Raw genomic sequence first — 53,298 nt, 5'->3', positions numbered from 1 at the left:
CTCGGTAGGCGGCCAGGGCGGGAGCGACGTGTTTACCTACACCCTGCGCGATGGCGACGGTGACGAAAGCACCACGACGGTGACCATCGACGTGCACAACAGCTGCATGGTGGCGGGCCGCGACAGCGACGTGACCCTTTACCAAAAAGCACTGAACCAGGATGGCCAGGACCTGATCGGGAAAGGGGCGGACTTTACCGGGACCAAACAGAACTACAGTGTCTCCGGCAGCAATGCCGACATTGCCCGCAGCGCCTTCGTCGCCAACGCGGCGGCCATGACCGCCGTCCTGGTGGTCAGCGGAGCGCTGGGTGCGGCCAACGGCAACCACAACGACAACCTCATCACCATCAATCTCAAGCAAGGGGAAACCCTCAACCTGGATCACAATCTCGCCGCCGGCCATGTCAGCATGGAGTACTCGATCAACGACGGCGCCTACATCGCCGTCGCTGACGGCCAGACCATCAAGGCGACGTCGGATGCGACCTACCACATCCACATCGCCAACATCCCCGACGGTGCGGGCCCAGGCGCAAACAGCGCTGAAAACTACCAGTTGAAGATGACCGTCGATTACTCCGGGGCCCACGATACCGCGTCGGACCACGGCTATACCGCCAGCGACAGCCATGGCGGCGGCGACAGCATGATCATCAGCTACCAGGATGGCCACACCCTTACCGGGACGGCGGGTGATGACACACTGGTCGCCGGCATCGGCAACACCGAGCTGCACGGCGGAGCCGGCAATGACTTGCTCTACAGTGGACCGGGCAACGACCTGCTCGATGGGGGGGTGGGTATCGACACCGCGAGCTACGCCCACGCCACTGCCGGGGTCACGGTCAATCTCGGCGAGACCGGCGCACAGAACACTCTGGGTGCAGGCACCGATACCCTGACCGCCATCGAAAATCTGGTCGGCTCCAACTTCAATGACTCACTCACCGGTGACCACAACAGCAACATCATCACCGGCGGCCTGGGCAACGATGTGCTCAACGGCGCGGGTGGCGACGACTTCCTGATCGGCGGCTTGGGCAACAACACCCTCACCGGCGGCGCTGGCGCCGATACCTTCCAGTGGCTCAACGGCAATAGCGGCCACGACGTCATCACCGACTTCACACCGGGTACCGACAAGCTTGACCTGTCGCAACTGCTGCAAGGAGAAAACAGCAGCGCCGCTTCACTGGATGACTACCTGCACTTCACCGTCAGCGGCAGCGGCGCGTCACTGGTGACCAGCATCGACGTCAGCGCCATGGCTGGCGCCGCGCCGAACCAGACCATCGACCTGGCCGGTGTCAACCTGGCCAGCCACTATGGGGTGATGCCGGGGGCGGGTGGGGTCGTTGGCGGAGCGGATACGGCAACCATCATCAACGGCATGCTCAATGACCATTCGCTGAAGGTGGATACCGTGTGACCTGACGCCCGCAAGAAAAAACCGCTCTCCCTTGGGACAGGGAGGGCGGTTTTTTCCTGCGACAAAGCGTTTGTGTTCGATCGTCAGCAGATCACATCGGCTGCGGCTCACCGATCAAGCGCCCCGTCGCGCCAAACACGCCCAATGCCCTGATTGCTTCCAACTCCCCTTGGGTTTCAACTTTTTCCGCTATCAAGGGCAAGTCGATGCTGTGGGTGGTCCGGCAAACTGCCTCGATAAACAGCCGTTTATCATGCTTGGCATCGATGCCACGGATGTAGGCACCGTCGATTTTAAGGTACGCCAGCCCCAGTTGCGTGAGGTTGCCGATCTGGTTGAAGTGGCCGCCAAAATGCTGCAGCCCGATACGGTACCCCGTGGCGAGCAGGCTGTGGCTCAAGCGTTGCAATTGCTCTGGCGGTGGCAGCTGGCGCTCATCGATTTCCAGGGTCAGCAGGGGGGCCAGTTCCGGCAGGGATTCCAGCATGTCGAGGATCAGTTTCACCTGCGCCTGATCGCGCAAGGTGCTACCGGACAGGCTCAATGCCAGCGGCAACCGGTTGATGACGAGGTATTCGAGGGTGGCATCAAGCATCGCCAGGTCGAATCGCGCCGACCAGCCAAACCGCTCGATCCACGGCAGGAACTGCCCGGCGGCAATCGCTTCGCCCTGTGGATCGAGCAGGCGTGCGAGGACTTTGTGATGCAGTACCTGGCGGGTGTCGGCGCATTGCACCACCGGTTGAAAGTACAACTGCAGCTTGCCTTCGTTCAGGGCATCGTCAAGCCAGCTGTGCCAGTGATGTTGTGCCTGCTTTGGCGCGCTGTCGCTGCGGCCCGATACTGCCCAGGGGCGCTCGGGATGTTGCCGGGCCTCTGCCAGCGCCTGGTCAAGTTGATGCAGGACGTGGCTCGCCGTGTCGCCGGGGTGGAACGAGACGATGCCCAGGTGGGCGACGGGCGTGCAATCACTGGCGCCGGTCAGGCGCAGGTTCTCCAGCGTGGCGCTGATCTCGGCGGCCAGGCGCGTCGCTTCTTCGGTATCGAGGTCCGGTGCCAGCAGGCTGAATTCGCCACCGCGATTGCGCGCTGCCAGCCAGGTGCGACGCTCTGCAACCTGAGTCAGTCGCTTGAGCGTTTCGCCGACCGCGCCAATCAATGCATCGGTGCGTTGCCCGCCCAGGCGCTGATTGAGTCCGGCCAGGTCGTTGAGCTGCAGCATCAGCAGGTGACCGACGCCATTTTGCTCGGCGACCAGCAATTGATCGGCCAGTTGTTCGTCTAGCAATCGCCGGTTGGCCAGCCCTGTCAGGTTGTCCTGATAGGACTCGTTGAGCAGTTTTTCACTGCGCGCAGCCTCTTCGGCGAACAAGGTCTTGAGCTTCTCGACCATCTGGTTCATCGCCAGCACCACGCGTTTCAATTCCGGCGTACGCGGCAGCGTCGGCAAGCTGAGAAACTCGCGTTTGCTGATGGCTTCGGCCTGCCGGACCATGGTGTCGAGTGGACGTAATTGCCGACGCAGCAGCCAGCCGCCGAACACCGCGCTGAGCAGACCGCAGAGCAGCAGCCAGACGAGGCTTCCCAGTGTGCTGTCCCAAAGTTTGGCCAAGGCGAATTGTGGATTGCTCAACACTTCGACCCGCGCCACCTGTTGCCAGCCACGGGTGATCAGCGCATCGCCACCTTCGGGGTGCAGGTTCACCAGGTTGACGAACCAGCCAGGCACGCCGTCGATTTGCTCGGGGATGCTGCGCTGCACCAGCACCTGCCGATTCTCAAGGTGGGTGACGCGGATGTCGCTGAAATAACCACTGTCGAAAATCGAGCTGACCATCAACTCCATCATGGCCGGGTCGTCGATCTGGGTAGTCAAGGTCAGGCCCAGCGCAGTCGCGGCGTCCTGGGCATGGGCGCGCAACTGGCCCAGCGTCTGCTCGCGAGAGCTTTCCAGGCTGGCATAAAAACTGCCGCTGAACGCCACCAGCAAGAACAGGCAGATAGCGAGAAACAACTGGTTGCGCAGTTTCATCGAGCGCTCCTTGGCGTGGCGGCTAACCGTCGCCGACGGCGAATCCTTCGGTTTGCATTTTTTTCAGGACGTCTTGCCAGCGCGACAGTTTTTTCGAGTCGCCGCTGCGCAGGTTGCCAGGCTTGCCGGGCAGGTACAGGCCTTCGGCATTGAAGGCATACACCGGCAGCAGGTCCTTGCGTTGCGAGGCGGGGCGGATGTCGCCGATCAGGTTGTCGAGCACCAGCGGTTCGGCGCCAGGGCTGCTGTAGTAGGTCAGCACCATGTGCGCCTGGTTCTGTTTCAGGGCCTTGACGTAGGTAATGCGCAGCTTGTCGCTGGGAATGCCCAGCTGGCGCAGGCTGAAATATTTCGCCAGGGCATAGTCTTCGCAATCGCCCGCGGCCTTGATCAGCGCCTCGACCGGCGTGGCCCAGTAATCGCTCTGGCGCCAGATACGCGCGTCGTCCTGGAAATCCAGCTGCTGGTTGAAGAAGCGATTGACCGCAGTCAATTGCTCCTGCTCGGGCAGGTTGCGTCCGTTCTGCAGCATTTCGCTCCAGGGCTGGATACGTCCCTGGGTCGGCCCGAGGCTGGCATAGCGTTTTTGCGCGGTGTGCGAAATCTGCGCGAAATCCCAGGCAGGCCAGGCACTGCCAAGCCCGGCCAGGGGAAAACTGGCCAGCAGCAGCCATCCGCCAAACCGAAGTCTTGGTGTTGGCCATCCTGGACTACCCGGACTGCGCGGCATGACTGGCTGCTCGAGTGCAGAGAAGTGAAGTCTAGGTGGTGGTCAGACAAGCGTCGACCTGCAGGCGGGGAAAACTCAGGACTTGTGCAGGGTTTTCTGCTTGAGGATGTACAGGGTCACCAGCACCGCACTGGTCAGCATGAACCCCCGGGCCCAAGGCATCGGCACCAGGTAGCAGGAAAACAGGATGCTGGTCCACATCAGGCCAATGGCGTAGACCTTGCCCTTGAACGGGATACCGTTACCGTCGAGGTAGTCACGAATCCAGGGCCCGAGTCGCGGGTGACTGACCAGCCACTGGTAGAAACGCGGCGAACTGCGGGCAAAGCAGGCAGCCGCCAGCAACAGGAAGGGTGTGGTGGGCAGTACCGGCAGGAAAATCCCGATCACCCCCAGCGCCACGCTCAGCCAGCCGATGGCCAGCAGCACGTAGCGCAACATCAGGGAGCGGTTGCCTATGGGGTTGTCCATAGGCAAATCCTTAGTGATGGCGTGGCTTGAGGATCGCCGGTTTTTCGTCCGGTGCGTTGCACAGCAGGTACAGCGCAGTCAGGGCTTCCGGGATCTGTACGATCATGTCGTCCATCAGGTTGGCGTCGGCGGCAATGTCGGAGAACTCCGGTTGCTCGTCGAACAGGCCCGAGCCGACCATGATCGGCAGGAGCATTTCGCTGACTTCGTCTTCGGCGGTTTCGAACCAGGCTTCTTCACGCAGGAACACGCCTTCCATGAAGCCGATGCACCAGCCGCGCAGTTCGGAATCGTCCGGATCGTCGCCCAGGTCGAGGTCGCACGGCAGTTCGAACTCTTCATCGGAGGCCAACTGGCGCGCGATGTGAGCCTTGAGGCCGATCAGCGTGGCTTCGATTTCTTCGCGTTGGGCTTCGCCGCTGTAGTGCGGCTCTTCGGCGAAGAGGGCATCGATCCATTCACGGTCGGGCACGGTTTCGGAACAGATCGACAGCGCGGTGAGGTAGCCGTGGGCGGCCACGTAGTCCAGCGCCTCGTCATGCAGTTCATCGGCGTCGAGGAAGACTTGCAGGCGGGTTAGTTGCTCAGCGAAGGACATTAAAGGGCTACCTTGGGGAATATTCGATGCGGGAATTCTAGGCCTTCTTGAGCGCTTGGGCCAGCCGCGCGGCATATTTGCCCCCTCACGGCCCGCGCATTGCGTTATGAATCCTGTCCATTGCCTCTTATCAGCGGTGCCCTTTGCCGGACAGGGCTCGGGTATACTCGCGCGTTTTGTGATGCCCTGCTGGTATCACGGCTGAAATGTGAAGCGACATGCAATGCGCACTTACGATTTGTCGGTGCAGAGTTGCGGGTTCTGCACCAGCCTTGCAGGGATGTTTCGGTGATTTTTGGAGTTTTTATGCTCGAACAGGCTCAGCGCGTCCTCAAGGACATCTTCGGCTACGACAGTTTCCGTGGCCGCCAGGGTGCGATCATTGAGCGCGTGGCCAGTGGTGGCGATGCCCTGGTCCTGATGCCTACCGGTGGTGGTAAATCCCTGTGCTTCCAGGTGCCGGCGCTGCTGCGCGATGGCCTGGCGGTGGTGGTATCGCCGCTGATCGCGCTGATGGACGACCAGGTCGCGACCCTGGAAGAACTGGGCGTGGCCGCCGCGGCATTGAACTCCACGCTCAGTGCCGAGCAACAACGAGACCTGGCGGCAAGGATCCGGCGCGGCGAGGTGAAAATGCTCTACCTCGCGCCCGAGCGTCTGGTCCAGCCACGGATGCTGAGCTTCCTGCAAGGGCTGGACATCTCCCTGTTCGCCATCGACGAAGCCCACTGCGTGTCCCAATGGGGCCATGACTTCCGCCCGGAATACCTGCAATTGGGCCAGTTGGCGGAATTGTTCCCCGACGTACCGCGCATTGCCCTGACCGCCACCGCCGACAAGCGTACCCGTGAAGAGATCGTCACTCGCCTGCACCTGCAGAATGCCGAGCGCTTCCTGTCGAGCTTCGACCGGCCGAACATTTTTTATCGCATCGTGCCCAAGGAGCAGCCACGCAAGCAGTTGCTGGCGTTCCTCGCCGAGCGTCGCAGCGATGCCGGTATCGTCTATTGCCTGTCGCGCAAGAAAGTCGAGGAAGTGGCGACCTTCCTCAGCGAGCAAGGCTTCCCGGCGCTGCCGTATCACGCCGGTCTGCCCAACGATATGCGTGCTCACCACCAGAAACGCTTCCTCAACGAGGAAGGCCTGATCATGGTCGCCACCGTGGCCTTTGGCATGGGCATCGACAAGCCCAACGTACGTTTTGTCGCTCACCTCGACCTGCCGAAGTCGCTTGAGGCCTATTACCAGGAAACCGGTCGCGGCGGTCGAGACGGGTTGCCCGCCGATGCCTGGATGGCCTATGGCCTGCAAGACGTGGTGATGCTCAAGCAGATGCTGCAGAACTCCGAAGGCGACGAACGCCACAAGCGTCTGGAGCAACACAAGCTCGATGCCATGCTCTCACTGTGTGAGGAAACCCGCTGCCGTCGCCAGACACTGCTGGCCTACTTTGATGAAGACATGCCCGAGCCCTGCGGTCATTGCGACAATTGTGTCGACGGCGTGCAGACCTGGGATGCCACCGAGCCTGCCCGTCAGGCGCTGTCGGCGATCTACCGGACAGGCCAGCGCTACGGTGTCGGGCACCTGGTGGATGTCTTGCTGGGCAAGGACAACGAAAAGGTGCGCAACTTCGGGCATCAGCATCTTTCGGTGTTTGGTGTCGGCAAGGCGATGGCCGAAGGCGAGTGGCGTTCGTTGTTCCGCCAGTTGGTGGCCCGTGGCCTGGCCGACATCGACCTGGAAGGCTACGGCGGCCTGCGCTTGAGCGACACGTGCCGTCCACTGCTCAAAGGTGAAGTGACCCTCGAACTGCGCCGCGATCTGAAGGCGCAGACGACCGCCAAGAGCAGCAAGAGCCAGGCAAGCCAGCTGGTGCGGGGCGAAGAGCGCGAACAGTGGGAAGCGCTGCGTGCCCTGCGACGCAAGCTGGCCGAAGAACATGGTGTGCCGCCGTACGTCATTTTCCCCGACTCGACCTTGCTGGAAATGCTGCGCAGCCAACCGACCTCGCTGGCGCAAATGGCCCGGGTCAGCGGCGTCGGCGCACGCAAGCTGGAGCGTTATGGCGAGGCTTTCCTCGAAGTCCTCGGTGGCCAGGCCGAAGCACCGAAAGTTGTCGCAGACCTGCGCCACGAGTTGATCACCCTGGCGCGTGCCGGCATGACGCCGTTGCAGATCGCCGGTCAGTTGCAATGCTCGGAAAAGAACGTCTACACCATGCTCGCCGAGGCGATCGGCAAGCAGCAGTTGTCGCTGGAACAGGCGCTGGACCTTCCAGAGGACTTGATGGGCGAAGTCCAGGATGCGTTCCTCGACGGTGAGGGCGAACTGCCGCCCGTGTCGGAAATTTCCGCGCTCTTTGCCGGTCGGGTTCCGGAGGGCGTCTTGTACTGTATTCGGGCCGCCCTGCAGTCGGAATTTGAACTTTGAGTGACCGGCCTCACTGATGTAACGATTCAGTACAGAACAAGCCTTGCCTCCAGCCAAGGCTCATGCTTAGCTGACTAATTATTAGTATTTCTCTTATTTCAGTCTGATCATGAGTGTTTTATGCCGTTGACCGATCAACACCGTTTTGGCATGCAACTGGCCCAGATGTCGCGTGGCTGGCGCGCCGAGCTCGACCGCCGTCTTGCCGGACTCGGCTTGTCCCAGGCCCGCTGGCTGGTGCTGCTGCACCTGGCGCGCTTCGAGCAAGCGCCGACCCAGCGCGAGCTGGCGCAAAGCGTCGGTGTGGAGGGGCCGACCCTGGCTCGGCTGCTCGACAGTCTGGAAAGCCAGGGCCTGGTGCAACGACAAGCCGTGCTGGAAGACCGTCGGGCAAAAAAAATCGTGCTGTGTGCCTCGGCGCTTCCCCTTATCGAACAAATTGAAACCATTGCCACCCAGCTGCGGCATGAACTCTTCGAGGGCGTCGATGAAGCGGATATAAAGGTCTGCATGCGCGTTCACGGGCATATTCTGGGCAACCTCGAAAAATCCTGAGACACATCCCCCCGCCAGGCTTTTGAGGCGGGGCATTGGGCGGACTATAAGAACTAGTCGGCAATATCGTGTTCGTACCGGATGTGCGAACACGTGCAGATTGGTTTTTTGGTTACCTAAGGGATGTTCATGCTCCAGAGTCGGCTATTGGTTGTACGGTATGGCGCCAGGTTGTTGCTGGCGAGTGCCACTGTCACCTACTCGGCGTGGGTGTCGGCGCTGGGCCTGGGTGAAATCACCCTGCACTCGGCATTGAATCAGCCGCTGCGCGCCGACATCGCCCTGGTGGATGCTGCAGGACTTGCAGAGGGCGAGCTGGCGGTCAGCCTGGCGACGGCAGACGAGTTCAGCCGCGCCGGGGTCGAGCGGGTGCTCTTCCTCAACGACCTGACATTCACGCCCATCCTGCGGGGTAACCGCAGTCTGATCCGGGTCAGCTCCAGCAAACCGGTCAAGGAACCCTACCTGGATTTTCTGGTGCAGCTCGACCAGCCCAATGGTCGCTTGTTGCGCGAGTACACCGTACTCATCGATCCTCCGGGCACCGGGGATATTGCCCCCGTCAGTGATGAACCACCGGTGAACCGTCCCTCTTCTGCCTTCCCGAGTGTTGAGCCGGCAGTCGCCGCATTACCTGCCCGCACGGAATCGGCAGCAAAGCCTGTCACCGCCCCCGCAGTGGATCCTTTGGCTGAACAACTGGCCACCAGCGTGCTGCACAACCAACAGCTGCAGGCGACCGTCGATGAACTCAATGCAAAACTCAAGGCGCAGGACGAGCAGATCGCCTTTGAGAAAACGCAGGTGGCCGAACTGCAAGCCCGGTTGGCCGAGGTCAAGCCGGCACCGTCGGATCGGGTAGACGTGGCGCCAGCGCCAGTGGTGGAGCCTGGTCCGAACGGGTTGTTGATCGGTGGGTTGTTGGCGCTGGTGGCGTTGGCGTTATTGCTGGTGTGGGTTCGTCGTCAACCACGGCAGGGCCAGATAGCACTGGAGCCATCGCAACAAGACCCGCTGCCCGGTCCAGCAACGGCGCACGATGGGCAGATACTTCAGGAAGTTCCCATCCGTCATTCGCCATTGGAAACTCTTGCGCCGGTCGCGCTTGCAACATCGGCGATTTTGCCCCTGGTTACGGCCTCGCCGCCATTACCTGCCGATGAGTTCCAGTTGAACCTGGACGACTTGTCGATGGATGCGAACTGGGATTTGGGCCCGATGGATATATCGCCTTCCGCCGAGCCGCCGCCGAGAGCGCCAGCGCTGCCCGAGCCCGAGATTGAATGGGTGATCGAACCCGCTCATGACGAAGGCTCCTACCGGCAATAAAGACCGTTATCATGATGGCGCCCTCTGTCTCAGGAATGTCGCCAATCATGACCGCCAGCAAACCGGAAATCGTCATCACCTATTGCACCCAATGCCAGTGGCTGTTGCGTGCGGCCTGGCTGGCCCAGGAGTTGCTCAGCACCTTTGGCGATGACCTGGGCAAGGTGTCCCTGGTGCCCGGTACGGGCGGGGTCTTTCACATTTTCTGTGACCAGGTGCAGCTCTGGGAGCGCAAGGCTGACGGCGGTTTCCCCGAGGCCAAGGTGCTCAAGCAGCGGGTCCGCGACCAGATCGATCCGGACCGCGACCTGGGGCATAACGATCGCACTCAGTGAGACACCGCCTCGGCGGTAACGGTTTTCTTGCTCGAACCGCTGGAAAGCCTGCTCGACACCACGATCGCGACGATGATCAATGCGCCGCCAAGCAGCATGCGCAGGGTCGGGTTTTCATTGAACAGCAGCCAGGCCATGGTGATCCCGTAGACCGGCTCCAGCGCAAAGACCACGGCGGCGGTCCGCGCCTTGATCACCGCCAGGCTGGCGACAAAGAGGCTGTGGGCGACGCCGGTGCAGAACACTCCGAGCAGGCCGATCCAAAGCCAGTCGATCGCCCGCACTTCGCTCAGGTGCGGGGCTGCTGCCGGTAACAGACACAATCCGACCACCACATTCTGGCACAACGCCGCCTGTACTGGCGGGATACGCGCGGAGCTGGCGCGGTTGGTCAGCGACAACAGTGCGAACAGCAGGCCTGAGGTGATCGCCCAGAGCAATCCGGTTGTAGCGCCACTGCCCAGATCGAAATCAGGTGTGACCAGCACCAGCCCGACACTCACCAGCGCTACCAGGAGGATTTCATTGGCGCGGATCCGCTCGCGGAAAATCAGCCCTTCAAGGATGACGGTAAAAGCCGGGAAGCTGGCAAAGCCCAGGGTTGCGATGGCCACGCCGGCGACCTTCACCGCAATGAAGAAACTCACCCAGTGCCCGGCCAATAGCAGACCGCTGAGCAGCAGACGGCGCACATCCACCGCTTCGAGTCTCCGCCAACGGGTCTGGCTGGCAAAGCGTGCAAAGAACGCAAGCGCCATGACCGCGAACGCCGCCCGGCCGAAAACGATGATTGCCGCAGAGGCGGCGGCGAGTTTGCCGAACACGCCGGTCAGGCCGAACATCAATGCGCCGATATGCAGGGCGCCCAAGGCGGTACGGGGAGTCATGGCAATCCTTGATAAAGGTCGTGAACCCGGTCATTTAACCGCGCCCGCTACCGCGGTGTCTGTCGCCAGACTCGCGTTATTTGTCGCCAGCCTCGCGCCGTAGCCTGCCCGGCGACGCGCCGAACTCGCGGAGCACCGCGGCGGCAAACGCACTCTGGGAGCTGTAACCGACCCGGCAGGCAATCTCGCCAATGGGCAATGCCGAATGGCGCAGCAATCCCACGGCCTTGTGCAGGCGTCGGCTGCGGATGTAGTCCATCGGCGTCTGCCCGCATTCGGCGACGAACCGTGCGTGCAAACGGGCGCTGGAAAGACCGGCCACTCGAGCCAGGTCGGCGACTTGCAGCGGGTAGGCGGCGTATTGGTCGATGTGCGCATTCAGCGCCGCGTAGGGCAGCCGCCGGCCGCCGACTGATTCTGGCCTGGCCTTATTGAGGCTGGCCAGCAGCAGCACCGCGCCTTGTTGCGCAATGACCGGGTCATCGACCGGGCTGTTGGCCAGCCACTCGACCAACTGGCTCTGTCCCGCATCCAGCGACAAGCGGCCGGCGTTGTCGAGCAGGCGTCGACTGGCATCGGCATGATCACCCAGGGACTGGCCAAGCCATTGATCGCCGGGCACGTCCAGGACCAGGCATCGACTGCCATTGGGGCTGCCGCAGGCATGGTGAAAACCGGAGGGAATCACCACGAAGCTTTGCTGAACCACCTGACTGCCACGCCCGTCGACCTCGAAATCCAGCGCACCCGACAGCCCGAACACCAGTTGCGCGTGCTCATGGCTGTGGACGATCAGGTCATGGGTGTACTGGCGCAGGGTAAGGATCGGTCTCATCGCGGCTCTTTTTACCGGCGTTCGTTACAGGGTTGGCGCATCAGGTCGCAGTCTACACCGAGTGCGGCTGCGCGCGCTGTCACAGGACTGACTCGGCGCTGTCATGGGCCATTAACCCGACCGGGTCAAGCTTGCCAAAACTTGTCCTGAGGGTTGCCCATGACCAGCGCCGAGCTCGCCAAACCCAGTCGTAAGCAACGTGTGCGGACCCTGTGGATCTCCGATGTGCACCTGGGTACGCGCGATTGCCAGGCCGAGCACCTGTCGCAGTTTCTCAAGGGCTATCACGCGGACAAGATCTACCTGGTCGGCGATATCATCGACGGCTGGAAACTGCGCGGCGGCATGTACTGGCCCCAGGCGCACACCAATGTGATCCGGCGCCTGCTGACCATGAGCAAGCGCGGCACCGAGGTGATCTACGTCACGGGCAACCACGACGAATTCCTGCGCCGCTATTCGAAACTGATCCTGGGCAATATCCAGTTGGTGGACGAAGCGGTGCACGTGACTGCCGATGGCCGGCACTTGCTGGTGATCCACGGTGACCAGTTCGATGTGATTACTCGCTATCACCGCTGGCTGGCGTTTCTCGGTGACTCGGCCTACGAATTCACCCTGACCCTAAACCGCTGGCTCAATCATTGGCGCGCCCGTTATGGCTACGGCTATTGGTCGCTGTCGGCGTACCTCAAGCACAAGGTAAAGACCGCGGTCAGCTTCATCAGCGATTTTGAAGAGGCCATCGCCCATGAGTGCGTCAAGCGCGAACTCCACGGCGTGGTGTGCGGGCACATCCACCATGCCGAGATTCGCAAGGTGGGTGAGGTGGATTACCTCAATTGTGGCGACTGGGTGGAGTCGTGCACGGCACTGATCGAACATTGGGATGGCACGATCGAGTTGTATCGCCTGGCGGATGCCCAGGCGCGGGAGGCGGTGTTGAAGGCTGCGAAGGTGGCGGAGCTGGCTTGAAAATTCGCTGATCGTACTGGCCTCTTCGCGAGCAGGCTCGCTCCCACGATTGGATCGCATTTTTCCCGCATGAACGCGGTCAACTGTGGGGTGGGCGACTCGCGAAGAGGCCAGTCCAGGCCCCCGAGGACTTTCAGGCCGGTGAATACTCGTCCATCGCCGCCTTGTAGATCGAGTGTTTCGGCTGCGCAAACAAGCGCTCCATCATCGGCTCGAAGAAGCTCAATGGCAGCGTGTCATAAGCTGGATCAAACGCCGCCGCATCGTATTTGGCGCAAAACTCGATGGTCGCCTGGTATTGCGGGTGATCGCTGAATTGCTCGCGCAGATGCCGATCCATCCCCAGGTGGTGAAAGAAGTAGTAGCCCTGGAAAATCCCGTGCTTTTCCACCATCCACAGATTCTCCGCACTGACGAACGGCTTGAGGATCGCTGCGGCGATGTCCGGGTGGTTGTAGGATCCCAGGGTGTCACCGATGTCATGAAGCAGGGCGCAGACCACGTACTCTTCATCACGGCCATCGCGCCAGGCGCGGGTGGCGGTTTGCAGCGAGTGGGTCAGGCGGTCCACGGGGAAACCGCCGAAGTCACCTTCGAGCAGCTTCAGGTGCGCCGCGATCCGTATCGGTAACTGCCGGGCGTAGGCGCTGAAGTCCGCGGCGATGATCGCCCAGTCTTCCTGCGTGCCATCCTTCATGTGGGTGAAACGGGCATTGACATTCATCGACAATCCTCTGCTGATCTAGAACGGCACGCGTCCCAGGATCATGTCGCGGTACATGACGAAATCACCAAGAAGGCTGTAGAAAGGGTGCTGAAAGGTTGCAGGACGATTCTTCTCGAAGAAGAAATGTCCGGCCCAGGCGAAGCTGTAACCGGCCAGCGGCAATACCCACAACAGCATCCAGGCGCCCCGACCAATGGTCAGCGCCACAATGAAAATGACCAGCGTCGTGCCGATGAAGTGCAATCGTCGGCAAGTACTGTTGCTGTGTTCGCTGAGGTAATACGGGTAAAACTCAGCGAAGGTGTTGAAACGCTTGATGTTTTCCACGACCGCAATCTCTGTGGTTATTGTTCTGGCTGCAAGTTGTTCTGCGGGTAGCTTATTTGAGTCTAGAGTGATCATTGGCGGGAGCCAGTGACAATAGGCGCCACTTTAGTATCCTTCGGAAAACCTGCCGCGAAAGACGGCTCACCAAGACAGTAAACGCCATGAGCGAACGAACGACTTCTGCAAGCTGGGCGATGGGGATTGTCAAGGCACTGGAAATGGACGGCCTGGATTGCCGGGTTCTGTTCAATCAGCTGGGGCTCGACTACGCGGCACTGGATGATCCGGATGCGCGCTTCCCGCAAGATTCCATGACACGACTGTGGCAACGGGCGGTTGAACTGTCCGGCAACCCGGCGATTGGCCTGAACATGGGCAAGGTGGTGCGACCGGCCCAGTTCCATGTCACCGGTTACGCCCTGATGTCCAGCCAGACCCTGGCTGAAGGGTTCAAGCGACTGGTGCGTTACCAGCGGATCATTGCCGAAAGCGCCGACCTGAGTTTCCGCCTGCTGGATGAAGGTTATGCGCTGATCCTGACGGTGCATGGCGACCATTTGCCGCCGACCCGGCAAAGCGCCGAGGCCTCGTTGGCCTGCGCCCTGGCACTGTGCGGCTGGCTGACGGGGCGCACGCTGCACCCGCGCAAGGTGCTGGTGCAGGGTGATCAACCGGTCGATCTCGAACCCTACAAACAAGCCTTCCATGCGCCGCTGGTGTTCAACGCGCCCTACGATGCGTTGATATTTGAACGTGCGGACATGGAAGCGCCGCTGCCGACGGCGAACGAGGCCATGGCGCTGTTGCATGACCGATTTGCCGGCGAATACCTGGCGCGGTTTTCCGAGAGTCGGGTCACGCACAAGGCGCGCCAGGTCCTGTGCCGTCTGCTGCCACAGGGCGAACCCAAGCGCGATGCCGTGGCGCAAACGTTGCACTTGTCGCAACGCACCTTGCAACGGCGTCTACAGGAGGAGGGCACGAGTTTTCAGACGTTGCTCGACGACACCCGTCGCGAGCTGGCCGAGCAGTACCTGGCGCAACCGACCATGACCCTGCTGGAAATCGCCTATCTGCTGGGATTCGCTGATCCGAGCAATTTCTTCCGTGCCTTCCGCCGCTGGTTCGACACCACACCCGGCGAATACCGGGCGCGGCTGATGGGAACGCCTGCGCCGGTCAGTGACGCCAGAACGCCGGAATACATAGCACAAACACCGTAATGATCTCCAAACGGCCCAGCAGCATGCCGAACGAGAGAATCCACTTGGCCGCGTCCGGCAGGGAAGCGAAGTTACCTGCCGGGCCGATGGTCTCGCCCAACCCCGGCCCGACGCCGGACACGGTGCTGGCGGCGCCGGTCAACGCGGTCATCCAGTCCACCCCGAGCAGTGACAGCAACAGTGCGATCACGCAGATGGTGATGGCAAAGAAGAACGAAAAGGTCAGGATCGAGCGCACGATCTCTTCATCGAGGCGGTGGCCGTTGTACTTCTGCTTGATCACCGCACGCGGGTGAATCAGCTGGTTAAGGTTGGCCTTGAGCAGGATGTAGGCGACCTGGAAGCGGAAAATCTTGATCCCGCCAGCGGTCGAACCGGAACAGCCACCGACAAAACCCAGGTAGAAGAACAACATCAGCGAGAAATTGCCCCACAGGCTGTAGTCCCCCAGTGCAAAGCCGGTGGTGGTGACCACCGACGTCACGTTCAGCGCCACATGCCGTAGCGCCTCCAGCCAATGCAGCTTGGTGGTCCACCAGTACCAGGTGCCGAGCACCAGCCAGGTTACCAGCAGCATGCCGAGCAAGCCCTGTACCTGTTGATCCTTGATCAGCGCCCGGCGGTTGCCACGCAGGGTCGCCACGTACAGGGTGAACGGCAGGCTGCCGAGAATCATGATGACGATCGCCACCCAATGCACCGCCGGTTGCGTCCACTTGGCCAAGGACTGGTCCGAGGTCGAGAAGCCGCCGGTGGAGATCGCTGACATCGCATGGTTGATTGCATCGAACGGGCTCATTCCGGCCCACCAGAATGCCAGACTGCCAAAAATGGTGATGCCGACGTAGGCCGCCACGATCAAGCGCGCCACCATGTGCGAACGGGGCATGACTTTCTCGGAACGGTCCGACGACTCGGTCTGGAACAGCCGCATGCCACCAATGCGCAGCAGCGGCAGGATCGCGACCGCCATGCCGATGAAGCCAATGCCGCCGATCCAGTGCAGCAGCGAGCGCCACATCAGGATGCCGGGTGACATGTTGTCCAGGTGGTTGAGCACTGTCGAGCCGGTGGCGGTGATGCCGGACATGCTTTCGAAGAATGAATCGGTGTAGCTGATGTGCTGGGTCAGCAGGAACGGCAGGGCGGCGAAGATGCACACCACCAGCCAGCTGCTGACGGTCAGCAGGTACATGTCTCGCGGCCGCAGGTGGACATGCTCGGGGCGCCCGGGAATGACCAGGGCGAGGCCGGCGACAAAGGTGATCATGCTGGCCCAGAGAAACGATGGCAGGTCGCCGGTGCGATCGAAGATCACCAGCGTGCCCATGGGCACGACCATGGCGATGGCCAGCGTTATCAGGAAGATGCCGATGATGAAACCAATGAGACGTAAGGTCGGCAACGCCATGAAATCCGCTCGGCTGAAGTAAGGAGGGCGCCATTCTACCTGCGGGGCAGGGCATGTAAACCGCACTGTCTCAGGAGTTACAGCTAGAATAGCCGCACAATTTTTTCTGGAGGTGGCCGATGCAGGCTCTCGACGTTTTGCTCAACCGTGTTTCCGTCCCGCGCCTGATCGAACCGGCACCCACCCAGGCGCAACGCGAAGTGCTGTTTGCCGCAGCCATGCGCGCCCCGGATCACGGCCATTTGCAGCCTTGGCGTTTCCTGACGGTCGAAGGCGTGGCGCGTGAGCAAATGGGCGAGTTGCTGGCCGAAGCGGCGAAGCTGCAGGACGCTGAAGTCACCGAAGCGGCCATCGACAAGGCGCGTAACGGACCGCTGCGGGCACCGCTGGTGGTCGTGGTGATTGCGCGGGTGCAGGAGCACGTCAAATATCCGAAATCCGAGCAGTTGCTGGCCGCAGGTTGTGCGGCGCACGGGATTTTGCTGGCAGCCTATGCGCAGGGCATCGGCGCGGTCTGGCGCACCGGTGACCTGGCCTACTCGCCGCATGTGGCCAAGGGGTTGGGCCTGGCCGAAGGTGAAGAGGTGATTGCCTTCCTGTACCTGGGTACGCCGCTGAAAGAGCCGCGGGTGGCGGAGAAGGTTGACCTGGCCGAGTTCGTCAGCGCCTGGCCGAGTAGAGCCTGACACCACCGATCAAATGTGGGAGCGAGCAAGCCCGCTCCCACAATGGATCTGTGCCGTTCATATAGTTTGGGGGTTGCCTCAGGGTTGAACTACTGCTCCTGGGGCGAGAGGAAACTCCAGGGTGGCAATGAACCCACCCTCCGGGTGATTGGCCAGCACCAGGCTTCCGCCATGCCGTTCCGCCGCACGGCGCGCAATCGCCAGTCCCAGGCCATGCCCGGCCGCCGTCTGCCCGGGCGCGCGATAGAACGGCTCGCCCAGCTGGCGCAAATGTTCAGCCTCTGCCCCCGGCCCATGGTCACGCACGGTCACCACAATCCGGTCCCCTTGGCGCAAGGCCTGCATTTCAATCGGCAGACCGCCCGCCGGGTTGAAGCGCTGGGCGTTGCGCAGCAGATTGTCCACGGCGCGTTCGATCATGGTTGGCCAACCCTTGAGGGTCAGCTGTGACTCGGCTTCCAGGTGCACGAGCTGATCAGGTGAACCCAGTTGTGCATCTTTCTGCAGGGTCGTGAGCAGCGCGTTGAGATCCACGTCTTCGGCGCTGGCGTTATCGGCATCGACCCGCGCCAGCACGAGGATTTCGCTGATCAGCGCTTCGAGACGATCGCATTCGCGGGTGAGGCGCGGCCAGAGTTTTTCCCGTTCCTCAGGGCTGGCCCGCTCGGCCAAAGCCAGCGCGATACGCAGCCGGGCAAGCGGGGACCGCAGTTCGTGGGACACATCGCGCAGCAATTGTCGTTGACTGCCGATCAGGCTTTGCAGGCGCGCACCCATGCGGTTGAAGTCGTTGGCCAGGACGCCGAATTCATCGCGGCGGTTGGCCAGTTTTACCAGGCTGTTCTGTTGGTAGGTGGTTTGTCCCAGGTCATGCACTGCGCCGCGTAAACGGCTGAGCGGGCGGGTGATGGAAAGGGTCACCAGCAGGCTGAACAGGGTCAGTACCACCAAGGCGATCCCCAACGCACTCAATGGCCAGAGCAGGCTTTCACGGTGCCAGGCGTCGAGTTCCGGATGGGGAATCCGGTAGATGAACAAGTAGGTGTCACCGCTTTTGTCGCTGGTGAATTCATCGGTCAGGCGCCGCCAGGGCAGGCGACGGTCATCGTTGTTCTGCCGCGCTTCAAAGGCAGCCGCGCGCCGTGGGAAGGTGCCGCGCACCACCGGGTCGCCGCTCTCGTTGAGCACCTGGACGTCGATGTGATATTGGCGCTTGCGTTGTTGCAGGATGTCCTGGGCCGCGTCTTCGCCTTGGGATTCGTAGGTCTGCGTCCATTGCTCGGCCAGGGTATTGAGGCCCGGATGGCGGCTGAGTATCCACGTATCCTGATTGAGCATGTGCCCGAGCAGAATGGAAAACCCTGCAACCAGGGCGATGGCCAGCCAGAAGCTGGCCAGGATCCGCCAGAACAATGAGCGCACAGAAATCCCTCAAAACAAACACAGACCATCAAAATGACCAGGCCCAACGGTGTTCAGCCGTTGGGCCTGGGGTTAGCACATTATTGCGCATTTTGTGCCTGTTGCGCTTTCCACGCCTTGAACTCGGCCCACTCGGCGCGACGTTCAGCCTGTTTTTTCTGGATCTCGTCGAATTTCTTCTGTTGATCCGGCTTCAGCAAGGCGCGCACGTCTGCTTCGGCTTTCTTGTGGTTGGCGGCCATTTCATCCTTCATGGCTTTCTGGTCGGCTGGCGAGAGTTTTTCCAGGTACTTGTCGACCACTTGCTTCCGCTCGTGCATCTGCTCGCCCATGATCTTGCGGATCTGCTCGCGCTGCTCGCGGCTCAGGTCCAGTTGACTGTACGGGCCTTTGCCGTGCATGCCGTGCATGCCGTGCATCTGACCACCGTGACGCGAGCCGTCCATCGGCCCATCCATCGGGCCTGTGCCTTCAGGCATGGCCATGGCAACGGTTGGCAGGGCGGCGGCGAACATCAGAGCGATAAGGGTCTTGCGCATGGTGAATCTCCTTGTCTCATTCCCGGTACGTTCCGGATGAGTTCAGATTACGCAGATCAAGGTCAGCGGCGGTCAGCGGTAGGTAAAGCTTGGGTAAAGATGGTTTTATCACTACCTGACAAAACCACTTCCTGTAGGAGCCCGGCTTGCCGGTGATGGCGTCCTCGAGATCGTCATCGCCGGCAAGCCGGGCTCCTACAGGGGGATGTCTGGAATCAGAGGCTGTAGTAGTAGCCGCGGCTGCGCAGCGCCACGATGCGCGGGCGGCCATCAGGATGCGGGCCGATCTTTTTGCGCAGGTTGCTCACGTGCATGTCGAGGCTGCGGTCGTACAGGGTCAGCTTGCGGCCGAGGGCGATTTGCGCCAGTTCCTGTTTGTCCAGCGGCTCGCCGGGCTGCTTGAGCAGGGCTTCGAGCAGGCGGCTTTCGGAAACCGTCAGGGTGAACTCCTGTTCATCGATGCTGACCACACCGCGCACCGGGCTGAAACACAGGTCGCCCAGCTCGATCTGGCTGGACGTCGGCGCCGGATGGCTGCGGCGCAGCACGGCGCGCAGACGGGCCGTCAGTTCCCGCGGGTCGCAGGGTTTGGCCAGATAGTCGTCGGCACCGAGCTCCAGACCAAGGATGCGGTCCAGGGGTTCGCCGCGGGCTGAAAGCATCAGCACCGGCAAGTCCGGATGATCGCTGCGCAGCTGCTTGAGCAGTTCCAGGCCGCTTCCGTCCGGCAACATTACGTCCAGCACCACGGCGGCCGGGGAGGTTTGCGCCAGTGCGCGACGGGCGCTCTGGCCATCGTGGCAGGCGCGCACCTGAAATCCTTCCTGGCTCAGCCAGCTGCTCAAGAGCTCGCACAGCTCCTGGTCATCATCAATTAGTAACAGCTCGCTCATGGATCACTCAATTTAGCCATTGTCGACGTTTTCGCCTCGCACCACTGGCGAAGATACCGCAGAGCAGGGCCAATAGCGCCACCCCGGCGCCAATGACGAACCACTGTTGCTGATCGGTCAACCAGCGCGGGATCGAACTGCCGGCCTGTACTTCCCGAAGTTGCAGCTTGAGTCGCTGATTCTCCTGGCGCAACCGGACCAGCTGGACGCTTTCGCGTTCGCCATCGGCACTGTTCAGTTGTTTGCTCAGTTCTTCTCGCTGCCGCTCGCTTTCCTTCAAGCGTTGCTGCAATTCATTGATCTGACTGCCGGCGCTCAAGGACAGCGGCGTGGAGTTCGCGCCATCGACGGCTTCTTCACCGTGGGCGGGCGCCACGATCGACAACGTCACCAACATCAGACACAGCGGACCTTTGCGCATCGCGACTCCTGATTCCAATACGGATATTGGGGAGTTTGTCGGCAGGCAAAGGAGAATAATGAGCGATTGAGAACGCGATGAACCGATAAGGTTCACCGCGCAAAGGGGCGTTACGGAAGGACTTGCTTGAAAGGCTTGACCACAACGTTGGCGTAGACGCCTGCGGCGATGTACGGGTCAGTGTCGGCCCAGGCCTGTGCGGCGCCCAGGGAGTCGAATTCGGCGACGATCAGGCTGCCGGTGAAACCCGCTGCCCCCGGATCATTGCTGTCGACCGCCGGATGCGGGCCGGCCAACACGATCCGGCCTTCACCCTTGAGTACTTGCAGGCGCTCAAGGTGCGCAGGCCGAGCGGCCAGGCGGGCTTCCAGGGAGTTGGCGACGTCTGTGGCAATGATTGCGTAAAGCATGTCAGTCCTCGGTTTTCGGCGTTGTGGTATCGGCGTCGTGCAGGTGGCGGGACAGGTAGATGCCCTGGCCGACCAGGAACAGCAAAGTCATGCCCAGGCTGCCGAAGACCTTGAAGTCGACCCAGTAGCTCTGGAACGTGAACGCGACGAACAGGTTGGCGGCACCGCAAAACAGGAAAAATGCGATCCAGGCGATGTTCAGGCGCGTCCAGACCGGTTCCGGCAGGGTGAGTGCGTGGCCCATGATGCGCTTGATCAGCAGTTGGTCGCCGATGAAGTGACTGCCGATGAACGCCAGGGCGAACAGCCAGTTGACCACCGGGGCTTTCCATTTCAGGAAGGTTTCGCTGTGGAAGGCCAGGGTCAGGCTGCCGAAGACCAGGCAGGCGATGAGGGTCAGCCACTGGCTCTTCTCCAGCTTGCGCTGTTTGATGAACAGCGTGCCGTAGACCACCAGGGAGCTGATGATCAGCATCGCGGTGGCGCTGTAGATACCGCCGACAGTGACCTCGTGGCCGGCAATGTCGACGACCCGAGGATCGATCTTGAAGACGATGAAAAACAGCAGGAGCGGGATGAAATCGATGAATTGTTTCACAGTGGCAGCCAGAAGCAGGATGTGGCGGCATAATAACAAACATATGGGCGCGCGATAGCGCCAGCTGATTTGAGGTTACAAAGCCCTGTGAATGTTGATTTGCACTGCCATAGCACGGCCTCCGATGGCGCCCTGGCGCCTGCGGTTCTGGTTGCGCGTGCGTTCGAGAAAGGCGTGCGAGTCCTGGCCTTGACCGATCACGACACCCTTGAAGGCCTCGACGAGGCCCGTCACGCCGCGCATGCGCTGGGGATGCAGCTGGTCAACGGCGTCGAATTATCCTGCACCTGGGGCGGCGCGACCATTCACGTGCTGGGCTATGGCTTCGACGTCAATGCCGCGCCGTTGGTCGAGGCGATTGCCAAATTGCGCGATGGCCGCTGGCTACGATCCGAGGAAATCAGCCGCAAACTGGCACTCAAAGGCATGCCGGGTGCGCTGGAAGGCGCCCGGGAAGTCCAGCAGACCCTGGGTGACAGCGGCAACGCACCGGCCCGTCCGCACTTCGCGGACTGGATGGTGCGCGAAGGTTTCGTCAAGGATCGCGCTGAAGCATTCCGCAAATGGCTGGGCGCCGGCAAGCTGGGCGACGTCAAGCAACACTGGCCGACCCTGGAAGAAACCGTCGAAACCCTGCGCGCGGCCAAGGCCTGGGTCAGTCTGGCCCACCCCTGGCATTACGAATTCACTCGCAGCAAGCGCCGCCGCCTGATTGCCGACTATATTCAAGCAGGGGGCCATGCGATCGAGGTGGTCAATGGCCATCAGCCTGCCGAGCAAGTGGGCAGCCTGGCCATTCTGGCCCGCGAGTTTGGTCTGCTGGTCAGCGCCGGCAGTGATTTTCATGGCCCTGGAGGCTGGTCCGAGATCGGCGAATATCGCCCGCTTCCGGAGGATCTGCCACCACTGTGGTGTCGATTCAAACATGACCCAAATATTGCCGTCGTCTGAACAGGTAGAGAATGTGAGTCAATTTTTCCAGATTCATCCGGAAAACCCGCAAGCGCGCCTGATCAAGCAGGCTGTCGAGATCATTCGCAAAGGCGGGGTGGTGATTTATCCCACGGACTCCTCCTACGCCATTGGTTGCCAGATCGGCGACAAGGTTGCCGTGGAGCGCGTTCGGCGTCTGCGCCAGCTCGACGAAAAGCACAACTTTGCGCTGATCTGCAGTGATCTGTCGCAGCTGGGGCTGTTCGCCAAGATCGACACTGGCACTTTCCGCATTCTCAAGGCTCATCTTCCGGGGCCCTACACCTTCATCCTCAATGCCACCCGCGAAGTCCCGCGCCTGCTGCTGCATCCGAAAAAACGCACCATCGGCCTGCGGGTACCGAGCCATCCGATTGCCCTGGCGCTGCTCGAAGAGCTGGGTGAACCGCTGATGAGCGTGACGCTGATCATGCCGGGCGACGAGGATCCTTTGACCGATCCGTATGAAATGCGCCAATTGCTCGAGCATCAGGTCGACCTGATCATCGACGGCGGTTTCGGCGGGATCAAGGCTTCCACGGTGATCAACCTCGCCGACGGCGAGCCGGAAGTGATCCGTGTCGGTTGCGGCGACCCTGCGCCGTTCATGGTCGAGGCCTAGATGTCCGCAGTGGAAGCCGTCGACAGTCAGGCCGGAGCCCAGCAAGAGCTGCCTTTCGCCATGGTCTATGGCCAGGCGGTCATGGAAATGCCGCTGGACCTGTACATCCCGCCGGATGCGCTGGAAGTCTTTCTCGAAGCCTTCGAAGGCCCCCTCGATCTGCTCCTGTACCTGATCCGCAAACAGAACATCAATATCCTCGACATCCCGGTAGCGGAAATCACCCGTCAGTACATGGGGTATGTCGAATTGATGCAGTCGGTGCGCCTGGAACTGGCCGCCGAATACCTGGTGATGGCCGCGATGCTGGCCGAAATCAAGTCGCGGATGCTGCTGCCGCGGGCCGAAACCGTCGAGGACGAGGAAGAAGACCCGCGCGCCGAACTGATCCGTCGCTTGCAGGAATACGAGCGCTTCAAGGCTGCCGCCGAAGGCATCGATGGCCTGAGCCGGGTCGGTCGCGACGTGGTGGTGCCCAAGCTGGATGCCCCGGAGGCCCGGGCGCGCAAACTGTTGCCGGATGTGCGCCTGTCCGAGATTCTGCTGTCCATGGCCGAGGTGCTGCGCCGCGGCGACATGTTCGAAAGCCACCAGGTCAGCCGCGAGGCGCTGTCCACCCGTGAACGCATGAGCGACGTGCTGGAACGGCTCAAGGGCGGCGGTTTCGTGCCGTTTGTCGAGCTGTTCACCGCCGAGGAAGGGCGCCTGGGGGTTGTCGTGACTTTCATGGCGATCCTCGAGCTGGTCAAGGAATCCTTGGTCGAGCTGGTGCAAAATGAGCCGTTCGCCGCGATCCACGTCCGAGCAAGAGCCGAATAACGAGTCCAATCATGAACCTGAGTGAACCCCGCGAGCTGGCGCCACTGCTCGAAGCCTTTCTGTTGGCCTCCGGAAAACCGCAATCCCTGGAGCGCCTGTTCGAGCTCTTCGAAGAGGCTGAGCGCCCGGAACCGGCGGTCTTCAAGAAAGCCCTGACCCTCCTGGGCAAGTCCTGCGATGGCCGTGCGTACGAGTTGAAGGAGGTCGCTTCCGGCTATCGCCTGCAGATCCGTGAAAAATTCTCCCCGTGGGTGGGGCGTCTTTGGGAAGAACGGCCGCAGCGCTACTCGCGTGCCATGCTCGAAACCATTGCCTTGATCGCCTATCGCCAACCGATCACCCGGGGCGAGATCGAAGACGTGCGGGGCGTGGCGGTCAACAGCCAGATCGTCAAGACGCTGATGGAGCGCGAGTGGATCCGCATCGTCGGTTACCGCGACGTTCCGGGCAAGCCAGCGATGTTCGCCACCACCAAGGCGTTTCTCGATCACTTCAACCTGAAGAACCTGGATGACCTGCCGCCGCTGGCCGAGGTGCGCGAGCTGGAGCCGGATCCAGTGCTCGATTTCGACGACGCACCGGTACCCGCCGGGCTGCAGGAACTGGCCGACGCCAGCGCCGAGCCGGAAGAGCCCAAGGAAGAGACCAGTTTCCATACGCTGTTGCTGGAGCTGGACAGCATGGAGGAGGGGATCAAGACTGATTTCGACGATTTGTTGCGTGATGGTGAGCTGCCGGCGATCGATCAGGAGCAGCCTGACGTTGAAGCGGAGCAGGTGGATTTGCCGGTTGAGCCTGAACCCGAGGAGGAAGAGGACATCCTCGGTGTTGCCGAGGCCCGGGAAAAACTCCTGGCCGCCGTTGCTGCCCTCGAACAACCGAAACCCGAGCCGGAGTTGTCCGACGAAGAAGCCGAAGCCCTGGCCCTGGCCGAAGCCATCGAGGCCGAACGCCGCGAATTCGACGACTGACGCAGTTCCAATGTGGGAGCGAGCAAGCCCGCTCCCACAGGGGGAATGTGTTCACAGTGGATCACCGGCCGGCGGAAAAAGAAATAACCTTGCGTTGATCAGCTAGTCTCTGATGCGCAAACGCCCACATGCGCGTATGATTCGCGACCCTTCGGCGATCCCTTCGCTCAAGTACCCAGTTTTCAGAACACACCGGGAGGTGCCCAGATGAGTATCAAAGACCAGAAAGACGACCAGGAAATCGGCCCAGCAGGCGAAAAGCTGCAGAAAGTCCTCGCCCGTATCGGCGTCGGCTCGCGCCGTGACGTGGAAGCCTGGATCAGCCACGGCCGAATCAAGGTCAACGGCAAAGACGCCACCCTTGGCCAGCGCGTTGACATGCATGACGCCATCACCATCGATGGCAAGGTAATCAAGCGTGAAGAGGCTGCCGAGTCGGTCCGCCGCGTGATCATGTACAACAAGCCTGACGGCGAGATCTGCACCCGTGTCGACCCGGAAGGTCGCCCGACCGTGTTCGACAAGATGCCAAAGCCGAAAGAAGGCCGCTGGATCAACATCGGTCGTCTCGACATCAACACCACCGGTCTGTTGATGTTCACCACTGACGGTGAACTGGCCAACCGCCTGATGCACCCTTCCTACGAAATGGACCGTGAATACGCGGTACGTGTGCGTGGCGAAGTCGATGACGAGATGATCGAGCGTCTGAAAGCCGGCGTGGTCCTCGAAGACGGCCCGGCCAAGTTCACCGACATCAAGCAGGCGCCAGGTGGCGAAGGTTTCAACCACTGGTATCACTGCGTGGTGATGGAAGGTCGCAACCGCGAAGTTCGTCGCCTGTGGGAATCCCAGGGCCTGGTGGTCAGCCGCTTGAAGCGCGTGCGTTTCGGTCCGGTGTTCCTCAACTCCGACCTGCCGATGGGCCGCTGGCGCGAAATGAGCCAGTACGAAGTCGACATCCTGAGTGCCGAGGTCGGCCTGACGCCGGTCGCGATGCCGCAGATGAACGCCAAGAGCAAGGACAAGCTTGAGCGGATGCAGCGTAAGTCGTCGCGTCCAATGGCCAAGACCGAGCGCGTACGGACCCTGCGTCCGGCCACTGGCGCAGCCGCCGCTCCGGCCGCACCGCGTGCCAGCCGCGAGCCGCAGATCGAAGGCGAGCGCCCGGCACGCAAGCCAGCCGCCCGTCAGGACGGTGAGCGCGGTCCGCGCACGCCGCGTCCGGCCAATGGCCGTACCGAGCGTGGCGAAGGCCGTGGTACCCCGGTAGCCGATCGTCCGGCCGACACCAAGCGTCCGGCCAAGCCGGCGCCGAAGCGTCCTGGAATCAAGCTGGTCGACGGTGATACGCCATCGGGCAAGCGCCGTGGCGCACCGGCGGGTTCCGGTCAGCGTCCGGGCTTTGGTCGTCGCAAGCCTGAGTAATCGGTAAGCGCTTCACGAAAAACGCCAACCTTCGGGTTGGCGTTTTTTTTCGTGCCTGATTTTAGCCCTGTGGTGTTTTTGAGGACGCCTTCGCGAGCAAGCCCGCTCCCACAAGGGATCGCATTTCCGTGGAACAACGCAGGCTCCTGTGGGAGCGAGCCTGCTCGCGAAAGCGTCAGTCCAGCAGGTAGATGCCCAAAGTGGAAAGCCAAAATGACAGGCTGTAAAGAAAACATGACGAAATCCCAGGGTTAACCCCGTGAAATCGTCTTTCTTTTGATCCCGTAAGAAAATTCTTACGCTCCATTCCTTCTGCTCCTTCCCCCAACGCTCTAGCCCGCTTGTTTCCCGACCCCATGCAAGGTGTCATGCGCGCCATGCCTGTCGTGCAGGTGCATAACAAAAAGGAGGCGCAATGAACGCCGCAATCCATTTTCAGCTCTCATCGCGGGCCGGTGTTTCTACCGTCCCGGTCCTGGACCTGCAAAGGTCTGACCTCCTTTTTGCTGCCGCCCGACCCCATCGAGGCGGACACACGCAATCCCGGCTACCGACACGCTGATCCAGCGGGGTCTGGCAACAGGGGGTTACAGGTGTACAATGCGCCGCGTTTTACCTGTGACCTCCTGCGCAAATGCGCAAACCTCAAGGCTATCCGCCTTGTTCACTCCGCCGCGTCACAAGCGCGTCGGGTTCGATTTCGTCACAGATAAAAACAAACAGGTGACGCATGACCGTTGTAAATACGCTGAACTCCTGGTGCCTGCGCTGGGGTTTGATCGGCGCTGCTTAACCTCTGTCCTGAGCAGCAACGCCTACTGAACATCATCAAACCTTGCGTGAGACCCTTTTCATGAGTGGACAAAACTCGCATTCGGGCGAGCTGAAACGCGGCCTGAAAAATCGCCACATTCAACTGATTGCCCTCGGTGGCGCGATCGGTACCGGTCTGTTCCTCGGCTCGGCCGGAGTGCTGAAATCCGCCGGGCCGTCGATGATCCTCGGCTATGCCATTTGCGGCTTCATTGCCTTCATGATCATGCGCCAGCTGGGCGAAATGATCGTCGAAGACCCGGTGGCTGGCTCCTTCAGCCATTTCGCGCACAAGTACTGGGGCGGCTTTGCCGGCTTCCTGTCGGGCTGGAACTGCTGGATCCTGTACATCCTGGTCGGCATGTCGGAGCTGACGGCGGTCGGTAAATACATCCACTACTGGGCACCGGACATCCCGACCTGGGTCTCCGCAGCGGCCTTCTTCGTGCTGATCAACGCGATCAACCTGGCCAACGTCAAAGTCTTTGGCGAGGCCGAGTTCTGGTTCGCGATCATCAAGGTCGTGGCGATCGTCGGCATGATTGCCCTGGGCAGCTACCTGCTGGTCAGCGGCAATGGCGGCCCGCAAGCGGCGGTCAGCAACCTGTGGTCCCACGGCGGCTTCTTCCCCAACGGCGTCAACGGCCTGGTGATGGCCATGGCGTTCATCATGTTTTCCTTTGGCGGCCTGGAGATGCTCGGTTTCACCGCAGCCGAAGCCGACAAGCCGAAAACCGTGATCCCGAAAGCGATCAACCAGGTGATCTACCGGATCCTTATTTTCTACATCGGTGCCCTGGTGATCCTGCTGTCGTTGACTCCGTGGGACAGCTTGCTGGCCACCCTGAACGCCTCCGGTGATTCCTACAGCGGCAGTCCGTTCGTGCAGGTGTTCTCGATGCTGGGCAGCAACACCGCTGCGCACATCCTCAACTTCGTGGTCCTGACCGCGGCCTTGTCGGTGTACAACAGCGGCACCTACTGCAACAGCCGCATGCTGCTGGGCATGGCCGAACAGGGCGATGCGCCCAAAGCACTGGCGAAGATCGACAAGCGCGGCGTGCCGGTACGTTCGATCCTGGCCTCGGCCGCCGTGACCCTGATCGCGGTGCTGCTGAACTACCTGATCCCGCAGAACGCGCTGGAACTGCTGATGTCGCTGGTAGTGGCCACCCTGGTGATCAACTGGGCGATGATCAGCTACTCGCACTTCAAGTTCCGCCAGCACATGAACGCGACCAAACAGACGCCGCTGTTCAAGGCCTTCTGGTACCCGTACGGCAACTACATCTGCCTGGCGTTCGTGTTGTTCATTCTCGGCGTGATGTTGTTGATTCCGGGGATCCAGACTTCGGTGTACGCAATTCCGGTGTGGCTGGTGTTCATGTGGGTCTGCTACGGCATCAAGAACAAGCGCAGCGCGCAACGCGCCTTGCAGCCAGCGGTGGAGTAACTCCGCGCAGAAACGACAAACCCGGCCATGTGCCGGGTTTTTTGTGGGCAATGCAGGGCCCCTACGGGGTATTCTGGCGACTCTGAATACGGACGCTTTTCCATGCTGGTGATTTCCAACAACGTGCATCTGCCGGATGCCGAGATCGAATTGACGGCGATTCGCGCCCAGGGCGCGGGAGGGCAGAACGTCAACAAGGTCTCCAGTGCCGTGCACCTGCGCTTCGACATTCCGGCCTCGTCCTTGCCCGAGTTCTATAAGGAGCGGCTGTTGGCGCTGCGCGACAGTCGCATCACCAGCGAAGGCGTGTTGATCATCAAGGCCCAGCAATACCGTACCCAGGAGCAGAACCGCGCCGATGCGCTGGAGCGTCTGGTCGAGTTGATCCAGAGCGCCACCAAGGTCGAGAAGAAACGCCGGCCGACCAAGCCGACCCTCGGTTCGAAGACCCGACGGCTCGAGTCCAAGAGCAAGCGCGGCAACATCAAGGCGGGGCGCGGCAAGGTCGACTTTTAGCGCGAATCCCGCGCCTGGCGTTGTTTCGGTGCCTGACGGTACAGGTAGAGGCTCAACGCCAGGCCGCTCACGGCAGCGAGGGCGGCGAACAGGAAGATCGAGGCAAAGCCGAATCCTGCCGCCACCGCGCCGGCCAGCGGCCCGGTGATCCCCAGCGACAAGTCGATGAACAGCGAGTAAGCACCGACCGCTGCACCGCGACTGGAAGCCGGTACCAGGTTGACCGCTTCGACACCCAACGCCGGAAACACCAGCGAGAAACCGAAACCGCTCAATGCCGCACCTGCCAACGCCCAATGCGCGTCGGGTGCCAGCCACAACAGCAACAGGCCCAGGGTTTCCACCGACAGGCAGGCAATCGCCACGCGAAAACCGCCGAGGCGGTTGATCAGGTTGCCGAACAGCAGCCGCGCACCGATGAAGCTCGCCCCGAACAGGCTCAGGCACAACACGGCGTTGTCCCAATGTTGAGTGGCGTAATACAGGGTGATGAAGGTGGCGATGGTGCCAAAGCCGATCGAGCCCAGGGCGAGGCCGCAACCGTGGGGCAGCACCCGACCAAGCACGTGCATGAACGGCAAGCGTTCGCCGACTACGATAGGCGCCGCGGTTTTCGGCCAGGCCAGCAGCAGGCCAAGCACCGCCAGCAAGACAATGCTCACGCCCATGCTCCACAATCCCATCTGCTTGACCAACAGCACGCCCAACGGGGCACCCACGGCCAGTGCGCCGTAACTGGCAATGCCGTTCCACGAGATGACCTTGGCGGTATTCGCCGCACCGACCCGGCCGATGCCCCAGCCAATGGAGCCTGAGCCCACCAGGCTTTCGGCACTGCCGAGCACCAGGCGGCCGATCAACAAGCTGATCAGGCTGAGCATTGGCAGGCTTTCGGTCCAGGCCGAGATCAGCATGAACACACCGCTCAGGCCACAGCCGGCCAGACCATACATGACCGCCAGTTTGCTGCCCTTGTTGTCGATGATTTTCCCGGCGTAGGGGCGGCTGAGCAGGGTAGCGAGGTACTGCACGCTGATCACCAGCCCGGCGATCACGGCGCCAAAGCCCAGGTCGCTATGGACATAGCCCGGCAGTACCGCCAATGGAATGCCGATATTGAGGTAGCCGATGAAGGTAAACAGAACGATGGAAACGACTTGCAGCGTGACCGCCAGGGGGCGCTGGTTTTCAGACATGGGTAAAGGTCCACGGGAAAGCAGGGATAGATAGGCTGCTTATGATAACGGCGCGAGCGGCCGCGGGTCGTGGAAAAAGTAAAACTATTTGCCGGGCGGGATCAATCAGGCTTGGCAGGGGCTACCAGTTGCGTAGTGACCAGGGCGGCCAGGGCATTTTCTTCGCTGCCGAAGCGCGCGAGCAAAGCGGCCTGTTTTTCGGGGGGGAGGCGATTCCAGATCTCGATCATTTTCTCGGCGGTGCCGATCAGGAGATTGGCCTGGGCTTCGTTGAATTCGTCGGTCATGGGCGGTCACTGTTCAGGCGGTGTGGAAAGCGCATGTTAGCGCTTTCCACACAGTCTGTACGGCGGGTGTTTCAGTCTTCGCTGTCTGCCTGGCGGCGGTCAGTGGCTTCTTTCGGCTCGGGCTGTTGGGCGCCGGCTTGTTGCGTGGTCGTCTGCTCAGGTACGTGCAGGCTTGGGAAGGGGAGATTAGGAATCTCGTGCATGGTCGCGCTCCTCGCTAAGTCTGTTGATAGATCTGGTAGATCCGCGCTTTCAAAAAAGCCTGGGCAGGATACAGGAGTAGAAATGACAAACAGACTTTTATATCCATTTGTTTCGACGGATGGGCTTGTATATACAGGGAAATAAGAGGAGCGATGCAAAACTAACGTGGGAGCGGGCTTGCTCGCGAAAGCGGTAGATCAGTCAATATGGATGTCGACTGACATTCCGCATTCGCGAGCAAGCCCGCTCCCACAGGGATTTGCAGTGTTTGGAAGTTATTTGCAGACTTTGGCGATTGCTTCGGCCAACAGATCCAGACGCGACGCATCAATCCCCGCCACGTTCGCCCGACCCGAACTGACCATGTACACGCTATGGTTATCCCGCAGCGCTTTCACTTGCTCAGGCGTTAACCCGGTGTAGGAAAACATCCCGCGCTGCACGCCGATGTGCGCAAAACGCTCGCGCAAACCGTAGGCTTCCAGCGCTTCGAGCAAACCGCTGCGCAGTTGCGCGATACGCAGGCGCATGGTTTCCACTTCGTCGGCCCAGAGATTTTTCAATTCCGGGTCGCCGAGGATAGTCGCCACCACGGCAGCGCCGTGATCCGGCGGCGTCGACCACAAATTGCGCGCGATGTTGGCCAGTTGGCTACGGATGTCGGTCAGCTTGTCGGCGGATTTCGCGCAGACGATCAGCGCGCCGGTGCGGTCGCGGTACAGGCCGAAGTTCTTCGAGCACGAACTGGTGATCAAGACTTCCGGCAACTCGGCGGCAAACAGCCGCGTCGACCAGGCGTCCTGTTCCAGGCCATCGCCGAAGCCCTGGTAGGCAAAATCGATCAGTGGCAGCAACTCTCGCCGACGCACCACGTCCAGCACCCGGCGCCAGTCATCATGGGACAGATCGAAGCCGGTCGGGTTGTGGCAGCACGCGTGCAGCAGCACCACGTCGCCCTTGGGGGCTTGTTCGAGCGCGGCGAGCATGGCGTCGACGTCGAGACGGTTGTCGCTGCCCACGTACGGGTAGTGGCTGACCTTGACCTTGGCCGCGGCGAAAATGGTTTCGTGGATCGGCCAGGTCGGATTGCTCAGCCAGACGCCACGGCCCGGCAGGCACTGGGCAATGAAGTCCGCGCTCAAGCGGAGTGCACCGGTGCCGCCAGGGGTCTGGGTGGCACCGGCGCGCTGTTCGCTGAGCAGCGTCGAGTCGGCGCCGAGCACCAATTCGCTGATGACCTTGCCGAAGGCTGCATCGCCGTGACCGCCGATGTAGGTCTTGGTGGTCTGGCGATCCACCAGGCGCGCCTCGGCGAGTTTCACCGCCTGGGGAATGGTGGTCAGGCCCTGGGCGTCTTTATAGACACCCACGCCGAGGTCGAATTTGCGCGGGTTGGGGTCCTGCGCATAGGCCTCCATCAGGCCGAGGATCGGGTCGCCGGGCACCCGGCCGATGGCGTCGAAATGCATTATTTGCGGCCCTCGGCATCCTTGGCAACGATGTCAGTGCGCGCGGCCATGATGAAGTCGTTGCGGTGCAGGCCCTTGATCGAGTGGCTCCACCAGGTCACGGTGACTTTGCCCCACTCGGTCAGCAGGCCTGGGTGATGGCCTTCAGCCTCGGAGATTTCACCGACAGCGTTGGTGAACGCCAGGGCGTGCTTGAAGTTCTTGAACAGGAACACCTTTTCCAGCTGCATGATGCTGTCGCGAACTTCGATGTTCCAGTCGGGGATCTGCTTGATCAGGATCGGCAATTCTTCATCGCTGACCTGTGGGGCATCGGCGCGGCAGGCTTCGCAGTGGGCTTGGTTCAATGTGGACATGATGGATTCCTGAAATCGGGATAAAGGGAAATCGACCGTCAATAACACCACGCTAAAGCAAAGCGTCGGTTCCTGACAGACTCACTTGATCGAAAAAGCGGCGGTTCAGGCCGCTTTGGGCTTCGGTGGAAATTTCGGCGCGTGCAGACCCATCTGCATCGCTTGCTTGACCATGCCCATGATGTCTTCGTGGGCCAGGTCAAACAGGCGCTTGAGGTTCGGCAGAACGAAATACAGCGGCTGCAGGATGTCGATGCGGTAAGGCGTGCGCATGCATTCGAGCGGGTCGAAGGCCTGATGCTCAGGCTCGTCCGACAGGCAATACACGGTTTCTTTCGGTGAAGACAGGATGCCGCCACCGTAGATGCGTTGGCCTTGGGGGGTGTCGAGCAGGCCGAATTCGATGGTCATCCAGTACAGGCGCGCCAGGTACACACGCTCTTCCTTGGACGCCTGCAGGCCGAGCTTGCCGTAGGTGTGGGTGAATTCAGCGAACCAGGGGTTGGTCAGCAATGGGCAGTGGCCGAAGATCTCGTGGAAAATGTCCGGCTCTTGCAGGTAGTCCAGTTCTTCGCGGGTACGAATGAACGTTGCCACCGGAAACTGCTTGCTGGCGAGCAATTCGAAAAAGGTCTGGAAGGGGATCAGCGCCGGAACGCGAGCGACTTGCCAGCCGGTGGTTTCACCGAGGACCTTGTTGATCTCGCCCAGTTGCGGAATGCGGTCGTGGGGCAGACCGAGTTTTTCGATGCCGTCCAGGTATTCCTGGCACGCACGCCCTTCGATCACTTTCAGTTGGCGAGTGATCAGCGTGTTCCACACTGCATGTTCTTCAGCGGTGTAGTCGATAAAACCATGCGCATCGGGCTCGCGAGCCACGTATTGCGTCTGCTTCATGCTGCTCTCCTGCTAGGGGATTCGTTCTTGTTATGTGCTGCTATGGACCTAGGAATACCCCATCAATTGCAGCGTTGCAGCAGGTGAGCGGCGTCCCTCGCATGAAAAATCCTGCAAAACCGTAAAGTTTTCGTTACGTATCGTCCGTCATCGCGCAGATGTTGAGATTGGCGGCTGGGAAAAGCCCTACATCTGTCACATAATCTTGACGACTATTTGAGCGCCTCCTCGGAAAAGTCGGGCGCTAACCCTGTGGGAGCCAGCAGGCTGGCTTCCACAGGTTAATCATCGTTTATCAGGTCTTTTACATGCGTATCAAAGTCCACTGCCAGAACCGCATCGGCATCCTGCGCGACATTCTCAACCTGTTGGTCGAGTACGGCATCAACGTCGCCCGCGGCGAGGTGGGTGGCGAGCATGGCAATGCCATCTACCTGCACTGTCCGAACCTGATCAACATCCAGTTCCAGGCGTTGCGTCCGAAATTCGAGGCGATTGCCGGGGTTTTCGGCGTCAAGCGCGTAGGGCTCATGCCCAGCGAGCGTCGGCACATGGAACTCAATGCGCTGCTCGGCGCGCTGGAGTTTCCGGTGCTGTCGATCGACATGGGCGGCTCCATCGTCGCGGCCAATCGTGCGGCGGCGCAGTTGCTGGGTGTGCGGGTAGATGAGGTGCCGGGCATTCCCTTGTCCCGCTATGCCGAAGATTTCGATTTGCCGGAGCTGGTGCGCGCCAACAAATCGCGGATCAACGGGCTGCGGGTCAAGGTCAAGGGCGATGTGTTCCTGGCCGACATCGCGCCCCTGCAATCGGAGCATGACGACAGCGAAGCCATGGCCGGTGCCGTGCTGACCCTGCATCGCGCCGACCGTGTGGGCGAGCGCATCTATAACGTGCGCAAGCAGGAGTTGCGCGGCTTCGACAGCATCTTTCAAAGCTCGAAGGTGATGGCGGCGGTGGTGCGCGAAGCCCGGCGCATGGCCCCGCTCGATGCACCGCTATTGATAGAAGGCGAAACCGGCACCGGTAAAGAGCTGTTGGCGCGCGCCTGCCATCTGGCCAGCCCGCGCGGACAATCGCCGCTGATGGCGCTCAACTGTGCCGGTCTGCCGGAATCCATGGCCGAGACCGAGCTATTCGGTTATGGCCCTGGCGCCTTCGAAGGCGCCCGGGCCGAGGGTAAGTTGGGGCTGTTGGAATTGACGGCGGGCGGTACGCTGTTTCTCGATGGTGTCGGGGAAATGAGCCCGCGCCTGCAGGTGAAATTGTTGCGCTTCCTGCAGGATGGTTGCTTCCGCCGCGTAGGCAGCGATGAAGAGGTGTACCTCGACGTGCGGGTGATCTGCGCAACCCAGGTTGACCTGTCCGAACTCTGCGCCCGCGGGGAGTTTCGCCAGGACCTGTATCACCGCTTGAACGTGCTGTCGTTGCACATTCCGCCGCTGCGCGAATGCCTCGACGGCTTGACCCCGCTGGTGGAGCACTTTCTCGACCAGGCCAGCCGGCAGATCGGTTGCCCGTTGCCCAAGCTCGCGCCGGCGGCCATGGATCGGCTCAGTCATTACCACTGGCCAGGCAACGTGCGGCAGTTGGAAAACGTGTTGTTCCAGGCGGTTTCCCTGTGCGATGGCGGCACGGTCAAGGCCGAGCATATTCGTCTGCCGGACTATGGCGTGCGTCAGCCGCTTGGCGATTTTTCGTTGGAGGGCGGGCTGGACGAGATTGTCGGGCGCTTCGAGAAAGCGGTGCTGGAGCGGTTGTATTCCGAGCATCCGAGCAGTCGGCAGCTGGGTAAGCGGCTGGGGGTTTCGCATACCACCATTGCCAATAAGCTGCGTGATTATGAGGTGGGCAAGACTGAGTCTTAGCTGACTTTTGTTGTGATTGTGCCGGCCTCTTCGCGAGCAAGCCCGCTCCCACAGGTTTTGTGAACGCCACAGATCACTGTGGGAGCGGGCTTGCTCGCGAAGGGGCCAGCATTGCTGGTAAGCAGGTCAAGCCTTGCCACTTACCGGCATATCACCGCCGGTTTTTCGTCTCTGATACAAACCCTCCAGACCGGCGAAATCTCTCAAGTCCTTTGTTTGCCGGGCCTCGCGCTGCCAAAACCGACTTGGTCTGCAAATTGCTTATGCCACGTCAGTACAGCATCGGGCGGCAAACGTCCGGCAGGCAGAGGAAAGCGTGTGGACAAGTACCTTTATGTGGCAATGACCGGCGCCAGCCAGAATGCGCTGGCGCAAAAGGCCCATGCCAACAACCTGGCGAACATCTCTACCAACGGCTTCCAGAAAGACCTGGAGCAGGCCCGCTCGATGCCGGTGTTCGGCGACAGCTTTCCGGCGCGAGCGTTTGCCCTGTCCGAACGCCCGGCCACCGACTTTACCCCAGGCTCGCTGGTACAGACCGGTCGTGACCTCGACGTCGCCGTACAAGGCAGCGGCTGGCTGGCGGTGCAGAACCCCGATGGCGGAGAAAGCTACGTGCGTACCGGCAGCCTGGTGGTGGACGCCCTGGGCGTGCTGCGGGCAGGCAACGGCATGCCGGTGATCGGCAATGGCGGCCCGATCGCCGTGCCGCCCGAGCAGCAGATCGAAGTGGGCGAGGACGGCACCATCAGCATTCGCGCCATGGGCGAAGGTCCGCGTGTGATGGCTGAAGTTGACCGCATCAAGCTGGTCAACCCGGACATCAAGAACATGACCAAGGGCCTGGACGGTTCGATTCACACCAAGGACGGCCAGCCTGCGCAAGCCGATGCCAACGTCAAGCTGGTATCCGGTTTCCTCGAGTCGAGCAACGTCAACGCCGTGGACGAGATGACCCAGGTGCTGGCCCTGTCGAAGCAGTTCGAACTGCACATCAAGATGATGAACACCGCCAAAGAAGACGACCAGGCCATGGCTCGGGTCTTGCAGATCAGCTAATTACCAGAACGTCGCGCCGTAAAACAGGCGCACGAGGAGAATCGAATGCTTCCGGCTCTATGGGTTGCCAAAACCGGTCTGTCCGCCCAGGACACCAACCTGACCACCATTTCCAACAACCTGGCCAACGTCTCGACCACGGGTTTCAAACGTGACCGCGCCGAGTTCCAGGATCTGCTGTACCAGATCAAGCGTCAGCCAGGCGCCCAGTCGACCCAGGACAGCGAACTGCCGTCGGGCCTGCAACTGGGTACCGGTGTGCGCATTGTCGGCACCCAGAAGAACTTCAACGCCGGCAGCCTGCAAACCACCGAGCAACCGCTGGACATGGCCATCGACGGTCGCGGCTTCTTCCAGATCCTGCAGCCGGACGGCACCACGTCCTACACCCGTGACGGTACTTTCCACCTGGATTCCAACGGCCAGATCGTCAACGCCAGCGGCTTTGCCCTGGAACCGGCGATCGTCATTCCGAACGACGCCCAGACCTTCACCGTGGGCAAGGATGGCACCGTCTCCATCACCGTCGCCGGCAACCCGGCGTCCCAGGTGATCGGCAACCTGCAAACCGCCGACTTCATCAACCCGGCCGGCCTGCAGGCGGTGGGCAACAACCTGTTCCTGGAAACCGCCGCCAGTGGCGCGCCGCAAGTCGGCACCCCGGGCCTGGCGGGTTTCGGTACCACGCTGCAGAACACCCTGGAAACCTCCAACGTCAGCACCGTTGAGGAGATGGTCAACATGATCACCACTCAGCGCGCCTACGAGATGAACTCCAAGGTGATCTCCACCGCCGACCAGATGCTCTCGTTCGTAACGCAGAATCTGTAATCAAGTCTTTGGGGCGGCCATGAGGTCGCCTGCAACACCGTGAGGTAGGGTCATGAAACGCTTCGTCTCTGTTCTGGCACTGAGTGGGATTACTGCGCTTGCAGGCTGCGTGCCTGTGTCGCCAAAGCCCAATGACCCTTACTACGCCCCGGTGTTGCCGCGCACGCCGTTGCCGGCTGCCGCCAACAACGGCTCGATCTACCAGGCTGGCTTCGAACAGAACCTGTACACCGACCGCAAGGCGTTCCGGGTCGGTGACATCATCACCATCACCCTGAACGAAAAGACCCAGGCCAGCAAAAACGCCAACTCGCAGATTGGCAAGAACAGCAAGGCCAGCATCGGCCTGAGCTCGCTGTTCGGTTCCACGCCCAGCACCAACAATCCGTTTGGCAGTGGTGACCTGAGCCTGGACGCCAGCTATGAAGGCGACCGTGCGACCAAGGGTGACAGCAAGGCCGGTCAGGGCAACAGCCTCACCGGTTCGATCACCGTGACGGTCGCCGATGTCTTGCCTAACGGCATCATCGCCGTGCGCGGCGAGAAGTGGCTGACCCTCAACACCGGCGACGAACTGGTGAGGATTGCCGGTCTGGTCCGGGCTGACGACATCTCTACCGATAACACCGTGTCGTCGACCCGTGTCGCCGATGCGCGCATCACCTATTCGGGCACTGGCTCCTTTGCCGATGCGAGTCAGCCAGGCTGGTTCGACCGTTTCTTCCTCAGCCCGCTGTTTCCTTTCTAGGTGGCCTTCCAGTTGAGCATGTTGAAATTCAAAAGCCTCATGGTCGCCACCCTGATGCTGTCCGCAGCCTTCAACGCTCAAGCCGAGCGCCTGAAGGACATCGCCAGCATTTCCGGCGTGCGCTCCAACCAATTGATCGGCTACGGCCTGGTGGTCGGGCTCAATGGCACCGGCGACCAGACGACGCAGACCCCGTTCACCCTGCAGACCTTCAACAACATGCTCTCGCAGTTCGGCATCAAGGTACCGCCGGGTTCGGGCAACGTGCAGTTGAAGAACGTCGCGGCGGTGTCGATCAGTGCCGACTTGCCGGCGTTCGCCAAGCCGGGGCAACAGGTCGACATCACCGTTTCGTCCATCGGTAACTCCAAGAGCCTGCGCGGCGGCACCTTGCTGCTGACGCCGCTCAAGGGTATCGACGGCAACGTTTATGCGGTAGCCCAAGGCAACCTGGTGGTCGGCGGGTTTGATGCCGAGGGGCGCGATGGCTCGAAGATCACGGTCAACGTGCCTTCGGCCGGGCGCATCCCGGGCGGTGCTTCGGTCGAGCGAGCGGTGCCGAGCGGTTTCAACCAGGGCAACAGCCTGACCCTGAACCTCAACCGTTCCGACTTCACCACGGCCAAGCGCATCGTCGACAAGATCAACGACATGCTCGGCCCTGGCGTGGCCCAGGCCATCGACGGCGGCTCGGTGCGCGTCACCGCGCCGCTGGATCCGAGCCAGCGTGTCGATTACCTGTCGATCCTGGAAAACCTTGAAATCGATCCGGGTCAGGCGGTGGCCAAAGTCATCATCAACTCGCGCACCGGCACCATCGTGATCGGCCAGAACGTCAAGGTTTCCCCGGCCGCCGTCACCCACGGCAGCCTGACCGTGACCATTACCGAAGACCCTATCGTCAGCCAGCCCGGCCCTCTGTCCAATGGCCAGACCGCTGTCGTGCCGCGCTCGCGGGTCAATGCCGAGCAGGAAGCCAAGCCGATGTTCAAGTTCGGCCCGGGCACCACCCTCGACGAAATCGTCCGTGCGGTGAACCAGGTCGGCGCGGCACCGGGCGACCTGATGGCGATCCTTGAAGCACTGAAACAGGCTGGCGCCCTGCAAGCCGACCTGATCGTGATCTGAGGAGGGCGAGCATGGACATGTTCAAGAGCGGTCGGGTCAGCAGCAGCGATTCCGGTGCGTTTTCCGACCTGAACCGGCTGAACCAGCTCAAGGTCGGCGACAAGAACAGCGACGCCAACATGCGCAAGGTGGCGCAGGAGTTCGAGTCGCTGTTCCTCGGCGAGATGCTCAAGTCGATGCGTTCGGCCACCGAGGCGCTGGGCAAGGACAACCCGATGAACACCGCCGAGGCCAAGCAGTACCAGGAAATGTACGACCAGCAACTGGCGGTTTCCATGTCCCGCGAGGGCGGTGGTATCGGCCTGGCGGACGTGCTGATGCGCCAGATGTCGAAGAACAAGCCACTGGCGCCGGGTGAAGCGGCGACACTGTCGGCGGCCAAGCAGGAGGCTGCGAAAGCGGCCGCGCAGACACCGCTGGCCGCTGGCACGGTGGCGATCAACGGGCCGCTGTCGCGGGTCAATGGCGAGCGACCGTTGTGGGCCTCGCGTTCGCTCAGTGCACCGACAGGCGAGGGCGCCCATCGCAATGACATGGCGCTGATCAACCAGCGGCGCCTGGCCCTGCCGCCAAAACTGGCCGACCGCTTGCTCGCGGGCCTGGTGCCTTCCGCCACGCCGACCACCGCCACTGCGGTCAACAAAACGGCGTTGCCCGAGCGTGTCGCAACTTCCGGTTCGGGGCCCTTGTACAACGGCGACTGGCTGGAGAATGCGCAGATGGCGTCGAGCGGGTCCTTGCAGATTCACGGGCGCGCCATTGCGCAGATCCCCTTGGCGCCGGCGAAAAAAGCCTTCGGCAGCGCCGACGAATTCATCGACACCATGCTGCCGATGGCCAAGGAAGCGGCCGATCGCATTGGTGTCGATCCGCGTTACCTGGTGGCCCAGGCCGCCCTGGAAACCGGTTGGGGCAAATCGGTCATGCGCGCCCAGGACGGCAGCAGCAGCCACAACCTGTTCGGCATCAAGGCCGGCAGCAGCTGGAAGGGTGATTCGGCGCGGGCCATCACCAGCGAGTTCAGGAATGGCGAGATGGTCAAGGAGACGGCCGAGTTCCGCTCCTACGATTCCTACAAGGACAGCTTCCATGACCTGGTCACGCTGCTGCAAACCAATAATCGTTATCAAGATGTGGTGAAGTCGGCCGATAACCCCGAACAGTTTGTGCGCGAGCTGCAAAAGGCCGGTTACGCAACCGACCCGGCTTACGCCCGCAAGATTTCGCAGATAGCCAAGCAGATGACGAGTTATCAGAACTACGCTGCGGCGGGCGTTTCCACCACGCCTTTATAGACATAAGGTAAAAGGTCTGAACAATGAGTTTGCTCAACATCGGAATGTCGGGTCTGTCTGCCAGCCATGCATCGTTGGTGACTACCGGTAACAACATTTCCAACGTCGATACCGTCGGGTACTCGCGCCAACAAACTGTGCAGGGTACCAAGGACTCCATTCGGTACGGCAATGTGTTCATTGGCACCGGTACTACGCTGGCCGACGTGCGTCGGGTGTACAACAGCTACCTCGACGCGCAGTTGCAGACCTCGACCTCCCTCAACAGTGATGCGCAGGCCTATTTGGGGCAGGCCACCCAGGTGGACAAGCTGCTGTCTGACAGCGGTACCGGTGTGACCAAGACCTTGCAGTCGTTCTTTTCGGCCATGCAGACCCTGGCCGGCAGTTCCAACGACAACGCCGCGCGCCAGGCCCTGCTGACCAACGCCCAAGGCTTGAGCAGCCGCTTCAATGCCATCTCCGGGCAATTGAAGCAGCAAGGCACTTACATCAACGATCAGCTGGGTTCGATGGCCGACCAGGTCAACAAGCTGGCGTCGACCGTTGCGGCGTACAACAAGAAAATCAGTGAAGTCAGTAGTTCGGGTGGCACGCCCAACGAGCTGCTGGACCAGCGTAACGAAACCATCCGCCAGCTCAATGAGCTGGTGGGCACCCAGGTCACCGATACCGAAGGGCGCATGGATATCTACCTGGGTAACGGCCAGCCATTGGTGGTGGGTGACACTGTCAACAAACTGCGCGTGGCGTCCGACCCGGCGGATCCGACCCGTTCCTCGATCATCATGGATCGTAACGGTTCGTCGGTCGACATCACCAATGTGATGAGCGGCGGCGAGATGGGTGGGCTGTTGCGTTATCGCAATGACGTATTGACCCCGGCCGTCAATGGCCTGGGGCGTATCGCCATGGTCGTGGCCGATCAGGTCAACAAGCAATTGGGGCAGGGGCTGGATCAGAGCGGCAATTTCGGCGCGGCGCTGTTCAATGACATCAACAGTGTTGCGGCCATCAGCCAGCGCAGCATCGCCAATGCCAACAACAACACGGCGTCGGGTAACCTGAACGTCACCATCAAGGACACCAGCAAGCTGGCGGCCAGCGATTACCAGGTGACCTTCACCAGCGCCACTGGCTACAGCGTACGGCGCTTGTCGGACAATACCGACATGGGCAGTTTCGACCTGGGCACGACGCCGCCACCGGTCATCGATGGCTTCAGCCTGAGTCTCAACGCCGGTCCGGTTAACAGTGGCGACAGCTTCAAGATTACCCCGACCCGCAGTTCCGCTGCAGACATGACCACCGTCATGACCGACGCCAAGCGCCTGGCCACGTCCGCACCGCTGACCTCTACCAAGGCCCAGGGCAACACCGGTACCGGGGATGCCAGCCAGCCGACCCTGAAGACCAGCCTGGACATCTACGATTCGGCCCAGCGCCTGGAAGTGCAGAATGCGGTCAAGGCGTCGATGCCGGTCCGTATGCTGATGACCAGCGCCAGTGCCTATGAAGTGTTCGATGCCAAGGGGGTCAGTATTGGCACCGGCAACATCGTGCCCGGCCAGAACAACGACCTGAGCATTTCAGTGCCGTACACCGATGCCAGCGGCGCAGCCAAGACCTTCAGTGTCGGCATGACCGTCAGTGGCAGTCCCAAGGCCGGCGACAGCTTCAACATCGCGATGACCGCCGCCGACAGCACCGACAACCGCAACGCCCAGGCGCTGCTGGCCCTGCAGACCAAGGCCACGGTCGGTGCCACGGCAACCAGTCCCGGCGTGAGCTTTACCGAGGCCTACGGCGGCCTGGTGTCGACCGTTGGTTCCTTGACCAAGCAGGGCCAACTCGATGCCACGGCGACCGACACCATCGTCACCGGGGCGCGCAATGCGCGTGACTCGCTGTCGGGTGTCGACCTCGACGAAGAGGCCGGCAACCTGACCAAGTACCAGCAGTACTACACGGCCTCTTCGCAGATCATCAAGACTGCGCAGGAAATCTTCAGCACCCTGATCAATGCCCTTTAAGGAACCGTAGAGCATGCGAATTTCCACTGCACAGTACTACGCGACCACCGCGGCCAACTATCAACGCAACCTCAACAACGTGATGAAGACGGCCGAGCAGGCCAGCAGTGGCATCAAGCTCGAGACGGCGGCGGACGATCCGGTTGGCGCCGCGCGGTTGCTGCAGCTTGAGCAGCAAAAAGCCTTGCTGGGTCAGTACACCACCAACATCAACGCGTTGAACACGGCCCAGGCGCAGGAAGAAAGCGTGCTGGACAGCATCAACACCGTGCTGCAAAAAGTCAGCGAGCTGACGGTGCGTGCCGGCAGCGCCTCCTTGAACGACGACGATCGCAAGTCCCTCAGCGAGGAAGTCGGCCAGGCCGAGCAGCAGCTGCTGAGCTTGATGAACAGCAAGGATGCCAACGGCAAGTACATCTTTTCCGGGGCCAGCAACAACACGCCGCCGTTCGCCCGCAACAGTGATGGCACCTACAGCTATCAGGGCGACCAGACCCAGCTGGAGCTCAAGATCGGTGACTCGATGTCCCTGGGCCTGAACGATACCGGTTGGGAAGTATTCCAGCAGGCAATCAATGCCTCGCGCAGTACCACCACCCTGACCGCGCCGGCTGTCGACGACGGGCGCGTAGCCTTGTCATCAGGCCTGGTCAGCTCGGGGCCGGCCTTCGATGCCAGCTTTCGCGGTGGCGAGCCTTATACCCTGGCGTTCACCAGCAGCACGCAGTTCGTGATCACCGATGCCGCGGGTAACGACGTGACCGCCGAAGCGACGGGTGCCGGCAAGTTCGATCCGAACAACAAGGATGGCAGCGACATCACTTTCCGCGGCGTGAGCTTTGCACTGGATATCACCTTGCAGGCATCCGACACGCCCGCTACCGCGGATTCGGTCATCGCCGGCCACAGTTTCAAGCTGGAGGCCAAACCGGACAGTTTCGTCAGTACCCGCGCGCCCGGCAATGCCTCGACGGCCCTGGTCACCCAGACCCAGGTGACCGATGCCGCCGCCTACAACAGCTTTTTCCCGGAAAGCGGGGCGGTGCTGAAGTTCACCAGCCCGACGACGTTCGAGCTGTACGCCCGGCCATTGACCAGCGGCAGTACGCCGGTTACCACCGGGACCGTGGCCGGCGGCGTGGCGACCGCGGCCGGCGTCAGCTTTACCCTGAGCACCACGCCGGCACCGGCGGCCAACGATCAGTTCGATATTTCGGTCAACACTCATCAGACCCAGAACGTGCTCGACACGGTCAGCCAGCTGCGCCAGGCACTTGAAACGCCCACGTCCGGCAACCCGGCGGCACAACGCAACCTGGACAATGTGATCGCTTCCTCCATTGCCAACCTGAGCAATGCCAAGAACCAGGTCGACCTGGCCCGCGGTGCCATCGGTGCCCGGGGCAATGTGATGGACATGCAGCGCGATCAGAACCAGAGCACTGATCTGCTCAACACGTCCACCCAGTCTTCGATCCGCGAGGCCGATCCGGCTGAAGTGCTGACCCGCCTGACCTTGCAGCAGACCATGCTGCAGGCGGCGCAACTGGCATTCGCCAAGGTGTCCCAGCTGAGCCTGTTCAACAAGCTTTGAGTCGGTCCTGACCGCTCGCGGCCAGCCCTGTGTTGCACGGGGCTGGCTTTTTTTTGAGGTTTTTTTCGCGATGATCCGCTGCTGCACGAAACGGGGCCCGGACCACAAAATCAAATAAAGCCGTGAACTCTGAGTGACCCGCCAGTCAAAACGCGCATCTTCACTGTATCCTGTCTGCGGGCGGTGAAGGTGGCGGACAGTTCAAGCAGGTGCTTGAGCCACGACGATGCCCCTCTGGGGCCGGTCCCTGACTGTAGACGCCCTCGATTCAGCGAGCGGCGATGTTCAGCTGTTTATTATTGGGAAGCCATAATGATTGGCATAAAAAATATAGCGAGTTACGTGCCGACAGCCGGGGTTGACAACTACGCCCAGGGTGCAAAGTTCGACAAGGACGAAACCTTCATCCTTGGCAAGATCGGTTCGGCCTTTTTGCCGCGCATGGATGCTGATCAGGAAACCTCCGACCTGTGCGTCGAGGCCGCCAATGCGTTGTTCGCTGCCAGCCCTGAACTCAAGCGTGAAGCCATCGACTGCCTGATCGTCGTCACCCAGAACGGTGACGAGGAAGGATTGCCGCACACCGCTGCGATCGTCCAGGACAAGCTCGGTTTGCCGACCCATGTCGCCGCTTTCGATATTTCCCTGGGCTGTTCCGGCTACGTGTACGGCATCTATGCAATAAAGGGTTTCATGGAAGCGGCGGGGCTGAAAAACGGCCTGCTGATCACCGCCGATCCCTATTCGAAGATCGTCGACCCCGAAGACCGCAATACCACCATGCTGTTCGGCGATGCCGCCACCGCGACCTGGATGGGCGAAAATGCCGTCTGGCAGCTCGGCAAGTCGAAGTTCGGCACCGACGGTTCCGGCGCGCCGCACCTGAAGGTCAGCGATGGCGTGTTTTTCATGAACGGCCGCCAGGTGTTCAACTTCGCCCTGTTGAAAGTCCCGGCGCACTTGCATGAGCTGCTGGAAGAGTCCAATTTGCAGGCCGGCGATATCGACGCCTTCTGCATTCACCAGGGCAGTGCGGCCATCGTCGATGCCGTGGCGCGCCGCTTCGAGGAAGGTGAACCGGAGAAGTTCGTCAAGGACATGCTCGAAACCGGCAACACGGTGTCATCGAGTATTCCACTGCTGTTGCAGAACCACGTGTTCGATTCCAAGTGGACCCGAGTGGCCATCAGCGGCTTCGGCGTGGGCCTGTCGTGGGGCTCGGCGATTCTCTATCGCGGCTGATCAGCTCACGTGCTTTGTATGAAACGCCCGGCAACGCCAGTTGTCGGGCGTTTTGCGTTTTATTGGCGCCGTTTTTCTGGCTCTAACACCTTGAAAATAAAGGGCTGGCACGCTGCCACTAAAAAAATCGAAAAATCCGCTCAAGCAAAGCCTCCTCGCGACGATAACTATTACGTAGGTTCTCTAGGCCACACCCGGCGGTTGCCAGGGCCGGAAGCCGCAGTATCCATCCAACGAGGATTTCGTCATGGCTTTAACCGTAAACACCAACATTGCCTCCATCACTACTCAGGCTAACCTGAACAAAGCCGGCGGCGCCCTGGCCACCTCCATGCAGCGCCTGTCCTCCGGCCTGCGTATCAACAGCGCTAAAGACGACGCTGCCGGCCTGCAGATCTCCAACCGCCTGACCAGCCAGATCAACGGCCTGGGTCAAGCAGTGAAGAACGCCAACGATGGCATCTCCATCGCGCAAACCGCTGAAGGCGCGATGCAGGCTTCGACCGACATCCTGCAGAAAATGCGTACCCTGGCCCTGTCCTCGGCTACCGGCTCCCTGAGCGATGCCGACCGCAAGTCGAACAACGACGAATACCAGGCACTGACTTCCGAACTGACCCGTATCTCCCAGACCACCACTTTCGGTGGCCAGAAGCTGCTGGACGGTTCCTACGGCACCAAGGCCATCCAGGTCGGCGCCAACGCTAACGAAACCATCAACCTGTCGCTGGAAAACGTGGCGGCCAACAACATTGGTTCGCAGCAGATCAAAAGCGCTACTTCTGATCCGAAGCTGACCGGTCTGACCGGTGGTGACATCACTGTCACAGGTAATGGCGAAAGCAAGACCTATACCGTAGGTGCTGCCGCTTCGGCTAAAGAAATTGCCAAAGGCCTGAATGGCATCGTTGGTGGTCTGACTGCATCTGCCAGCACCGAAGTTCGCTTCACTGTGGACGATGCTGCCGCCGCGCTGGCTCCGGCTTCTTTCACCATGGATGTCGGTGGCCAGACTGTAGACTTTGTAGGTGTTACCAGCACTGCTAGCCTGGCAGACCAACTGAAGTCCAACGCTGCCAAGCTGGGCATCAGCGTCAACTACGACGAAGTGAACAACTCGCTGTCGATCAAATCCGACACCGGTGAAAACGTGGGCTTCTCGGCTGTGACTGCCGGTGCTTCCATTGAAATCGCTGCCAAAGACGGCGCTGGTACTTACAGCAACGACGTTGCAATCGCTGACACGCTGGTTGCCACTGGCGCAGTTTCGCTGGATTCGACCAAGGGCTTCTCCTTGACCGGTGGTGGTGTGGCTGAAGTCTTCGGCACTACCACTACTTCGGTAAAAACCACTATTTCCCAGACCGACGTGACCGACGCCACCAACGCCCAGAATGCTCTGGCCGTTATCGACAAGGCGATCGGCTCCATCGACGACGTGCGTTCGAACCTGGGTGCTACCCAGAACCGTCTGACCACCACCGTGGACAACCTGCAGAACATCCAGAAGAACTCCACTGCTGCCCGTTCCACCGTGCAGGACGTAGACTTCGCGGCTGAAACTGCCGAGCTGACCAAGCAACAAACGCTGCAATCGGCTTCGACTGCCATCCTGTCGCAAGCCAACCAGCTGCCATCCGCTGTACTGAAGCTGCTTCAGTAATCCCAGCGTTTGGTAATTGACGGAGGGGCGCGTTTACGTGCCCTTTTGTCTTTTCCGTGATGAGGAGATTGGACATGGATATGAGCGTCAAGTTGAACCAGTCTTACCCAGCGGTTGCGCCGCAAACCCCGCCCGCACCGGTCGATCCTGTCCTGCGGCCCAAGGTGGAAGCCGTCGCCCCGTCGGCGACAGAGCCAAAGCGTGATGAGCTGGAACAGGCGGTCACCGATATTCGCGAGTTCGTTCAGGCAAGCCAGCGCCAGCTGGATTTTTCCATCGACGATTCGACCGGCCGGGTCGTGGTCAAGGTCATCGCCACCGAGAGCGGTGACGTGATTCGCCAGATCCCTTCGGAAACTGCACTAAAACTGGCGCAAAGCCTAAGCCAAGCCAGCAGCCTGTTGTTTGACGACAAGGTCTGAGCTGGCATGAATTTTGTTGTTGTCTGCGTTTGAGGCGCATCTCGCCAAGAAAGCGGCAGCCACTGGATAAGGAGAAAAACGATGGCGGGTTCAACGGTTAGCGGTATCGGTTCGAACATCGATACCCAGGCGATTGTTAAGTCTCTGGTTGACGCCGAGAAGGTGCCAAAACAAACGCAGATCAACACTCAAACGTTGAAAGCAACCACCACGCTATCGTCGATCGGCAAGATCCAGGCCGCGCTGGACGCCTTTCGTGGCGCCCTGACTACCATGGGCTCGGATAACAGCTTTCGTGGCTTGATCACCTCGTCCTCGGATGAAAAGATCGCCACCATGACCGCTGGCAGCGGTGCTTCCACGGGCAGTTTCTCGCTGGTTGTGACTCAATTGGCCAGTGCGTCGAAACTGTCGACCAAGACGTTTGCCGGGGGCGCTTCCTCGGTGGTCAACAGTGGTACGAGTCCGACTACCTTGACGATTTCACAGTCAGGCAAGAACTACGACCTAAGTGTTCCTGCCGGGGCAACGCTGCAGCAGGTGCGTGACTCGATCAACTCGCAGTTTTCCACGTCAGGCTTGAGTGCCAACATCCTTACAGACTCCACGGGGTCGCGACTTGTACTGACATCGACCACCATGGGCGTTGGCTCAGACCTGACGCTGTCGGGCGATTCAGGTATCGATGTTGGCGCAACGGTGGTGGAAACGCCAAAAAACGCCAAGTACACCATCGATGGCACGATCGAGATGGAGTCCAAGAGCAATACCATCGAGGAGGCGGTCAGTGGTGTCAGCATCAAGTTGCTGTCGGTTTCGTCGAAGAGAACCGACTCCGACGACCTGATCCCGATCACCATCTCCGTGTCGACCAGCAACGCGGCCTTGAAATCCGGGGTCAAGGGGTTCGTCGATACCTACAATGCGCTGATGAAGGCGATCAGTGCGGAAACAAAGGTCACGATCAACGCCGATGGTTCCCCGACAGCGGGGACCTTGACGGGTGATTCCACGATGCGCTCGCTGATGAGTTCGATTCGTAACGAACTCAATACCCTGTCCGGTACCGGCACCTTCAAATCGTTGGCGCAGTTCGGTATCAGCACCGATTCGTCCACGGGCTTGCTGACCCTCGATGACAAGAAGTGGGACAAGGCGATGGCCACCAATGCGGCGGACGTCAGCAGTATCTTCAGCGGTAAGAGTGGACTGTTGGCGCGTTTGACGACTGCCACGGACGGTTATGCCAAGGCGAGTACTGGCACTCTGGCGGAGCGTTCCAAATCCCTGAGCGAAAGCTTGAACGATCTCAAGAAGCAACAGGACACCCTGGATGAGCGCATGACGCTCCTGCAGGCCAGTCTTTCGGCCAAATACAACGCCATGGACTCCCTGGTCGCCAAGCTGCGCGCCCAGAGCAGCAGCATCATGACCACGCTCAACGCCCTGAACAATCAGAAAGATGAGTGATCGACAGCTCTCATGAAAAAGCCCAGGCGAGCTGTCATGACCGCGCCTGGGTTTTTTCGTTAGCGACACGCCTGCATTAAAGTTTTCTGTCGACCAGTCGACATAAAGAACAGAGCGTTCCCTTTTTCGGTAGTTGTCTGCACGAGGTAGAAACATGAACCCCATGAGAGCCCTTCGCCAATACCAGAAGGTCAATTCCCATGCCCAGATCTCTGAAGCCAGCCCCCATCGCCTGGTGCAGATGTTGATGGAAGGTGGCTTGGACCGCATGGCGCAGGCCAAGGGCGCGCTGGAGCGGGGTGACATCGCACTCAAGGGGTTGATGCTGGGCAAGGCCACCGACATCCTGATCGGGCTGCGCGATGGCTTGAACCCGGAGAAGACTGAAGATCCGGCGTCCATTGAGCAACTCGACGCCTTGTACGTCTACATGACCAACCGCTTGATGGAAGCCAACGCCAATAACGATGCAGCCATCATCGACGAAGTATCGGGTCTGCTCGAAACCTTGAAAAGCGGTTGGGATGCGATTGGAAGCCCACAGGCCTGAGGGCCGAGGATGACGTCATGAGCCAAGCACTGCAACGGATCGAAGAAACACGCGAAGCGCTGATCGATGCGCTGGCCGCGCGTAACTGGGATGCAATCGGCGAGCTCGATTCGGCCTGCCGTGAGTGCGTCGATGAGGTGCTCGCTGAGGCACCGATCGACGAAGAAGCGCTGCGCACCCATCTGGAAAGCCTGCTGGCGGTGTACAAAGATTTATTGACGGTGACGATGGGCGAGCGTCAGGCAATTGTTGATGAGATGTCGCAGATCAACCAAGCGAAGAGCGCGGCAAAGGTTTACCATCTGTTTGGTTAATTAATTTCTGCTTAATCCAATCGGATTGCGCCATAAATTTGACTGTGAACGGTTTTTTGACTTTACTAGTGGCTGTTTCCAGATTTCAGGCGTCTACAGGCATTAACCAGTCTGCAAGCGTCTAGCTTGCCCACTCATTTCGGGCACCGGGTTGACTAGGGAAGTTACGATTGCATGTGGCGTGAAACCAAAATTCTGCTGATCGATGACGATAGCGTCCGCCGCCGCGACCTGGCGGTGATTTTAAATTTTCTCGGCGAAGAAAATTTACCCTGCGGTAGCCATGACTGGCAGCAGGCTGTCGTCTCTTTGTCGTCCAGTCGTGAAGTGATCTGTGTCCTCATCGGGACGGTCAATGCTCCGGGTTCGCTTCAGGGCTTGTTAAAGACACTCGCAACATGGGATGAGTTCCTTCCGATTTTGCTGATGGGCGATAATTCTTCCATCGACCTGCCGGAAGACCAGCGTCGCCGCGTGCTGTCGACCCTCGAAATGCCTCCCAGCTACAGCAAGTTGCTCGATTCGCTGCACCGTGCCCAGGTCTATCGCGAGATGTACGACCAGGCCCGCGAGCGCGGTCGGCATCGCGAACCCAATCTGTTCCGCAGCCTCGTCGGCACCAGCCGGGCGATCCAGCACGTGCGCCAGATGATGCAGCAAGTGGCCGACACTGACGCCAGCGTTCTCATCCTCGGCGAGTCCGGCACCGGCAAGGAAGTGGTCGCGCGCAACCTGCATTATCATTCCAAGCGCCGTGAGGCGCCGTTCGTGCCGGTCAATTGCGGGGCGATTCCGGCCGAGTTGCTGGAAAGCGAATTGTTCGGTCACGAGAAGGGCGCCTTCACCGGGGCGATCACCAGTCGCGCCGGGCGTTTCGAACTGGCCAATGGCGGTACCCTGTTCCTCGACGAAATCGGCGACATGCCGCTGCCGATGCAGGTCAAGCTGCTGCGCGTGCTGCAGGAGCGTACGTTCGAGCGCGTGGGTAGCAACAAGACCCAGAGCGTCGATGTGCGCATCATCGCCGCGACCCACAAGAATCTCGAAAGCATGATCGAGATCGGTACCTTCCGCGAAGACCTGTACTACCGCCTGAACGTGTTCCCGATCGAGATGGCGCCACTGCGCGAGCGTGTCGAAGACATCCCGCTGCTGATGAACGAACTGATCTCGCGCATGGAGCACGAGAAGCGCGGTTCGATCCGCTTCAACTCCGCCGCGATCATGTCGCTGTGCCGTCACGGCTGGCCGGGCAACGTCCGCGAGCTGGCCAACCTGGTGGAGCGCATGGCGATCATGCATCCGTACGGGGTGATCGGCGTGGTCGAACTGCCGAAGAAATTCCGCTACGTCGACGATGAAGACGAGCAACTGGTCGACACCCTGCGCAGTGATCTTGAAGAGCGGGTGGCAATCAATGGCCATACCCCGGACTTCACCACCCATGCCATGCTGCCACCTGAAGGCCTGGACCTGAAGGATTACCTCGGTGGCCTGGAGCAGGGCCTGATCCAGCAAGCGCTGGACGATGCCAACGGTATCGTGGCGCGAGCTGCTGAACGCCTGCGTATCCGCCGCACCACGCTGGTGGAAAAAATGCGCAAGTACGGCATGAGCCGCCGTGATGGAGATGAACAGGCGGATGATTGACGCCTGTTTTTCAACCCCTTCATTTTCAAGCAGTTTTTTTTAGGCACGGGTATTGCTATAGCCCTCGCAACGTTCCGTTTCACTGACGGTCAGCCAAGCGAGAGAGCACATCATGCCCCAAGCCGCCTCAATGTCTCCTGTTCCAGATACCCTGGGGGATGCCCTGGGGCAGTCGTCGTCCGTAGAGCAGGCGAGCCGGCTTGGCCTCGAGCAGGCGTTTGCCCTGTTCAACCAGATGTCGAGCCAGCTGACCAACTCCTACAGCATGCTCGAAGCCCGGGTCACCGAGCTCAAGGGCGAGTTGGCGGTGGTCAGCGCCCAGCGCATGCAGGAGCTGGCGGAGAAAGAGCGCCTGGCCAATCGCCTGCAACATCTGCTCGACCTCCTGCCCGGTGGCGTCATCGTCATCGACGGCCAGGGCATCGTGCGCGAAGCCAACCCGGCGGCATGCGAACTGCTCGGCTTGCCCCTTGAAGGTGAGCTGTGGCGCCAGGTGATCGCCCGTTGCTTTGCGCCCCGTGAAGACGACGGTCATGAAGTCTCCCTCAAGGATGGTCGGCGCCTGTCGATTGCCACGCGTTCACTGGATGCCGAGCCCGGGCAACTGGTGCTGCTCAACGACCTGACCGAAACCCGTCATCTGCAGGATCAGCTGGCGCGCCACGAGCGCTTGTCTTCTCTGGGGCGCATGGTGGCGTCGCTGGCGCATCAGATCCGCACGCCGTTATCCGCGGCCTTGCTCTACGCCAGTCACTTGACCGAGCAAGCGCTGCCAGTAGACACCCAGCAACGTTTCGCCGGACGACTCAAGGAGCGCTTGCACGAGCTGGAACATCAGGTGCGCGACATGTTGGTGTTTGCCCGCGGCGAGCTGCCATTGACCGACCGAGTAACCCCGGCGCAGCTGATGCAATCACTGCAGGCGGCGGCGCTGGCGCACGTGCAGGACCTGCCGATTCGCTGGCAATGCGACAGTCATGCCGGCGAATTGCTGTGCAATCGCGACACCCTGGTCGGCGCGGTCCTCAATCTGATCGAGAATGCCATCCAGGCCAGTGCCGGTGAGGTGCGCTTGAAGGTGCATCTCTACACCCGTGGAAACAACCTGCGATTGTGCGTCAGCGATAGCGGCAGCGGTATCGACGGCGCTGTGCTGGCGCGTCTGGGTGAACCCTTCTTTACCACCAAGCCTACCGGCACCGGCCTCGGCCTGACCGTGGTCCACGCTGTCGCCAGGGCCCATCAGGGCGAGTTGCGTTTGCGCTCGCGTATCGGTCGTGGCACCTGTGCGCAGGTGTTTCTACCGCTTTTTCTCAGTGAAAAAAGCAGCGCCCGGGGAGTGGAGTGAAACTCATGGCCATCAAGGTTCTACTGGTCGAGGATGACCGCGCGTTGCGTGAAGCGCTGGCTGACACGCTGTTGCTTGCCGGTCACGATTACAAGGCCGTGGCCTCGGCGCAGGAAGCCCTGGAGGCCGCGGCGGCCGAGGCGTTCAGCCTGGTGGTCAGCGACGTCAACATGCCGGGCATGGACGGTCACCAACTGCTCGCTTTGCTGCGGGCGCGACAGCCGCAATTGCCGGTGCTGCTGATGACGGCCCACGGTGCAGTCGAGCGGGCGGTCGATGCGATGCGTCAGGGGGCTGCAGATTACCTGGTCAAGCCGTTCGAGCCCAAGGCGCTGCTCGAGCTGGTCGCGCGGCATGCGCTGGGCAATGTCGGCAGCAGCGACCATGAAGGACCGGTGGCGTTCGAACCGGCCAGTGCACAGTTGCTGGAGCTGGCCGCGCGCGTGGCGCGCAGTGATTCCACGGTGCTGATCTCCGGTGAATCCGGCACCGGCAAGGAAGTGCTGGCGCGCTACATTCACCAGCACTCTCATCGCGCCAGTCAGCCGTTCATTGCGATCAACTGCGCGGCAATTCCCGACAACATGCTGGAGGCCACGCTCTTCGGCCACGAAAAGGGCTCGTTCACCGGGGCTATCGCGGCGCAGGCCGGCAAGTTCGAACAGGCTGATGGCGGGACGATCCTGCTCGATGAAATTTCCGAAATGCCCCTGGGGCTGCAAGCCAAGCTGCTGCGGGTGCTGCAGGAACGCGAGGTCGAGCGAGTCGGAGCGCGCAAGCCGATAGCGCTGGATATCCGCGTGGTCGCGAC

General features: G+C 60.9%; 53 protein-coding genes (1 of these 53 running past the window's edge). 32 read left to right on the top strand and 21 right to left on the bottom strand.

Annotation, left to right across the window (positions count from 1 at the left end):
• The coding region (locus NQL71_RS10860; protein WP_274642633.1) for a type I secretion C-terminal target domain-containing protein at positions 1-1,432 on the top strand (1,432 nt) is incomplete at its 5' end.
• Positions 1,433-1,523: 91 nt separating this feature from the next.
• Here the strand turns inward: NQL71_RS10860 and lapD are convergent.
• From lapD to NQL71_RS10840, 4 genes are all read right to left on the bottom strand, one after another.
• The gene (gene lapD, locus NQL71_RS10855) at positions 1,524-3,464 is read right to left on the bottom strand and encodes a cyclic di-GMP receptor LapD (protein WP_274642632.1); all 1,941 of its coding nucleotides are present in this window, start codon (positions 3,462-3,464) and stop codon (positions 1,524-1,526) included.
• Between the two features lie 22 nt (positions 3,465-3,486).
• Positions 3,487-4,194, bottom strand: a complete 708-nt coding sequence (lapG, locus tag NQL71_RS10850) for a cysteine protease LapG (RefSeq protein WP_077184106.1) — start codon at positions 4,192-4,194, stop codon at positions 3,487-3,489.
• Between the two features lie 75 nt (positions 4,195-4,269).
• On the bottom strand, positions 4,270-4,665 hold the full coding sequence (locus tag NQL71_RS10845; protein WP_046816854.1) for a YbaN family protein: 396 nt from the start codon (positions 4,663-4,665) through the stop codon (positions 4,270-4,272).
• A gap of 10 nt (positions 4,666-4,675) precedes the next feature.
• Positions 4,676-5,263, bottom strand: a complete 588-nt coding sequence (locus NQL71_RS10840; RefSeq protein WP_046816855.1) for a UPF0149 family protein — start codon at positions 5,261-5,263, stop codon at positions 4,676-4,678.
• 306 nt (positions 5,264-5,569) lie between these two features.
• Between NQL71_RS10840 and recQ the strand changes: the two genes are divergently transcribed.
• The 4 genes from recQ (at position 5,570) to NQL71_RS10820 (ending at position 9,915) form a co-directional block, all read left to right on the top strand.
• On the top strand, positions 5,570-7,696 hold the full coding sequence (recQ, locus tag NQL71_RS10835; RefSeq protein ID WP_166619987.1) for a DNA helicase RecQ: 2,127 nt from the start codon (positions 5,570-5,572) through the stop codon (positions 7,694-7,696).
• A 120-nt stretch (positions 7,697-7,816) separates the two neighbouring features.
• Entirely contained in the window at positions 7,817-8,251 is a 435-nt protein-coding gene (locus tag NQL71_RS10830; RefSeq protein WP_046816857.1) for a MarR family transcriptional regulator, read from the top strand.
• 129 nt (positions 8,252-8,380) lie between these two features.
• Positions 8,381-9,580: a type IV pilus assembly protein FimV gene (locus NQL71_RS10825; protein ID WP_274642631.1), complete on the top strand. Its 1,200-nt coding sequence runs from the start codon at positions 8,381-8,383 to the stop codon at positions 9,578-9,580.
• A 47-nt stretch (positions 9,581-9,627) separates the two neighbouring features.
• A complete protein-coding gene (locus tag NQL71_RS10820) occupies positions 9,628-9,915 on the top strand; it encodes an Rdx family protein (RefSeq protein ID WP_046816858.1) in 288 nt (95 codons plus the stop codon).
• On the opposite strand, the gene NQL71_RS10815 is transcribed toward NQL71_RS10820, so the two are convergent.
• Entirely contained in the window at positions 9,909-10,802 is an 894-nt protein-coding gene (locus NQL71_RS10815) for a DMT family transporter (protein ID WP_274642630.1), read from the bottom strand. The genes NQL71_RS10820 and NQL71_RS10815 overlap by 7 nt on opposite strands.
• Before the next feature lie 76 nt (positions 10,803-10,878).
• On the bottom strand, positions 10,879-11,637 hold the full coding sequence (locus NQL71_RS10810) for a helix-turn-helix transcriptional regulator (protein ID WP_274642629.1): 759 nt from the start codon (positions 11,635-11,637) through the stop codon (positions 10,879-10,881).
• A gap of 159 nt (positions 11,638-11,796) precedes the next feature.
• Here NQL71_RS10810 and NQL71_RS10805 point away from each other — a divergent pair, with 159 nt between their 5' ends.
• Entirely contained in the window at positions 11,797-12,612 is an 816-nt protein-coding gene (locus NQL71_RS10805; RefSeq protein ID WP_046816861.1) for a UDP-2,3-diacylglucosamine diphosphatase, read from the top strand.
• Positions 12,613-12,745: 133 nt separating this feature from the next.
• Here NQL71_RS10805 and NQL71_RS10800 read toward each other — a convergent pair whose 3' ends face one another.
• A complete protein-coding gene (locus NQL71_RS10800) occupies positions 12,746-13,336 on the bottom strand; it encodes an HD domain-containing protein (RefSeq protein ID WP_274642628.1) in 591 nt (196 codons plus the stop codon).
• An 18-nt stretch (positions 13,337-13,354) separates the two neighbouring features.
• A complete protein-coding gene (locus tag NQL71_RS10795) occupies positions 13,355-13,666 on the bottom strand; it encodes an Mpo1-like protein (protein ID WP_274642627.1) in 312 nt (103 codons plus the stop codon).
• A gap of 161 nt (positions 13,667-13,827) precedes the next feature.
• Between NQL71_RS10795 and NQL71_RS10790 the strand changes: the two genes are divergently transcribed.
• Complete coding sequence (locus NQL71_RS10790; protein WP_201343607.1) at positions 13,828-14,889, top strand: AraC family transcriptional regulator; 1,062 nt, start codon at positions 13,828-13,830, stop codon at positions 14,887-14,889.
• On the opposite strand, the gene NQL71_RS10785 is transcribed toward NQL71_RS10790, so the two are convergent.
• Complete coding sequence (locus NQL71_RS10785) at positions 14,846-16,300, bottom strand: TrkH family potassium uptake protein (RefSeq protein ID WP_046816865.1); 1,455 nt, start codon at positions 16,298-16,300, stop codon at positions 14,846-14,848. The two genes, NQL71_RS10790 and NQL71_RS10785, sit on opposite strands and share 44 nt — an antisense overlap.
• Positions 16,301-16,419: 119 nt before the next feature.
• Here NQL71_RS10785 and NQL71_RS10780 point away from each other — a divergent pair, with 119 nt between their 5' ends.
• Positions 16,420-16,986: an NAD(P)H nitroreductase gene (locus NQL71_RS10780; protein WP_274642626.1), complete on the top strand. Its 567-nt coding sequence runs from the start codon at positions 16,420-16,422 to the stop codon at positions 16,984-16,986.
• A gap of 78 nt (positions 16,987-17,064) precedes the next feature.
• On the opposite strand, the gene NQL71_RS10775 is transcribed toward NQL71_RS10780, so the two are convergent.
• The 6 genes from NQL71_RS10775 to NQL71_RS10750 all read right to left on the bottom strand — a co-directional run bounded on the left by NQL71_RS10775 (position 17,065) and on the right by NQL71_RS10750 (position 21,269).
• Complete coding sequence (locus tag NQL71_RS10775; RefSeq protein WP_248686373.1) at positions 17,065-18,408, bottom strand: sensor histidine kinase; 1,344 nt, start codon at positions 18,406-18,408, stop codon at positions 17,065-17,067.
• Between the two features lie 80 nt (positions 18,409-18,488).
• The gene (locus NQL71_RS10770; RefSeq protein WP_274642625.1) at positions 18,489-18,947 is read right to left on the bottom strand and encodes a Spy/CpxP family protein refolding chaperone; all 459 of its coding nucleotides are present in this window, start codon (positions 18,945-18,947) and stop codon (positions 18,489-18,491) included.
• A 215-nt stretch (positions 18,948-19,162) separates the two neighbouring features.
• Positions 19,163-19,840, bottom strand: a complete 678-nt coding sequence (locus NQL71_RS10765) for a response regulator transcription factor (RefSeq protein WP_046816869.1) — start codon at positions 19,838-19,840, stop codon at positions 19,163-19,165.
• Positions 19,841-19,847: 7 nt separating this feature from the next.
• Entirely contained in the window at positions 19,848-20,261 is a 414-nt protein-coding gene (locus NQL71_RS10760; RefSeq protein WP_077184097.1) for an SH3 domain-containing protein, read from the bottom strand.
• A gap of 110 nt (positions 20,262-20,371) precedes the next feature.
• On the bottom strand, positions 20,372-20,671 hold the full coding sequence (locus NQL71_RS10755; protein ID WP_274642624.1) for a YciI family protein: 300 nt from the start codon (positions 20,669-20,671) through the stop codon (positions 20,372-20,374).
• A 1-nt stretch (position 20,672) separates the two neighbouring features.
• Positions 20,673-21,269, bottom strand: coding sequence for a septation protein A (locus NQL71_RS10750; RefSeq protein ID WP_033041940.1), 597 nt, complete (start codon positions 21,267-21,269; stop codon positions 20,673-20,675).
• 87 nt (positions 21,270-21,356) lie between these two features.
• Between NQL71_RS10750 and NQL71_RS10745 the strand changes: the two genes are divergently transcribed.
• From NQL71_RS10745 to arfB, 7 genes are all read left to right on the top strand, one after another.
• Positions 21,357-22,220, top strand: a complete 864-nt coding sequence (locus NQL71_RS10745; RefSeq protein ID WP_046816872.1) for a PHP domain-containing protein — start codon at positions 21,357-21,359, stop codon at positions 22,218-22,220.
• Between the two features lie 13 nt (positions 22,221-22,233).
• Positions 22,234-22,863, top strand: coding sequence for an L-threonylcarbamoyladenylate synthase (locus tag NQL71_RS10740; RefSeq protein WP_046816873.1), 630 nt, complete (start codon positions 22,234-22,236; stop codon positions 22,861-22,863).
• Positions 22,864-23,682: a segregation and condensation protein A gene (locus tag NQL71_RS10735; RefSeq protein WP_046816874.1), complete on the top strand. Its 819-nt coding sequence runs from the start codon at positions 22,864-22,866 to the stop codon at positions 23,680-23,682.
• A gap of 11 nt (positions 23,683-23,693) precedes the next feature.
• Positions 23,694-24,653, top strand: coding sequence for an SMC-Scp complex subunit ScpB (scpB, locus tag NQL71_RS10730; protein WP_046816875.1), 960 nt, complete (start codon positions 23,694-23,696; stop codon positions 24,651-24,653).
• 207 nt (positions 24,654-24,860) lie between these two features.
• Positions 24,861-26,081, top strand: coding sequence for a 23S rRNA pseudouridine(2605) synthase RluB (gene rluB, locus NQL71_RS10725; protein ID WP_077184093.1), 1,221 nt, complete (start codon positions 24,861-24,863; stop codon positions 26,079-26,081).
• 853 nt (positions 26,082-26,934) lie between these two features.
• A complete protein-coding gene (locus tag NQL71_RS10720) occupies positions 26,935-28,347 on the top strand; it encodes an amino acid permease (protein ID WP_046816877.1) in 1,413 nt (470 codons plus the stop codon).
• A gap of 102 nt (positions 28,348-28,449) precedes the next feature.
• A complete protein-coding gene (gene arfB / locus NQL71_RS10715; RefSeq protein WP_008055510.1) occupies positions 28,450-28,863 on the top strand; it encodes an alternative ribosome rescue aminoacyl-tRNA hydrolase ArfB in 414 nt (137 codons plus the stop codon).
• Here arfB and NQL71_RS10710 read toward each other — a convergent pair.
• The 6 genes from NQL71_RS10710 to phhA form a co-directional block, all read right to left on the bottom strand.
• Positions 28,860-30,059, bottom strand: a complete 1,200-nt coding sequence (locus NQL71_RS10710) for an MFS transporter (RefSeq protein ID WP_046816878.1) — start codon at positions 30,057-30,059, stop codon at positions 28,860-28,862. The two genes, arfB and NQL71_RS10710, sit on opposite strands and share 4 nt — an antisense overlap.
• Before the next feature lie 101 nt (positions 30,060-30,160).
• Positions 30,161-30,346, bottom strand: coding sequence for a hypothetical protein (locus tag NQL71_RS10705; RefSeq protein ID WP_166619992.1), 186 nt, complete (start codon positions 30,344-30,346; stop codon positions 30,161-30,163).
• Positions 30,347-30,417: 71 nt separating this feature from the next.
• A complete protein-coding gene (locus NQL71_RS10700; RefSeq protein ID WP_015096286.1) occupies positions 30,418-30,549 on the bottom strand; it encodes a hypothetical protein in 132 nt (43 codons plus the stop codon).
• A 276-nt stretch (positions 30,550-30,825) separates the two neighbouring features.
• Positions 30,826-32,019: an amino acid aminotransferase gene (locus tag NQL71_RS10695; RefSeq protein WP_425520680.1), complete on the bottom strand. Its 1,194-nt coding sequence runs from the start codon at positions 32,017-32,019 to the stop codon at positions 30,826-30,828.
• Complete coding sequence (locus tag NQL71_RS10690) at positions 32,019-32,375, bottom strand: 4a-hydroxytetrahydrobiopterin dehydratase (RefSeq protein ID WP_046816880.1); 357 nt, start codon at positions 32,373-32,375, stop codon at positions 32,019-32,021. The genes NQL71_RS10695 and NQL71_RS10690 overlap by 1 nt, the downstream gene beginning before the upstream one ends.
• Positions 32,376-32,480: 105 nt before the next feature.
• Positions 32,481-33,272, bottom strand: a complete 792-nt coding sequence (gene phhA / locus NQL71_RS10685) for a phenylalanine 4-monooxygenase (protein ID WP_046816881.1) — start codon at positions 33,270-33,272, stop codon at positions 32,481-32,483.
• Positions 33,273-33,580: 308 nt separating this feature from the next.
• Here phhA and NQL71_RS10680 point away from each other — a divergent pair, with 308 nt between their 5' ends.
• The 17 genes from NQL71_RS10680 to NQL71_RS10600 all read left to right on the top strand — a co-directional run.
• Positions 33,581-35,140 (top strand): sigma-54-dependent phenylalanine hydroxylase transcriptional regulator PhhR, encoded by a 1,560-nt coding sequence (locus NQL71_RS10680; protein ID WP_020796934.1) that lies wholly within the window; start codon positions 33,581-33,583, stop codon positions 35,138-35,140.
• A gap of 318 nt (positions 35,141-35,458) precedes the next feature.
• Positions 35,459-36,199, top strand: a complete 741-nt coding sequence (locus NQL71_RS10675) for a flagellar basal body rod protein FlgF (protein ID WP_046816882.1) — start codon at positions 35,459-35,461, stop codon at positions 36,197-36,199.
• 45 nt (positions 36,200-36,244) lie between these two features.
• Positions 36,245-37,030, top strand: coding sequence for a flagellar basal-body rod protein FlgG (gene flgG / locus NQL71_RS10670; protein ID WP_008055493.1), 786 nt, complete (start codon positions 36,245-36,247; stop codon positions 37,028-37,030).
• Positions 37,031-37,082: 52 nt separating this feature from the next.
• Positions 37,083-37,778 (top strand): flagellar basal body L-ring protein FlgH, encoded by a 696-nt coding sequence (gene flgH / locus NQL71_RS10665; RefSeq protein WP_046816883.1) that lies wholly within the window; start codon positions 37,083-37,085, stop codon positions 37,776-37,778.
• An 18-nt stretch (positions 37,779-37,796) separates the two neighbouring features.
• Positions 37,797-38,906 (top strand): flagellar basal body P-ring protein FlgI, encoded by a 1,110-nt coding sequence (locus tag NQL71_RS10660; RefSeq protein ID WP_046816884.1) that lies wholly within the window; start codon positions 37,797-37,799, stop codon positions 38,904-38,906.
• Between the two features lie 11 nt (positions 38,907-38,917).
• On the top strand, positions 38,918-40,201 hold the full coding sequence (gene flgJ / locus NQL71_RS10655) for a flagellar assembly peptidoglycan hydrolase FlgJ (protein WP_274642623.1): 1,284 nt from the start codon (positions 38,918-38,920) through the stop codon (positions 40,199-40,201).
• 23 nt (positions 40,202-40,224) lie between these two features.
• The gene (gene flgK / locus NQL71_RS10650; protein WP_077184087.1) at positions 40,225-42,234 is read left to right on the top strand and encodes a flagellar hook-associated protein FlgK; all 2,010 of its coding nucleotides are present in this window, start codon (positions 40,225-40,227) and stop codon (positions 42,232-42,234) included.
• Positions 42,235-42,247: 13 nt separating this feature from the next.
• Positions 42,248-43,828 (top strand): flagellar hook-associated protein 3, encoded by a 1,581-nt coding sequence (locus tag NQL71_RS10645; protein ID WP_077184086.1) that lies wholly within the window; start codon positions 42,248-42,250, stop codon positions 43,826-43,828.
• 312 nt (positions 43,829-44,140) lie between these two features.
• A complete protein-coding gene (locus NQL71_RS10640) occupies positions 44,141-45,070 on the top strand; it encodes a ketoacyl-ACP synthase III (RefSeq protein WP_077184084.1) in 930 nt (309 codons plus the stop codon).
• A 247-nt stretch (positions 45,071-45,317) separates the two neighbouring features.
• A complete protein-coding gene (locus tag NQL71_RS10635; RefSeq protein WP_274642622.1) occupies positions 45,318-46,733 on the top strand; it encodes a flagellin N-terminal helical domain-containing protein in 1,416 nt (471 codons plus the stop codon).
• Between the two features lie 74 nt (positions 46,734-46,807).
• Positions 46,808-47,155, top strand: coding sequence for a flagellar protein FlaG (locus NQL71_RS10630; RefSeq protein WP_274642621.1), 348 nt, complete (start codon positions 46,808-46,810; stop codon positions 47,153-47,155).
• An 81-nt stretch (positions 47,156-47,236) separates the two neighbouring features.
• Positions 47,237-48,625 carry a flagellar filament capping protein FliD gene (gene fliD / locus NQL71_RS10625; RefSeq protein ID WP_077184080.1) on the top strand — a complete coding sequence of 463 codons (1,389 nt, stop codon included), beginning with the start codon at positions 47,237-47,239 and terminating at the stop codon, positions 48,623-48,625.
• 154 nt (positions 48,626-48,779) lie between these two features.
• Positions 48,780-49,175, top strand: a complete 396-nt coding sequence (gene fliS, locus NQL71_RS10620) for a flagellar export chaperone FliS (protein ID WP_274642620.1) — start codon at positions 48,780-48,782, stop codon at positions 49,173-49,175.
• A gap of 17 nt (positions 49,176-49,192) precedes the next feature.
• Complete coding sequence (gene fliT, locus NQL71_RS10615; protein WP_274642619.1) at positions 49,193-49,489, top strand: flagellar protein FliT; 297 nt, start codon at positions 49,193-49,195, stop codon at positions 49,487-49,489.
• 174 nt (positions 49,490-49,663) lie between these two features.
• Positions 49,664-51,139: a sigma-54 dependent transcriptional regulator gene (locus tag NQL71_RS10610; protein WP_077184077.1), complete on the top strand. Its 1,476-nt coding sequence runs from the start codon at positions 49,664-49,666 to the stop codon at positions 51,137-51,139.
• A gap of 130 nt (positions 51,140-51,269) precedes the next feature.
• Positions 51,270-52,487, top strand: a complete 1,218-nt coding sequence (locus tag NQL71_RS10605; RefSeq protein ID WP_415264690.1) for a sensor histidine kinase — start codon at positions 51,270-51,272, stop codon at positions 52,485-52,487.
• A gap of 5 nt (positions 52,488-52,492) precedes the next feature.
• Positions 52,493-53,298 carry the 5' portion of a sigma-54-dependent transcriptional regulator gene (locus tag NQL71_RS10600; RefSeq protein WP_248686366.1) on the top strand. It continues 586 nt past the right edge of the window, so the window shows 806 of its 1,392 coding nt (coding positions 1-806); its start codon is at positions 52,493-52,495; its stop codon lies off the right edge, out of view.

The sequence above is a fragment of the Pseudomonas serbica genome (assembly GCF_028823535.1).
GTDB lineage: Bacteria > Pseudomonadota > Gammaproteobacteria > Pseudomonadales > Pseudomonadaceae > Aquipseudomonas > Aquipseudomonas serbica.
Note: the sequence above shows the minus strand (reverse complement) of the source record. Positions and strands in the feature narration are given on the sequence as shown.

Bases quoted from the DNA above. Each gene is read 5' to 3' on its own strand.
- NQL71_RS10810 (WP_274642629.1), bottom strand. From the start codon at position 11,637: ATGAGACCGATCCTTACCCTGCGCCAGTACACCCATGACCTGATCGTC.
- flgJ (WP_274642623.1), top strand. From the start codon at position 38,918: ATGGACATGTTCAAGAGCGGTCGGGTCAGCAGCAGCGATTCCGGTGCG.
- phhA (WP_046816881.1), bottom strand. From the start codon at position 33,272: ATGAAGCAGACGCAATACGTGGCTCGCGAGCCCGATGCGCATGGTTTT.
- lapD (WP_274642632.1), bottom strand. From the start codon at position 3,464: ATGAAACTGCGCAACCAGTTGTTTCTCGCTATCTGCCTGTTCTTGCTG.
- rluB (WP_077184093.1), top strand. From the start codon at position 24,861: ATGAGTATCAAAGACCAGAAAGACGACCAGGAAATCGGCCCAGCAGGC.
- NQL71_RS10605 (WP_415264690.1), top strand. From the start codon at position 51,270: ATGTCTCCTGTTCCAGATACCCTGGGGGATGCCCTGGGGCAGTCGTCG.
- arfB (WP_008055510.1), top strand. From the start codon at position 28,450: ATGCTGGTGATTTCCAACAACGTGCATCTGCCGGATGCCGAGATCGAA.
- NQL71_RS10825 (WP_274642631.1), top strand. From the start codon at position 8,381: ATGCTCCAGAGTCGGCTATTGGTTGTACGGTATGGCGCCAGGTTGTTG.
- lapG (WP_077184106.1), bottom strand. From the start codon at position 4,194: ATGCCGCGCAGTCCGGGTAGTCCAGGATGGCCAACACCAAGACTTCGG.
- NQL71_RS10790 (WP_201343607.1), top strand. From the start codon at position 13,828: ATGAGCGAACGAACGACTTCTGCAAGCTGGGCGATGGGGATTGTCAAG.
- fliD (WP_077184080.1), top strand. From the start codon at position 47,237: ATGGCGGGTTCAACGGTTAGCGGTATCGGTTCGAACATCGATACCCAG.
- NQL71_RS10845 (WP_046816854.1), bottom strand. From the start codon at position 4,665: ATGGACAACCCCATAGGCAACCGCTCCCTGATGTTGCGCTACGTGCTG.
- fliS (WP_274642620.1), top strand. From the start codon at position 48,780: ATGAACCCCATGAGAGCCCTTCGCCAATACCAGAAGGTCAATTCCCAT.
- NQL71_RS10720 (WP_046816877.1), top strand. From the start codon at position 26,935: ATGAGTGGACAAAACTCGCATTCGGGCGAGCTGAAACGCGGCCTGAAA.
- NQL71_RS10610 (WP_077184077.1), top strand. From the start codon at position 49,664: ATGTGGCGTGAAACCAAAATTCTGCTGATCGATGACGATAGCGTCCGC.
- fliT (WP_274642619.1), top strand. From the start codon at position 49,193: ATGAGCCAAGCACTGCAACGGATCGAAGAAACACGCGAAGCGCTGATC.
- NQL71_RS10690 (WP_046816880.1), bottom strand. From the start codon at position 32,375: ATGTCCACATTGAACCAAGCCCACTGCGAAGCCTGCCGCGCCGATGCC.
- NQL71_RS10840 (WP_046816855.1), bottom strand. From the start codon at position 5,263: ATGTCCTTCGCTGAGCAACTAACCCGCCTGCAAGTCTTCCTCGACGCC.
- NQL71_RS10765 (WP_046816869.1), bottom strand. From the start codon at position 19,840: ATGAGCGAGCTGTTACTAATTGATGATGACCAGGAGCTGTGCGAGCTC.
- flgG (WP_008055493.1), top strand. From the start codon at position 36,245: ATGCTTCCGGCTCTATGGGTTGCCAAAACCGGTCTGTCCGCCCAGGAC.
- NQL71_RS10645 (WP_077184086.1), top strand. From the start codon at position 42,248: ATGCGAATTTCCACTGCACAGTACTACGCGACCACCGCGGCCAACTAT.
- NQL71_RS10755 (WP_274642624.1), bottom strand. From the start codon at position 20,671: ATGCTTTACGCAATCATTGCCACAGACGTCGCCAACTCCCTGGAAGCC.
- NQL71_RS10800 (WP_274642628.1), bottom strand. From the start codon at position 13,336: ATGAATGTCAATGCCCGTTTCACCCACATGAAGGATGGCACGCAGGAA.
- NQL71_RS10785 (WP_046816865.1), bottom strand. From the start codon at position 16,300: ATGGCGTTGCCGACCTTACGTCTCATTGGTTTCATCATCGGCATCTTC.
- NQL71_RS10695 (WP_425520680.1), bottom strand. From the start codon at position 32,019: ATGCATTTCGACGCCATCGGCCGGGTGCCCGGCGACCCGATCCTCGGC.
- flgH (WP_046816883.1), top strand. From the start codon at position 37,083: ATGAAACGCTTCGTCTCTGTTCTGGCACTGAGTGGGATTACTGCGCTT.
- NQL71_RS10660 (WP_046816884.1), top strand. From the start codon at position 37,797: ATGTTGAAATTCAAAAGCCTCATGGTCGCCACCCTGATGCTGTCCGCA.
- NQL71_RS10735 (WP_046816874.1), top strand. From the start codon at position 22,864: ATGTCCGCAGTGGAAGCCGTCGACAGTCAGGCCGGAGCCCAGCAAGAG.
- NQL71_RS10640 (WP_077184084.1), top strand. From the start codon at position 44,141: ATGATTGGCATAAAAAATATAGCGAGTTACGTGCCGACAGCCGGGGTT.
- NQL71_RS10760 (WP_077184097.1), bottom strand. From the start codon at position 20,261: ATGCGCAAAGGTCCGCTGTGTCTGATGTTGGTGACGTTGTCGATCGTG.
- NQL71_RS10805 (WP_046816861.1), top strand. From the start codon at position 11,797: ATGACCAGCGCCGAGCTCGCCAAACCCAGTCGTAAGCAACGTGTGCGG.
- NQL71_RS10630 (WP_274642621.1), top strand. From the start codon at position 46,808: ATGGATATGAGCGTCAAGTTGAACCAGTCTTACCCAGCGGTTGCGCCG.
- flgK (WP_077184087.1), top strand. From the start codon at position 40,225: ATGAGTTTGCTCAACATCGGAATGTCGGGTCTGTCTGCCAGCCATGCA.
- NQL71_RS10700 (WP_015096286.1), bottom strand. From the start codon at position 30,549: ATGCACGAGATTCCTAATCTCCCCTTCCCAAGCCTGCACGTACCTGAG.
- NQL71_RS10705 (WP_166619992.1), bottom strand. From the start codon at position 30,346: ATGACCGACGAATTCAACGAAGCCCAGGCCAATCTCCTGATCGGCACC.
- NQL71_RS10820 (WP_046816858.1), top strand. From the start codon at position 9,628: ATGACCGCCAGCAAACCGGAAATCGTCATCACCTATTGCACCCAATGC.
- NQL71_RS10680 (WP_020796934.1), top strand. From the start codon at position 33,581: ATGCGTATCAAAGTCCACTGCCAGAACCGCATCGGCATCCTGCGCGAC.
- NQL71_RS10710 (WP_046816878.1), bottom strand. From the start codon at position 30,059: ATGTCTGAAAACCAGCGCCCCCTGGCGGTCACGCTGCAAGTCGTTTCC.
- NQL71_RS10815 (WP_274642630.1), bottom strand. From the start codon at position 10,802: ATGACTCCCCGTACCGCCTTGGGCGCCCTGCATATCGGCGCATTGATG.
- NQL71_RS10830 (WP_046816857.1), top strand. From the start codon at position 7,817: ATGCCGTTGACCGATCAACACCGTTTTGGCATGCAACTGGCCCAGATG.
- scpB (WP_046816875.1), top strand. From the start codon at position 23,694: ATGAACCTGAGTGAACCCCGCGAGCTGGCGCCACTGCTCGAAGCCTTT.
- recQ (WP_166619987.1), top strand. From the start codon at position 5,570: ATGCTCGAACAGGCTCAGCGCGTCCTCAAGGACATCTTCGGCTACGAC.
- NQL71_RS10770 (WP_274642625.1), bottom strand. From the start codon at position 18,947: ATGCGCAAGACCCTTATCGCTCTGATGTTCGCCGCCGCCCTGCCAACC.
- NQL71_RS10780 (WP_274642626.1), top strand. From the start codon at position 16,420: ATGCAGGCTCTCGACGTTTTGCTCAACCGTGTTTCCGTCCCGCGCCTG.
- NQL71_RS10635 (WP_274642622.1), top strand. From the start codon at position 45,318: ATGGCTTTAACCGTAAACACCAACATTGCCTCCATCACTACTCAGGCT.